Source organism: Nonomuraea coxensis DSM 45129 (genome assembly GCF_019397265.1).
GTDB classification, from domain to species: Bacteria; Actinomycetota; Actinomycetes; order Streptosporangiales; family Streptosporangiaceae; genus Nonomuraea; species Nonomuraea coxensis.
Genome location: NZ_CP068985.1, coordinates 1,902,501 through 1,960,171, shown reverse-complemented (window position 1 = coordinate 1,960,171; position 57,671 = coordinate 1,902,501). Strand labels below are relative to the sequence as shown.

Here is a 57,671-nt window from a genome sequence, read left to right as displayed (position 1 = left end):
ACGGGGTCGGCGGCGAGACCGGCGTGCAGCAGTTTGACCGCGACCTGCGCGCCCTGCGGCGAGTGGCCGAGGTAGACGACGCCCTGCCCGCCCTGCCCGAGCCGCCGCGACAACCGGTAGGACCCCAGGTGGCGTGGGTCGTCGGGACGTAGCTCGGACATGCTCCGGCATTATGCCGTCTTCGCGATCAGTTCGGCGTAATGGTCGAGGATCGGGAGCACCCGGTCGGCCGGGCCGCTCGGCAGCCCGGCGACGACCTCCTCGACGCCGAGCCCCGCGTAGTGGTCGAGCTTCTCGGCGGTGGGCAGCGTCCCGAACGGGATGACGCGGGCCGGCGGCCTCCCGGCCCGCTCGCACGCCTCGCGGAGCGCGGGCAGCGCGGCCTTGATCCCCTTGCCGCCGATGGGCATCCAGCCGTCGGCGTACTCGGCGACGTGGGAGAAGAGCTTCGGCCCCGCCGCGCCGCCGAGGTAGACCGGCGGGCGGCGGCGCGGCTTGGGCCAGGACCAGGCCGGCTCGGCCCCGTCCAGCAGGCCGTCGAAGGAGGCGATCTCGTCGCGCCAGAGCGCCTGCATGGCGAGGACGTGCCGGCGGGCGACGTCGCGGCGGCCGGCGTACGGGACGCCGTGGTTCTCGATCTCCTCGACGTTCCAGCCGAACCCGACGCCGACCGTCACCCGCCCGCCGGACAGGTGGTCGAGCGAGGCGATGGCCTTGGCGGTGACGATGGGGTCGCGCTGGGCGGCGAGCAGGATGCCGGTGCCGACCTCCAGCGTCCGGGTGGCGGCGGCGGCGAAGGAGAGGGCCACGAGCGGGTCGAGGGTGCGCCGGTACTCCTCGGGCAGCTCGCCGCCGGCCGCTCCGGGGTAGGGGGTACGGCGGGAGACGGGGATGTGGGTGTGCTCGGGCACGTAGAGGGAGGAGAACCCGCGCTCCTCGGCCGCTCCGGCCAGCTCGTGGATCGGCATGGCGAGATCCGTCGGGAACATGGTGACGCCCAGCCTCATGGGCCCTCCTTGTGATTAACCAAGCGATTGCTCGGTTAAGATTTCCAGAGTACCTTGCGTAGGAACACTCCGCGGAAAGAGGTCCCCGGTGAAGTTTTCCATCTTCCTTAACCCGCAGGTTCCAGGCTCCGGATACGCGGCCGAGGAGAACGCCAAGGCCAGGCGCCCGATCGGACGGGACACGGAGTCGTACCAGAATCTGCTGCACGAGGTGCGGGAGATAGCGGTGCTGGCCGACCAGCTCGGGTTCGACGCGCTGATGATGACCGAGCACCACTTCCACTCGGAGGGCATGGAGTTCTCGGTCAACCCGCTGATGTTCCTCACCGACCTCGCCGCCCGCACAGAACGTATTCTGCTCGCCCCGCTCGGCCTGGTGCTGCCCGCCTGGGACCCGATCAGGGCGGCCGAGGACGTGGCGCTGCTCGACCAGTTCTGCAAGGGCCGGCTGCGGCTGGGCGTGGCCCGCGGCTACCAGAACCGCTGGATGAACGTGCTCGGCCAGCGCTGGCACGCGGCCGCCGCCCGCTCCGACGGCTCGGCCTCCGACACGCGCAACTTCGACGTCTTCGGCGAGGTGCTGAAGATCATGAAGATGGCGTGGACGCAGGAGACGATCCGCTACAAGTCGGACGTGCTGGACTACCAGGTGCCCTACCCGTACGAGGGCATCGAGGGCTGGCCCGCCCAGGAGTGGACGAAGACCTTCGGCGCGCCCGGCGAGCTGGACGAGGACGGCAAGGTCGTCTCCGTCTCCGTCTGCCCCCGGCCCTACCAGAACCCCCACCCGGAGCTGTGGCAGCCGTTCACCATCTCGGACCGGTCGGTGATCAGGGCGGCCCAGGAGAACATCCTGCCGTGGATGTTCACCCCCAACCCCGACGACCACGCCGCCAAGGCCAAGCTCTACCAGGAGGAGTCCGCCCGCCAGGGCCGCGACTACAAGCTCGGCGAGCACACCGGCATCCTCAAGATCGTCGGCATCGCGGACACCGCCGAGCAGGCCGTCAACACCTTCGGCCGCAGCATCCCCAAGGACTTCGCCGCCTTCTTCGGCCCCTTCGGCTACCTGGAGGTGCTGCGCAAGAAGGAGGACGAGAAGCACAAGCCCATCTCGCCGGAGAAGGGCGACGCCAAGCGCATGAAGGAGGTCGAGATGGCGCTGTTCGGCACCCCCGACGACGTCAAGCGCGGCATCCAGCGCATGCTCGACCGCATGCCCGACCTGGAGTGGTTCGGCCTCTACATGCAGGGCCAGCAGGGCGTCCTGCCGCTGGACACCGTCAAGCGCAACCTCGAACTGTTCGCCACCAAGGTCGCCCCCGAGTTCCGTTGACTTCCTCCCCCTCGTGAACGAGGAGGATTCCGACCGTCGCCGGTCGGTCTTCCTGCTTCATCGCCGGTCGCCCGCCGCGAGAGGAGGACTCCCGCTTGAGGTCTTACACCAGCTCCACAGGCGTTTCAGCTCTCCGCCGGCCCGGCGGCGAGCAGTATGTTCCGGGCCGCGTTCACCTCCCGGTCATGCACCGCGCCGCAAGCACAGGTCCACTCGCGAACGTTCAACGGCAGCTCTTCCTGCAGGGCCCCGCAGAGCGAGCACAGTTTGGAGGAGGGGAACCAGCGGTCCATCACCACCAGGGTGCGGCCGTACCAGGCTGTCTTGTACTCCAGCATGCCGCGCAGTTCCCGCCAGCCGGCGTCGGAGATGGCTCGGGCCAGCCTGCGGTTTTTGACCATGTTGCGGACGGCCAGGTCCTCCACGGCGATCACTTGATTCTCGGAAACCAGCCGTGTGGTGACCTTGTGCAGATAGTCCCGCCTGCGGTCGGCGATCCGGGCGTGCACCCGTGCCACCTTCAGCCGGGCCTTGGCCCGGTTCTTCGACCCCTTCTCCTTACGGGCCAGCGCCCGCTGCGCCTTGGCCGGCCTGCGCCGCTCACGACGCTCATGACGCGGGTTGGCGATCTGCTCGCCGCACGACAGCGTCGCCAGGGCGGTGAGGCCGGCGTCCAGGCCCGTCGACCGCTCGACCGGCGGCAAAGGCGCAATTTTCTCCTCCACCAGGAGGGACACGAACCACCGCCCGGCCGGGTCCCTGGACACGGTGACCGTGGACGGCTCGGCCCCCTCGGGCAGCGGACGCGACCACACGATGTCCAGCGGCGCGTCCATCTTGGCCAGGGTGAGCCGGCCGTCGCGCCAGCGGAACGCCGAGCGGGTGTATTCGGCCGACGCCCGCGACCGCTTTCTGCTCTTGAACGTCGGGTACTTGGCCCGCTTGGCGAAGAAGTTCGCGAACGCCGCCTGCAGATGCCGCAGCGTCTGCTGCAACGGCACCGACGACACCTCGCACAAGAACGCCAGCTTCGGCGTCTTCTTCCACGCGGTCAGCGCGGCCGACGACTCCGCGTAGGAGACGCCACGGCCTTCCAACCTGTAGGCGCGGGTCCGCTCTTCCAATGCCTTGTTGTAGACCAGGCGCACGCAGCCGAACGTCCGGACAAGCTCCTCGGACTGCTCAGGGGTCGGATAGAAGCGGTACTTGTAGGCCCGCTTCACCAGCTGCGCCACCTTTCGATTCTATGTGCGAGATCACTCGCGCACCGGCAGATTCCGAAAAATGACGGCGGTCCGCCTGACGGCGTAACGCCTGCTCCTGCCCTGCCCCGCAGGAGTCCGATTCCTCCCCGCCTGAAGACGAGGGTTTCCTCGGAGGTATCTGATGAACGACGCAGCCGCGATGAAGATCTGGCTGGCCGCCTCCTTCGTCGACACCGGCCAGTTCACCGAGCTGGCGCGGGCCGCGGAACGCTGCGGGTTCGACACGCTGACGCTCTCCGACCACCTGTTCTACGCCGACTTCGACACGCCCTACCCGTACTCGCGGTCGGGCCGGCCCCGCTGGAACGCCGCCACGCACTGGCCGGACGTGTGGGTGACGATCGGGGCGATGGCCGCGGTCACCGGCACGCTGCGCTTCTCCCCCAACGTCTACATCGCGCCCGCCCGCGACCTGTTCACCGTGGCCAAGCAGGTGTCCACGGCGGCGGTGCTGTCGGGCGGCCGGGTGACGTTCGGGGTCGGGGTGGGCTGGTGCAAGGAGGAGTTCACCGGCACCGGGCAGGACTTCCACACGCGCGGCCGGCGCCTGGACGCCATGCTGCCGGTGCTGCGGGCGCTGTGGGCGGGCGAGCGCGTCACGCTCGACGGCCTGCCGGAGCTGTCGATCTCGCCGGTCCCGGCCGCTCCCGTCCCCGTGTACGTCGGCGGCGACAGCGAGGCCGCCCTGCGCCGCGCCGCCCGGCTCGGCGACGGCTGGATCGGCAACCGCATCTACACCGAGGACGAGCTCGACCCGGTGCTCGCCACCCTGCGCCGGCTGCTGGCCGAGAACGGCAGGGACGGCGAGCCGTTCGACGTCATCGCGCCCCTGGCCGAGCTGCCCGACGCCGGGACCTACCGCCGCTACGCCGCCAAGGGCGTGACCGGCACGCTGGCCGCCCCCTGGTGGCTCGCCACGCCGGAGGAGAAGGCCAGGCACGGCGAGGGCACGCTGGAGCTCAAGCTCGCGGCCATGGAGCGCTTCGCCGAGGAGGTCATCGCCAAGCTCTGACCCGGCCAGCCCCACCCGGCCGGGCGGGAAGCTGTGACGCCGAGGGACGAAAGTACGTCCGATGGGCGATAGCCTCGTGTCGTGCTGGATAGGATCGCAGCCACGCGTTACGTCACCCCGCTGCGGGAGGGCGGCTCGCTGCCCGGCGTCGTCGAGGCCGACGACCTGGGCACCTACGTCGTCAAGTTCCGCGAGGCGGGGCAGGGCCGGCGGGTGCTGGTCGCCGAGATCATCGCCGGCGAGCTGGCCCGCAGGCTGGGGCTGCGCACCCCTGACCTCAAGCTCGTCGACATCGACCCGCAGCTCGGCGCCCGCGAGCCCGACGAGGAGGTCCAGGACCTCCTCAAGGCCAGCGCCGGGCTCAACCTGGCGGTCGACTTCCTGCCGGGCGCGCTCGGGTTCGAGCCGCTGGCGTGGGTGGCCGATCCGGTGTTCGCGGCCCGGGTGGTGTGGTTCGACGGCCTCATCCACAACATCGACCGGAGCTGGCGCAACCCCAACCTGCTGATCTGGCACCGCGACACCTGGCTGATCGACCACGGCGCGTCCCTGTGGTTCCACCACAACTGGCCGACCGCCGATCCGCAACGGCCGTTCGACGCCGCCGAGCACGTGCTGGCCCCCTACGCCGGCGACGTCGCCGCCGCGGGCGCCCACCTGGCCGCCAGGATCACCCGCGAGCTGCTGGAGACCGTGACGGCGCTGGTGCCCGACGAGTGGCTGGCCGGCGAGCCGGGCTTCGACGGGCCCGGGGCGGTGCGGGACGCGTACGTCGAGCATCTGCTGGCCCGCGCCCACGGGCCGGGCGGGTGGCTGGTGCGCGGCGAGCGGCGGGAGCAGCGTTCCGGGCCGGGTTCGGTCGGCGAGTTCTGGCGGGGAGGCGGCCGGTGAGCAGGGACGTCTACGAGTACGCGGTGATCCGCGTCATTCCGAGGATCGAACGGGGCGAGCAGATCAACGTGGGCGTGCTGCTCTACTGCCAGCCGCGCGGCTACCTGTGCGCCCGGGTCGAGCTGGACGCGGCCCGGCTGCGGGCGCTCGACCCGTCGGCCGACGTCTCCGCGGTGCGCCGGGCGCTCACCGCGTACGAGCTGGCCTGCGGCGAGCAGCCGGGCCCGCTCGCGGCCGAGCCGCTGGGCGGCAGGTTCCGCTGGCTCACCGCGCCCCGCAGCACGATCGTGCAGTCCGGCCCCGTGCACGCGGGCCTCACCGCCGACCCGGACACCGAGCTGGCCCGCCTGTTCGACAAGCTGGTGCGCGTCTAGGGAGCGCGCTCAGAAAAGCACCGACATGAAGGTGTCGACCTCGGTGAAGCCCACCTTCTTGTAGACCGCGCGGGCCGAGCGGTTGTAGTCGTTGACGTAGAGGCTGACGACGGGGGCGAAGCACTCCCTGGCCGCCTCCACGACCGCCGCCATGCCGGCCACCGCGTGCCCGCGCCCGCGCAGCTCCGGGTCCACCCACACGCCCTGGATCTGGCACGCCTGCGGCGTGACCGCGCCCACCTCGGCCTTGAAGACGACCCGGCCGTTCTCGATGCGCGCGTAGGAGCGGCCGATCCTGATCAGCTCGGCGACCCGCGTGCGGTAGAGCGCGCCGCCGTCGCCGAGGTTGGGCGAGACGCCGACCTCCTCGGTGAACATGGCCACGCACGCCGGCAGCAGGATGTCGAACTCCTCCGGCCGCACCCGGCGCACCCACGGGTCGGCGGGCACCGGCGGCTTGCGCGAGATCGCCATGACCGGCTGCGCCCAGCGGATGGCCCGCGCCCGCCCCCAGTGCGGCTCCAGCCGCTCCCACAGCAGCGACACGGCGTCGGCCGGGCCGACGATGGACGAGCAGCGCCGCCCCTGCCTGCGGGCACGGTCGGCGAAGGCGTGGATCGCCTCCGGCCCGGCGTTGACCGGCACCATGTTGGCTCCGGCGTAACAGAGCGAGACGAGGGCTCCGCGCGGCCCGAACCCCCACATCTGCCCGCCGAGCCGCGCCGGATTGAGTCCGACGGCCCGCACCCGGGAGGAGACGAAGACGTTGGCGACCGGATCGGTGTCCAGCAGGGCGAGGACTTCGTCCCGGTCGCTGTCGTCCAGCACGCGCGACGCCGAGGTACGCAGCATCACATGGTCAGACTACGCGAAGGGTCACCGATTAGCTCATCCGGCGCAGCCCACAGTGACCCATTCTTGACGTCAATTCAGGTGTGGCAGCCTCAGCAGGCCGAGAACGCCCAGAAGCTCGCCCACGCCGGGCCCCGCCGCCGCCGGGACGCGCCGGGCCGCCATCCGCTCGGCCGGGCTCGGCTGGGGCAGCGCCTCGCACACCGCGTCGCGCCGCGGCAGCGTGCCGTCGAGCAGGTAGGCGGCCAGATGCCGGTCCACGCACTGGTTGCCGGCCAGCGACACGCCGTGGTTGCCGCCCTTGTCCATCACCAGCCTCGCCGTCGGGAAGAGCCGCCGCATCCGCAGCGCCCCCGCGTACGGCGTCGCCGCGTCGTCGCGCGCCTGCAGCATGAGGACCGGCGGCAGCTTCGCGGACCCGCGCACCTCGACGGGAGGGCCGCCGGGCACCGGCCAGAAGGCGCACGGGGCGTTGAACCAGGTGTTCGGCCAGGTCAGGAAGGGCGCGGTGCGGTGCGCCGCGTACATGTCCCCCCGCCACGTGGACCACTCGCGCGGCCAGCGGGCGTCGCGGCACTGGACGCCGAGGTAGACGGCGTAGCCGTTCTCGTCGGAGGCGTCGTTCTTGCCGTGCTTCTCGTAGAGGTCGAGCAGCCCCTTCGTCTCGCCCTGCCGGACGTAGTCGGACCACGCCTGCGCGAACTGCGGCCAGACCCGGTCGCTGTAGCCCGTGATGATGAAGGCGTCGTCCAGCTCGCTCGGCCCCATGACGCCGCCCGCGGGCCTGGTGCGCAGCCGGTCGCGCATCGCGTAGTAGGCGAACTGCGTCTGCCTGAAGGTGCGGCCCAGCTTGTAGACGTCGTGGTGCCCGGCGATCCAGGTGAGGAACTGGTGGTGGCGGCGCTCGAAGGAGTGGTCCTGGGTGAGGTTCGAGCGGTACCACACCGCGGTCGGGTCCACGATGCTGTCCAGGACCAGCCGCTTGACCCGCTTGGGGAACAGCGTGGCGTAGACGGCGCCGAGGTAGGTGCCGTACGAGAAGCCCAGGTAGCTGATCCTCTCCTCGCCGAGGGCGGCGCGGATCCGGTCCATGTCCCTGGCCGCGTTCTCGGTGCTGAGGTGCGGCAGCAGCCAGGACCAGCGCTCGCCGCAGCGGCCGGCGTACGTGGCGGCCCGCGCCAGCAGCCGCTGCTCGTCGGCGACGCTGTGCGGCACGGCGTCCTGGCGCGGCGCCCGGTAGAAGACCTCCGGGTCCACGCAGCTCAGCGCCGGCTCGCTCGCGCCGACGCCGCGCGGGTCGAAGCCGACGACGTCGTAGCGCTCGCTCACGCCGGCCGGCAGCCCGGAGGCGACGTACTCGGTCAACGCCCGCCCGGACGCCCCCGGTCCGCCCGGGTTGATCAGCAGCGTGCCCAGCCGGTCGGCGTTCCGCGGCGTCTTGGCCCTGATCCGGTTGATCGCCACCTTGATCGACTGGCCCGAGGGCCGGCTGTAGTCGAGCGGCACCTCGACGGTGGCGCATTCGAGCGCGGCGTTGACCGCCTTGCCCGTCACCCGGGGGCACGTGCCCCAGACCACCGGCGCGGCGGGCGCCGCCGCGTGCGCCGCCCCCACGGCGGAGCTCCCGGCGGCGTTGCCCGCCATCGCCGGCTGCTCCCCGTTCGCGACCAGCGCGACCAGCGCCGCCATCCCGGCGACCACCCCAACTACCCGCTTCACCCGGCCCCCTTCCTGTTCGTCGGCCCCCTTCGCGGGGCCCTGTGATGCTCCCGTGGGTCACGGGGCGATGACGGCCGGTATGGCGAAAAGCTTGCCATTCTGTAATGGCCCGATGACGGACGGCGACCGGCGCGAGCGCTCAGGAGCGCTGGGCGGTGTCGTAGAGGGCCTTGGCGGCGGCCCCGAAGTACGGGCCGTACATCGTGCGCGCGTCGTCGGTGTACTTGAAGCTGCTCAGCGAGGTGATCCGGCCGCGGCCGGTGGCCGGGTCGAAGCCGGTCAGCCAGGGGCCGCCGCTGGAGCCGGCCGTCATGGCGCAGCCGAGCCCCTGGTCACGGGTCTGCTTGTACGGGTCGTCGCGCAGCCGCCCCGCGCAGTAGACCAGGTGGTCGCCCCGGTAGGGAGGGTCCGCCGGATAGCCGAAGCCGTACGCCTGGCCGCCGCGCGGCACGTTGAAGGCGATCTCCTGGGCGCCCACCGCCTCGGCCGCGTGCCTCCCGCCCGAGGGGGCGAGGGCGACCATGCCGATGTCGTAGTCGTCGTCGGCCTTGCGCGCCCACGGGCCGGTGACGAACATGCGGCGGGCGGCGTAGCGGCCGTACGGCTGCTCGCCGCGGCTGCCGTAGCCCGGGACGAACGTCCAGTTCTGGGCCCATTCGCCGGCGCCGTCCTTGACGCAGTGGCCGGCGGTGACCACGACGTCCTGGTTGGCGCTCTTCACGGTGCTGGCCGAGCAGACGAAGTCGGCGCCGTTCAGGGTCATGAACACCCGCCCGGTGGTCCTGGAGACCGCGCCGCCCGCGCCCCAGCGGGCGCCGATCGTGCTGGCCGCGGGCGCCGCCGGCGCCGCCGCCGCCTGCCGGCGCGGCATGGGCAGCTTGGAGGCGGCGGGCGCGGGCAGGGTCAGCGCCGCCGCTTGCCTGGGCCTCCCCGGAGCCTGGCCGGTCAGCCCACCCAGCAGGCCGTCGCCGCCGGTCACCAGGTCGAGCAGGTCGATGGGCAGGGCCCCCGCCATGCGCCGCGGCGTCCAGTAGTCGAGCACGCGCCGCTGCTCGGCCGCGGTGTGCGCGGCCACGTGCTCGACCACGGGTTCGGTGGCGGACGTGGCGGGCGTTGCGGCCGGCCGCCCGGCTGCCGGACCGGCGGCCGGTTGCCGGGCCGGATGGGACGCCGGGACGGGGTCTGCCTGCCGCGGGCCAGGGGCCGCGCCGATGAGTGCGGGGCCCATCAGCCCCGCCACCAGCGGAGCCGCCGCAAGCAGGGGGGTGCTCAGAGTCATGACCCCCGAGTGTGCAGCACTCCCCGTGTCGTTGTGACTACTTTCGGTGAATTACTCAGAGTACGCCGGTGGTTTGCGCCCATTGGTAGACGGCTTGGGCCTCGTTCCCGAAATAGGGGCCGAACATCCAGTTGGGGGCGAAGCCGTATTTGAAGCTGTTCACCGAGTTGAGAGTGCCGAGCCCCGTCGACTCGTCGAAGTTCAGCATCCAGGGGCCGCCGCTCGCGCCGCCGGTCTGGTCGCAGGTCAGGCCGAGGTCGTCGGAGAGCAGATGGTCATCGAAGGCGCGGCCGCTGCAGTGGACCAGCTTCGAACCGTCGTACGGGGCCACTGCCGGATAGCCGAAGGCGTACATCTGCCGGCGGCGCGGCTGGTTGAAGGCCACGCCCTGGCCGCCCACGACGTCCACCAGGCTCCTGCCGTCCAGCGGGGCGACCACGGCGGCGGCCATGTCGTGATCGACGTCCTCGCTCGCGTTCCACTGCGGGGTGGTCAGCAGCTTGGTGGCGGCCCAGGTGCCGAACGGGCGCGCGCCCTTGTCGTAGCCGGGGACGAAGACCCAGTTGGTGTGGAAGGCGCCGTTCAGCTTGACGCAGTGGCCCGCGGTGATCACCACGCTCTTGTTCGCGCTGGTCACCGCCGAGCCGGAGCAGGAGGCGTTGCGGCCCTGCGTGGTGAAGAAGATCCGGCCGGTGGTCCTCACCACCGCGCCCCCGCCCGTCCAGGGAGCGCCCCCGCTCCGCGCGGCCTGGAGCGACGAGGCCGCCCGGGAAGGCGCCACAGTGGACGGGCCCCCTGCGGACGGGCCCGCCGTGGGCTGGGCCCCTGCGGACGCGGCGGTCACGTCGGCGGCCGACAGTTTGGCGCCCTTGGCCGGGGTGGGCGGGGTCAGCGGCTCGGCGGCCTCCATCCTCGTCGCCGTCCAGTAGCGCACGACCTGCCGGCGCTCGGCGGCCGAGTCCGCTGCCGCGTGCTGGGCGGGCCTCGGCCGGACCTGAGCCTGGACCTGGGCCTGGGCCGTGGTCGCGGGCAGCAGCGCGGCGACGCTTCCCGAGGCGAGGGCGAGGGTGGAGAGCAGAGCGAGCCTGCGACGCATTACGTACCTCCAGAAACCGGACGTGAGGTTGGAAGGTAGCCGCCGCAATAAGCGAATTTCTCAAGATATGCGCATACCGATATAGCCATATTCCGACACAAATACGGCCCGTTCTCTGCCGTCACATGCGTAAACGAATTTCGGGACGTACCGCACCCCGTGCCCGTGCGCGTCCCGAACCGGGGACAATGGACAGGTGCACGCAGAGACCCACCGTCCCCCCGCAAGGTCCGTCGTCCTGCTCGGCTCCACCGGCTCCATAGGCACGCAGACCCTCGACGTCATAGCCGCCGCCCAAGGCCGCTTCGAGGTCGTGGCGCTGGCCGCCGGCGGCGCCAAGGTCGGCCTGCTCGCCCGGCAGGCGGCCGAGTTCGGCGTCGAGGCGGTGGCGGTGGCCGACCCCGCGGCGGTGCCCGCGCTCAAGGAGGCGCTGGACGCGCACGGCGTCCGGCCCAAGGTGCTGGCCGGCCCCGAGGGGGTCGCCGAGGCGGCCGCCTGGCGCTGCGACACCGTGCTCAACGGCATCACCGGCGCGCTCGGGCTCACCTCCACGCTGGTCGCGCTGGAGGCGGGCCGCACCCTCGCCCTCGCCAACAAGGAGTCCCTGATCATCGGCGGCCCGCTGGTCAAGCGGCTGGCCGCGCCCGGCCAGATCCTGCCCGTCGACTCCGAGCACTCGGCGCTCCAGCAGTGCCTGTGGGCGGCGGGGCCCGGCGCGTACGACCCGGCGAGCGTCCGGCGTCTCGTCGTCACCGCGAGCGGCGGGCCGTTCCGCGGGCGGCGGCGCGAGGAGCTGACCGAGGTCACGCCCGAGATGGCGCTGGCCCACCCCACCTGGTCGATGGGCCCGGTCATCACCGTCAACTCCGCCACCCTGGTCAACAAGGGGCTGGAGGTCATCGAGGCGCACCTGCTGTTCGACCTGGGCTTCGACCGCATCGAGGTGGTGGTCCACCCCCAGTCGATCATCCACTCCATGGTCGAGTACGTCGACGGCTCCACCATGGCCCAGGCCAGCCCGCCCGACATGCGCCTGCCGATCGCGCTCGCGCTCGGCCATCCGCACCGCGTCCCCGGCGCCGCCCGCGGCGTCGACTGGACCGAGGCCCACACCTGGACCTTCGAGCCCCTCGACGACGTGGCGTTCCCGTCGGTCGCCCTGGCCAGGCACGTCGGCTCCGAGGGCGGCACCGCGCCCGCCGTCTACAACGCCGCCAACGAGGTGTGCGTGGAGGCGTTCCTGGGGGGCAGGCTGCCGTTCCTGGCGATCGTCGACACGGTCGCCAGGGTGGTCGAGGAGCACCAGGTCACCGCGGCCGAGTCCGTCGAGGAGGTGCTCGCGGCCGACGCCTGGGCCCGCGCCCGTGCGGCCGAGCTCACGGCGGGGCAGTCCCGCTAGCTACATAAACTTGAATCCGTCGCCACAGTAAGGGTTGAAATGTCTTCCGTAGCTCTCGGCATCCCGACGGTCCGTCCCAAGCCGCTCGCCGAACGCCGCCACTCACGCCAGATCATGGTGGGCAACGTGCCCGTGGGCGGCGACGCGCCGGTCTCGGTGCAGTCGATGACGACCACGGTGACCGCCGACGTCAACTCCACGCTGCAGCAGATCGCCGAGCTGACCGCGTCCGGCTGCCAGATCGTGCGCGTGGCGGTGCCGTCCCAGGACGACGCCGAAGCGCTGCCTCTCATCGCGAAGAAGTCGCAGATCCCCGTGATCGCCGACATCCACTTCCAGCCGAAGTACGTCTTCGCCGCCATCGAGGCGGGCTGCGCCGCCGTCCGGGTCAACCCGGGCAACATCAAGAAGTTCGACGACAAGGTGGGCGAGATCGCCAGGGCCGCCGCCGACCACGGCGTGCCCATCCGCATCGGCGTCAACGCCGGCTCCCTCGACCCCCGCCTGCTGGAGAAGTACGGCAAGGCCACTCCCGAGGCGCTGGTCGAGTCCGCCCTGTGGGAGTGCTCGCTGTTCGAGGAGCACGGCTTCCGCGACATCAAGATCTCGGTCAAGCACAACGACCCCGTCGTCATGATCAACGCCTACCGCCTGCTCGCCGCCAGGTGCGACTACCCGCTGCACTTGGGCGTGACCGAGGCGGGCCCGGCCTTCCAGGGCACGATCAAGTCCGCGGTCGCCTTCGGCGCCCTGCTCGCCGAGGGCATCGGCGACACCATCCGCGTCTCGCTGTCCGCCCCTCCCGTCGAGGAGGTCAAGGTCGGCACCCAGATCCTGGAGTCGCTGGGCCTGCGCGAGCGCGGCCTCGAGATTGTCTCCTGCCCGTCCTGCGGACGCGCCCAGGTCGACGTCTACACCCTGGCCGAGCAGGTGCAGGCCGGCCTTGAGGGCCTGAAGGTGCCGCTGCGGGTGGCCGTGATGGGCTGCGTCGTCAACGGCCCCGGCGAGGCCCGCGAGGCCGACCTCGGGGTCGCCTCGGGCAACGGCAAGGGCCAGATCTTCGTCAAGGGCGAGGTCATCAAGACCGTCCCCGAGTCCCAGATCGTGGAGACGCTGATCGAGGAGGCACTGCGCCTGGCCGAGGAGATGGGCGTGGAAGTCGACCTCGACGACGACTCCCCCGCCACCTCGGGCCCGGTCGTCACGGTCGGCTGACACCGGCCTCCGCCGGACGGGCTCACCACCCGTCCGGCCGCCAAAGGGCCGGACGTCTCTGCCTGCTCCTGGTAGATATCCTCGATCGTCTGCACGCTGGACAGCAGCGGCCTGCCCGAGACCGGCGGCGCGGACGGCGGTCAGGGACGACAGAGGCCGAGACGGGATGCAGGGTAGGGCAGATCCAAGGAGCAAACCTCCATCGGTCGGAATCGATCAGGAGGGACGGCCACCCCGCGGGTCATTGAGGCTGATGGGACACAGTACGGATCTCAGCCGATCAATCGCAGCCAGAGCGCTCACTCATGACTGTCAGTTGAGCACACGTGGACGAAAAGTCATCCCGTTCCCCCGAAAATTCCCACGACCCCAGATATAGACCGTCCATACCGCCTCTAAACTTCTCTTGGAAGTTGGAATAACTCGGCGATCCACAGATCTGAAGCATTTCGCATCGCTGTCGCCGGGTTTGGTGGCACCAGGATCGGTTGGCGAGATCAAATGAACGGTTTGCTTACTCTCACCTGGCCTCGTGAACCACATGATCTTGTGGGTCGTATGCGGTCAGCCCGTGCTTGGCAGCAAGCTCGAGCAAGATCGACGAAATCTCACCCGCGCGGGACCAAGAGATGGCGACGATAACGCACTCCTGGGTCACGTATATGGAGGAAGACCATGGAGAATCGTGCGTATTGTCCTCAGCCAAATCCGGGAACATGGAGATCACTGCTTGATAGAAGGCTTCGATCGCGGGACTCTCCTCAACGACACCCTCGAGCCCGTCGGTCAGCTTGTCGTAGACCTGGGCCGCTTCCTCTCGGTTAGGCGGTGAATCCTGCCACCAGAAGGCCAAATCGAAACTCACCCCTGCTCCTCCTAAATCCTCAGCCAACTTGATGTGCTACCGAGGCTTTTCCAACCTGATCGCGCTGGTCAACAGGAAGCCGGCACCGGGACGGGTTGGCATGAGAAGAGGCTCCCGGTAAGACAGCAGTCGACCAAGATCCGATGCCTCTACCGGAGAGCCTCGTTGCTGTCTTACCGTGCCGCGATCCCGCAGTCCAATCACACCCTGACCCGCCTGGCGGCACTGATCCGCGCTCAACGGGCTGAGCGCCGCTGCCGGTGGCGACGGCTGAATCCATCTCGGCAAGCCGTGCTCGTACTCGCCCACCTGCGCAACGCCGACACCTACCCCCGCCTGGCCGCCAGCTTCGGCGTCGGCACCAGCACCGCCTGGCGCTACACCCGCGAGACAGCCGACCTGCTCGCCACGCTCGCCGACGACGTCAACGCGGCCGTCTTACGCGCCGGTCTGCTGGCCTACGTCATCCTGGACGGCACCTTGATCCCGATCGACCGGCTGGCCGACGAACGCCCGTACTACTCCGGTAACACCGCTGTCACGGCGTCAACGTGCAGGTCCTGGCCGATCCCGCCGACCAGCTCGTCTGGGCCTCGCCCGCGCTGCCCGGTGCCACGCACGACCTGACCGCGGCCCGTGCCACCGGCCTCATCGACACGCTGACCACGGCAGGGGTGAAGACCTTCGCCGACAAGGGATATCAAGGCGCGGGCGGCAGCATCTGCACCCTGTTCAGAGGCCATGGGCTGCGGCCGCCGCTGTCGCGCCATCAGCGCTCGGTCAACCGCGCCCACGCCCGTATCCGCGCCTGCGGGGAACGCGCCGTTGCCACCTTAAGACCCGGAAAGTCCTGTCCCGGCTGTGCTGCTGCCCACACCGCGCCACCACGATCGTGCAGGCCATCCTCGTCCTGCAGTTCATCGAAGAAGGCCGCTATCCAGGATGAAAAGGGCTCAGTTCCTCCAGTCGGCTGAGCACCTCCAAAGCCCCTTCACAAGCAGGCATTCAGACAGATCCACTATCCGACGGCGCCGTTACATGTTCGGCTCCGACTCCAACGCCAAGCCATCGACGCCCTTGGGAACGCACTCGATGCGACCGGCGACGACCCTGGTGACCCACCCGCCGTAGCCGTCGTCCGCTGACACTGCCGTCAGCGTTGCCGTCAGTCCACGTGAAGAGCCCCGCCAGGATCTTCCAGCGGGGCTCTTCATGCGTCTGTCATCAATTCCCTGAAGCTCAACAGTTCCTCAGTGGGGGACGACTGAGGAAACCCAGATCGTCACATCGCTTGCGATCCTTGATGCCGTTCCACCGGGAACAACGCGGTGTTCATTTTTTTCTGGGTTCCGGTACTCCACTTCAAGTCGATCATCTGAATCCAGAGTCACGACGACGTACCACTGATCGCCGGATCCCCGCGACTCGACTGTAAGGAATGAGTTATCGGGGTAACTCAGCTCGCCGATCAACTCGAAGAGCAAGTCTTCCGAAATTCCTTCGTACGACTCGCCGCTCTCCGTTTCCACAGTGTACGGACTTGATGACATGCCACCTCCAGCGTTCATGTAGATAGAGCGTCTACCAGCCGTCGCGGTCCCTGAAGAACCCACCGCCAGTGACATGCTGTAGATCCTTCTCCCAAGACTGGGTAGATGCCACAGAGCCTCTATGTGGTCCAAAATTCAGCGGCCCCGGATGCCTCTCCGTCATGTACCGCTCTACGTCAAGAGCATCCTGTCGAGAGTCGTAATTCTTGAGGATTACCATCCCAGCGCCACCCTCGTATTCTGAGTTCTTGTAGCGACCGACGGGATTCTTAGAGATTCCCCACTTGAGCAATTCGCCGCTCGAGGGTTTCACTAGGGCGTACAGAGAGGTCTGTCCAGCGTCGGGAAGCGGGCCGCTGATTCGCTTTCCAGTGGTGAAGGTCGGACAGGATGCGTTGTGAGCCAGGACCGGAGTCTGCCCCGCCAGCACATAGTACGTGTGCAGGTCGGCGACAGTCAGGTTGTGTACCTGCTGGGTGGCGCTCCACTTTCTGACGGCCGTGACCTGGACGTGCGTTCCAGCGGAGGTTCGCAGCCACATGCCTGGCCGGAGGTCGCTGGCATCGACCCATTCCCGCAGGTCGGGAATCCAGAACGGGTGCTGGTAGGTGGCGGTCACCGTGCTGGCGGCCTGGTCGCCCTCGCCTGTCTTCGTGTCGCCTCCGTCGCTTGTCCGGATGGTCAGCTCAACGAGATTTTTACCGCCTTCGTTGGCAAGGAGTGCCGTCACGGCTTTCGCTGACGTCGTTTCAGTCTCGGGATCCGTTGCCATGACGGTGTCACCGATCCTGACGTCCTCGATGGCCTTGAGGGTGCCGTCCTTCATGAGGACCTTCGTTCCTGGCACAAAGCTGTTGCAGTCCGACGCCTTGAACTTTTTAGGCTGAGGTCTCGGGTTGGCGTACCCTCGCCTTGCATTGAACGAGGCCCCGACCGGCGGCGCTTCTCCTTGGTCACCCAGTTCCGCACGGACTGCCGCGATACACCGAAATCCTTAGCGGCCTGCCCGATCGTCGACCGCTCGTTCAAGACGGCCTTGACAACCTCGTCCTTGAACTCCTCTGAATAATTTTCCCCGCCACGAACCCTTCCTTCCCAGACCAGTCAGCACCCTACTTGGCACCGTGTCCGGAAAATCAGGGGCACCTCAGAACGCTACTGACGGGCTCGTGGTGCGCGCCACTGCTCACGGCGAGGGAGGATCTGTGCTGTCGTACTCTGCGAGCCAGTCTTCAGCGTTACGACGGCATTTATCACTAAATGAGGCAGCCGAATTGCGTAGATAGTGAACAAATCGACGTTTGTCGGGATCGACAGCCCCAATGAAATCCATCGCTTGAAAAAGGACGTCCTCATCGTCGTCGTTGGCGAGATCATGCCATGCGACGGGAAGCACCTGCATTAGTCGCTCGCGGCAGGCGGTGCTTAGAGCGACAGGTGTGCGACCGTCATCACCGACAACCGCGTCAGCCCCATCAAACGGCTCAGAGTATGCTATCTCCACTAGAAGGTTGTAGACCTCGGCTTTCGCGCGAGACTCCCGGAGGCGAAGTAGCTCGATCAGAAAAGGGATAACGTGATAGGCCCCTTCATGGAGTCCATGGCTTAGTGCAACGGCATGCTCGAGAGAAGCTCGAGCCATCTCTATCGAGTTGATATCGTCTGCTTCGGCGCGCCACTCGCCCGGATCGAACAGGACGATCAGGCAGAAAACTACATCAGCCGAAATCGATCAGAAGGGACGACCACCTCGTGAGTCATCGAGGTCAGCCTTCGCCGAGAAGGCCGATGGCTTCCGGGAGCCCCAGAATTGCCCTCTGACGCTCCGGGTTTTCTTCCAGTTCGGCGCACTCAAGGATCAGAGAAGTGACTTCCCGACGCCCCTCTTCCGGGAGATCGCGAAACAGAGCGGCAGCCGGCTCGAGAATGTCCGTCGCGATGTCCGGATCAATGTCTTCATCGTCCGTCAAGTCTATCGAGACGACGACGCTCACGAATGCGCGAACCAGAACCTTGTTGACATCCATCAGGGAACAACCCTCACTTGAATGTTGGTGATCAGGAGGTCGCCGAGGACCTTCCGAGCCCGCACCGCCTCGGCTGCAGTGGGGACTTCCCATCGACCCGTGTAACCGTTTTGCTCAAGCGCTAGAGATTGATTCATGGCCTGCCGGTATGTCTTATTGAAAGTCGTAACGCTCACCTTTCGGTCGATCATCACTCCATTGGCCGCATCAAACCCATCGAACTTGATCTGCGACAGGCTCTTTCCGCCAGCCTTATAATACTGCAGCGCCGGAGCCACGCCAGCTCTGGAACCCGCCGCACCCGCATCATAAGCCCGCGCCGTGGAACTCATGTTGGCGTTCTCGTTGACCCAATGAACATCGCCGTCGCAGTTGTGAACCAGGACCGGCGTACCGCCCGCGAGCACATAGTACGTGTGCAGGTCGGCGACAGTCAGGTTGTGCACCCGCTGGGTGGCGCTCCACTTTTTGACGGCCGTGACCTGGACGTGCGTTCCAGCGGAGGTTCGCAGCCACATGCCTGGCCGGAGGTCGCCGGCATCGACCCATTCCCGCAGGTCGGGAATCCAGAACGGGTGCTGGTAGGTGGCGGTCACCGTGCTGGCGGCCTGGTCGCCCTCACCTGTCTTCTTGTCCCCTCCGTCGCTTGTCCGGATGGTCAGCTCAACGAGATTTTTACCGCCTTCGTTGGCAAGGAGTGCCGTCACGGCCTTCGCCGACGTCGTCTCAGTCTCGGGATCCGTTGCCATGACGGTGTCACCGATCCTGACGTCCTCGATGGCCTTGGGGGTGCCGTCCTTCATAAGGACTTTCGTTCCTGGCACAAAGCTGTTGCAGTCCGGCGTCTTGTACTTTCTAGGCTGAGGTCTCGGGTTGGCGTACCCGCGCCTTGCATTGAACGAGGCCATCGGTGCGCCGTCGGTGACACCGCCTGCGTTGGCCAACTGCCAGCGGAAGGCCTCTATATCTTCCTTCTTGATGTGAGCGTCACGGCTGTAGTAGCGAGACCTTTGCGCTTCGCGCTTCTTCCATGCCGTTATTTCTCGTTTCTGTTTGGCGTATTGCTTCTGACGCTGCTTGTGGATCTTTCTCTCGGTCTTGGTTTTCTTCTTGCCGCTGGCGTGGTGGGTTTTGGCGAAGGTCGCGATCCTGCTGGTTAACTCGCGACACGCGGCTGTAGGTTCGTGACCTGAGTCTTTGACGTCCGGGATCATGCGGTGCACGGCCGGGTCTCCCCCTCCTCCCGGCCGTGGATGGAGTGGTCGGTGTCGATGCAGCCCCGATCCTGGCCGGAGCCGGATCCGATGATCGCGGCGGCGATTCGGTCGATGTATAGCGGCAAGCGGCAGCCGCCGCTACCCGTCCGGGTCCGGGATGAGCTGGGTGAGTTGTTCGCCGACGCGGAGTTCGCCGCTGCATTCGCGGTGGAGGGTAAGCCGGGCTGGTCACCGGGCCGGCTGGCGTTGATCACGGTGTTGCAGCGGGTGGAAAATCTGACCGACCGGCAGGCCGCCGAGACCGTGCGAGCGGACTTGAGCTGGAAATACGTGCTCGGGCTGGCGTTGGATGATCCCGGGTTCGACGCCAGTGTGCTGAGTGAGTTCCGGACTCGGGTGGTCGCCCACGGTTTGGAGGAGAAGGCTCTGGACCTGCTGCTCGCCAAGCTCGCCGGTAAGGGCCTGATCGGGGCGGGCGGCAAGATGCGTACCGACTCCACCCATGTGATCAGCGCGGTCCGGGACCTGAACCGGCTGGAGCTGGCCGGGGAATGCGTCCGCGCAGCGTTGGAGGCGATCTCGGCCGCCGACCCCGGCTGGATCAGCAGAGTTCTCGAGCTGCCTGGATGGGCTGAACGCTACCGCGCCCGCATCGACTCCTGGCGGCTGCCGTCATCACAGACCAGACGCGAAGAGCTTGCGCGCGCCTACGGCGCCGACGGTTATGCGCTGGTGGAAGCGGTGTATGCGCCGTTCTCTCCGCTCTGGCTGCGGAATCTGCCCGCCGTGCAGGCGCTGCGGGTCATGTTGATCCAAAACTATGTACGCGTCACCGACAGGAAGGGACGGGAGGTGGTCAAGCGGCGGCGGCCCCTCGAAGACGGTGGAGAGGGACTGCCGCCGGGCAGATCGCGTCTGACCTCTCCTTACGACACCGATGCCAGATGGGCGGCCAAGGGCGACGACTTCTTCTGGAACGGCTACAAGGTCCACATCAGCGAAACCTGCCACACCACGAACGACGTGGACACCGTGGATGAGGCCGCGGAGCGTGAGAACATCAGCCTCGGCCAGGCAATCGCACCGCCGAACTTGATCACGAACGTGGCGACCACGGACGCCACCGTGCCCGACGTGACGATGACCGAGAAGGTCCATCAGCACCTGCGCCGACGTGGGCTGCTACCGCGCGAGCACTACGTCGACTCCGGCTACGCTTCGGCGGAACTGATCGTCGGAGCGGGTGAGGTCTACGGCCTGACCCTCGTGACGCCCGTCTTACTTGATCACTCGCCTCAGGCGCGTGCCCAGAGCGGCTATGACCGAACCTCGTTCACGGTGGACTGGGCAAACCAGCAGGTCACTTGTCCTCGAGGGCAGACCAGCGCCTCGTGGAGCCCGTGCCGACAACGCGGTAGCGACGCGATCGTGGTCACCTTCTCCACCACGTCCTGCCGTCCATGTCCGGTCCGCGCGCTCTGCACGACCTCCAGCCGGGAACGTCGTCAGCTCACCCTTCACCCACGGCCGATCGAGCAGGCCCTGCAAGCTGCCCGCGCTGAGCAGACCAGCCGACAGTGGCAGGACAAGTACAAGATCCGCGCCGGGGTCGAGGGTACGGTCCGCCAGGCCATCGCGGTCACCGGTCTTCGCCGCGCCCGCTACCGGGGCATCGCCAAAGTCCACCTCGAACACGTCTTCTCAGCCGTCGCTCTCAACCTGATCCGCCTCGACGCCTGGTGGAACAACCAGCCCCTCGATCGAGGTCGTACCAGCCATCTCGCGCGCCTTGAACTGGCAGAACTTGCTTTAACCGCCTGAAGTTGAGTTAGCCAGCAAGGTCGGTCGCATCTGACTCCCGGCTGCCGGTGTCGACGCGGCGGCCGTCGGGGTCGGCCAGGTCGATGGGGTTGTTGGCGGCGTAGGAGTAGGGGTTGGCCCATTCGGGGGTGCGCAGGTCGAGTTCGGGGTCGGTGGAGATGAACCGGGCGATGGCCGGGTCGTAGTAGCGGGCACCCAGGTAGGTCAGGCTGGTGGAGGCGTCTTCAGTCTTGCCGAGGAAGCCGCGGTCGGTGAAGGGGAGGTCGTCGGCGCCGCGGCGTTGGCCGAAGGGCAGATAGCGTTCGCGGCTGACGGTGCCGGTGGTGTCGTTGACGGCCAGTTGGGTGCTGCCGTGTTTGCCGGTGAGCATCCAGGTGACGCCGCCGGCGTCGCGCATGGCGACCAGGTCTCCGTCGGCGCTGCTGTAGTAGCGTTTGCCGGCCACCGCCCCGGCGGACAGACGCAGCTCCATGGCGCCGAGGTAGAGCGTGGTGCTGCCGTCGGGATCGCGCCGGATCAGGCGCTCACCGGCGGCGTCATAGAGCATGCCGGTCTGCTGGCCGTCGATGGTGGCCTGGGTGAGCTGGCCGAGTTGGTCCCAGGTGAAGGTGCCTTGTCTGCCGGCCACGGTGCGGGCGGTGAGCTGGCCCTTGTTGTCGTAGGCGTAGGTGTCGGTGCCGTTCGGGCGGGTGATGCTGGTGACGGCGTTGGGGCGCACGGCGCTCGCGCCGGGGGCGGGGTAGGTGTAGGTGGCGGTCTGGCCGTTGTCGGTCAGGGTGGTGAGGTTGCCGACCTTGTCGTAGGTGTAGGCCTGGCTGTAGGGATCGAGGCCCATGGCGTCGCCGGTGCCGGTGCAGGAGCTCGCGGTGGTGGTATAGGCGGTCTTGAGGCGGAGCAGGCCGTCGTAGGTGAAGCATTCGGACTGGCCGTCGGTCTGGCCGGGGATGGCCGAGTCGGCGTCCAGGACGCGGGTGATGTTGCCGGCGATGTTGTAGCTGTAGCGGTCGTCCTGGACGGTGTCAGGGGTGGACGTGTTCGCCTTGGTCTGGGTGGTGACGCGGGAGAGCCAGTCCGTGGTGGCGTCGCGTGCCAGGACACGTTTGATCTGGCCGTTGCCGCCGAGCGAGCGGGTTTCCAGCTTGCCGGTGGCGGTGAAGGCGGTGTCCTTGACGTAGGTGAAGCCGCCCAGGTCGGAGGTCAGGCCCTTGGCGAAGCCGAGGTCGGTGTAGCTGTGGGTGAGCTTCTCGGCCGGCAGGCCACCGGCCGCGGGCATGCCCTGCTCACGCAGGTTGCCGGCCGCATCGTAGGCGGCGGTGAAGGTGTAGTCCCGGCCGAGACCGCCCTCGGCGGCCGGGACGGTAATCGTGCTGGTTATGGGCCGGTAGTCGCTGTCGTAGCCGGTGACTGCCTGGGTGTAGGGCTGACCGCCGGTGTAGCGGGTGGCTGTACTGGGCTGGCCTTTGGCGACGGTGTCGTATGTCCATTCGGCGAGCTTGGTGCCGGTGGTGGGCTCGCCGGCCCACTGGGTGGTGCGACGGCCGAGATCGTCGTAGCCGGTGGAGATTTTCTGGTTCTTGCCGTCGATGCTCCATATCTGCCGGCCGGCCAGGTCGTAGCCGTAGCTGGAGGTGCCGGCGTCCGGGTCGGTGGAGGCGGTACGACGGTCCAGCCAGTCGTGGGTGTAGGTGCGGACGTTGCCGTTGGCGTCCGTCATGCTGGTCAGGTTGTCGTTGAGGTCGTAGCCGTAGACGGTGTCGGCGTGGCTGGTGGCGTCCGCCCATTCCTCGACCTTGACGACGCGGTCGAAGACGTCGGTGACGGTGGCGGTCTTGCCGCCGACCGGCGGGGTGACCTCGGCGCGCTCGACGCCGGGATAGGCGGTGGTGGTGCGGCGCAGTTCAGTGCCCTCGTGGTACGCGATGACCGCGGTGGACCGCTCCAGCCCGTCGTAGAGCGTCTTCGTCCACTGCGGCAGGCTGGTCAGGGCCGGGTTGAGCAGGCCGCTGCCCGGCTGGGCGGTGTTGTGCACCGGCTCGGAGACGGACTCGGTGAGACCGCGGGCGTTGTAGGCGGTGGCGATGACGATACGGCCGCCGTTGGGTGAGGCGGTCTGTGTCTCGCGGGTGCGTCCCAACCCGTCGTCATAGCTGTGGCCGGTGATCCACTTGGCCTGGGCGCCGGTGCCGGTCAGCAGTTGCTTGACCGTGGTCTTGCTGGCGGCCGTGGGCTGTCCTAACCAGCCGTCGAAGGGGATGTCGTACGAGACAGTCGCGCTTGGTGTGTTGCCGCTACGAGGTTGCCCCGGCTTCCACAGCGCGATGGTGCGGCCGAGCCCGTCGTAATCCGTCTCGGTGACCTTGCCGTTCGCATCCGAGGTCCAGGTCGGCTCGCCCAGGGTGTGGGACAGGCGGGCGGTGACGGTGTGGCCGAGAGGGTTCTTGACCGTGACCCCGTCCTTCGGCCAGCCGGTGGCCGGGATGTAGGTGGTCGTGGTGGTCTTGTTCAGCGGGTCGGTCTCGGTGACCGTCCGGCCGTAGTCGTCGAAGGTTGCCTTGACGGTGGAGATGGTGGAGGCGTTCGCGTAGGAGCGCACCTCGGTGGGATTGCCGTCGCTGGGCTTGTTCGTGGCGGGGTCGGTGCCCAGGTCGTAGAGGGTGACGGTCTTGCCGAGCAGCGCGCCGGTGGAGCAGCTGTCGCCGGAGCGTTTCTCCGCGACTGACGGGAAGTCGACCAGCCATTGACCGGAGTCGGTGTTACGCGCGTAGGTGGTCTTGGTGCAGGAGTTGTCGGTCGTGACGCCGTCCTGGCCGTAGTCGTTGACCGTCTCCGGCAGGCCGTCGGCGTTGTAGCTCGTGCGCTCGTCGGTGTAACGCCAGCCACCGCCGGTCACCTTGCCCCGTGAACGTTCGCGTGTTTCTTGGACGAAGGCTGGATCTCTGGTGCCGGGTCCGTCGCCGGTGGACTTGAGCTGGTACTCCCAGCGGGTGGAGTCGATCTCGGTGTAGGCGCGTGGGCTGAGCGCCGTCATCTGCCAGGTCTGTTCCTGCAGCACTTGACCCTGCAGCAGCGGGGCGTCGGTGATGGCGGTGTTCTCGAAGTTGGTGACCTGCTGGCCGCTGCCACGCAGGAACGTCTGCGTAGTGACGGTGTAGCCGGCCGGGTCGCTGCCCGAGCCCGTCACCGTGCGGACCTGGCCGTAACCGCGCCATTCGGAGCCGTCAGGCGACTGGTCGGGCTCGGCGAACTCGGTCGGGTTCAGCCAGAGCGGGCCGCCCAGGAACTCGTAGCTGTGCACCACGTCCGGGGAGGCGGCGACCATGTCCCGTTCAACGACCTTGGTGGCCAACTGCTTGTAGTAGCGGGTCCAGGCCTCGTAGCCGTACTCAGGCTCGCTGCCCATGTCGACCTGGTAGCAGTCGCCGGCCTTGTCGCTGTGGTAGCTGGAGCCGTCGCGGCCCTTGCCACCGCCGCACGAGTCGGCCTGGCCGTAGGTGACCTCGATCCGGCCGCCCATGCCGTTCTTGATCGCGGCGATGCGCGGCACCATTCGCCACGACAGCTGATCGGGCCATTCCGAGTCGCTGATGTAATCCATCCGCCCGGCCAGCATCACCGCGTCGAAGTCCAGCGGCGGCAGCAGCACGTTCGGCTCGACGGCCTGCCCGGTCTGTTGCACGGTGTCCAGCCACATCGCCGCGTCGAACGGCAACCCCTGGTCGGTGCGCTGATACACCCAGGTATGCGCCAGGTCCAGCCGGTCCACCGGGTCCCACGCCCCGGAGGTGGGGTTGCGTGATTCGGTGCGGACCGTGGTGAGCTTGCGGGTGGAGTAGAAGGCGATCGCGTCGTTGACGCAGCCGGCCGCCTGCGCGCAGTGCAGGTCGGTGGGCACGTCGTCGCCGTCGCGGGCAACGGTGGTGAACAGGGTGCGCGCGGTCGGGGTGCTGCCGCTCACCTGGCTGTTGTGACCCCACGACACCGAGGCCAGGAAACCGCCTCGGTCATAGGGCAGGGTCTCGTAGACCTCATCGACGCAGGAGGGCAGGCAGAAGTAGTTGGTCTCGCGGGTATAGGTGTAGTCGATGACGTTCTCGTTGCGGTCGACCTCCTGGTCGAGGTTCCACCGCCACACGCCGGTGCAGGTGGGCGGGATGTCGTTGTTCATGTACCGGTCGACGCAGGGTTCGCCGAGTTCGTCGCCGACGTAGGGCACCTGCCATTGGGCGTCTCTGGTGTAGCCGAAGCGCCAGACCTGCCCCTGCTGGTCGGTGATCTTCCAGTAGGCGTTGCCGTCCGCGCCGCCGGTCACCTGCTCGATTTTCCAGCCCAAGTCCGGCAGGGTCTTCCACGCGCCCGTCGTGGTCTTGACGATCTGGGCCGAGCGGCCGCCGACATTGAGCACCAGTTCGGACTGGGTGCGGTCATTGGTGGTGCTGTCGCCGTCCTGCTCGTCCGGCGACTCCCAGCACAACGCCCGGCCCACCTGGTTCTCGTAGGCGTACCACACCAGATCGCCCTCGTACTGCGTGTACACGCTGCAGCGGCGGTAGCGGCGCTCGATGAAACCCGTGCTCAGATCCCAGCCGGCCCCGACCACGCCGGACTGGTTGTTGGTCCACGAGCCCTGTCCGTCCACGGATGAGGCGTCGTACTGCAATGACAGATCCGGCCCGTTACCCGCCGGCGACGGCGGCTCCGGAAGCGGGACGTCATAGTCGAAACCGCCGCCCGAGGTGCCCGCCTGCCAGGTGCCCGACGGCTTCAGGTCCGTCGCGCCCCAGTTGCCGTCCGGACCGGTCAGCCCGCCCGCCAGCAGGTAGACCGAACCCGCCGCCAGCTGCGCGGCCAGCGCCGCGTCGGCGGCCTTGGCCACCGCGGCCTTGTCGTTCTTGCCCGACGCCGCAGCCCGCTCGGGAACCAGATCGGCGTCGGCCACGGCCGCCTCCACCTCGGCGGTCAGCGTGCCGTTCTTGAAGTCGTTGACCGCGGGCACCACTGTCGGCCGGGTCACGCAGGCGCGAGGACGCGGCTGTTGCAGCACACACGCGGGCAGCCGCACCACCTGCAGCCGGCTGGCGAACTGGCCGCCGTAGGCGTCCCGGAAGCCGGCATAGGAGAACTCGGCTCGCATCTTGCCCGGTGATGTGCCGCTGTCGGCCCGTACGATCCGGGCGGCCACACCAACCCCGCCGAGCTTGCGCGCCGTCTCTGGCGCCAGGGTTTCCACCGTCACTTTGGCCGGCTCGTTGCCGCGCTTCTGGCCCACCTTCACCGGCGAACTGTCAGCACCGACGAACTCACCGCCGCTGGGAACGCTCACCTCGGCCTTGCCCGGCTGAGGCCAGACGGGCTTTTTCCGCTCCACTTTTGGCACGGACTCCTCCGCGCCCTTGACCGCCTTCTTCGCCGGCACCCGTTGAGCATCCACCGATGGTTCGGGGTCGGACGCGGCCGCCGTAGCGGACTGAACCAGCTGGTCAGGCACCCCTAGGCTGGAGACCATCACCATGGCCGCCAGCCCTATCAGGAAGGCCACGAACCGCAGTCGCAGTCGACGATCACGCATCCCGAGCTCCTTCGTGGCACGCTGACGCAGGCCCCGAGTGAAGGGGCCTTCAGGGCACCTAAAGCGGACATAAGGAGGATCACTGGGAATGTGATCTATGGACGAAGATCGGTCAACAGCGGGAGTGTCGCTTACCCGACACGATGAGCCAGGATCTTGTTGTGAACTCGCTCATGATCGCTGGTCAGACAAGGAGTCAAGGGAACGCAATCTGACACGACTGCCAAAGTGTGATCTGCGTCACATGTAGATCGGCTTTTGGCTTTCTCATTCCAGAAGACTCCGGCTGTAGCACTGACTTGACTTGGGGGCGACTCAAGTCGAGGCACTAGCCGATCAGCGTCGCCCATACCCGGTGACCCACCTGGTCGTCCCCCTCATGACCGACCTCGTCGGCGACCGCCGCGACGATGGCCAGCCCTCTGCCCCGCTCAGCGTGGGTCCGGCAGCGCAGCCCGAAGCGGGGGACACCGCCCCAGCCGCAGCCTGAGGAGGGGGGGGCAGGTCTCCAGCCAGGTGTTGCAGTGCCGGCACCAGCCCGCGGGCTTGGAGGTTGTCGGGGTTGTGGTCGACGAACACGCCGCTCGCGCTTCGGCAGACGTGGCAGGCGGGACCCGGCGCCTCGATCAGAGCCCTGATGATCGGGCCCAGAACAGGGCCATGGAAGGGAGGCCATCGTCCGTCGTCCTGGTGACCGGGCACCGCTCCGCCGCCTGATGACAGCGGGGTCGGTCTCGGGGCCGAGGGTGAGTACCGTGCGCGAGATGCGCGACTTCGTGTCGCATCACCGAGGAAGAACTACACCCAAGTCATTTCTGTACTCTGAAGTCTCGGAATTCGGCGAGGACATCGAACCCGGCCAGACCGACCCGGCCCAGACCTTTTGGATCGACTCTGGGCACCTCACGCTGGGACACCTGTCGGCCGTCCACGTAGAAGGTATAGGTCGAGCCCTTCCTGGTCACCTTGAGCGTGTGGAAGTCATCGGGGTCGAAGCCGAACGGCCATGGGATGCGCTCCCAACTGAACACACCCTTCTCCATCACCAGGACGGTGAGCTTGCCGTCTTCGGTGAGCGGTTCGACGTAGTAGCCGATGTCGTTGCCCGGCTCCGTGTTGGAGAACAGCAAGCCGTACTTCGGGGTCTTGTCCCGGCGGCCGTACTCGAGCAAGCGCGCGCGGACCGAGAGCGTGAAGCCGGTGCTCATCGGCCGCTTCGTCCACATCAGGAACCCCCAGCCAGGGCCTGTGGGTTCTTCGGGGTATCGGGTCAACTTGGCGCTGCGTGGGCCGGTGATGTCCCACTCTGACACATCACCCTTCGTATCCCAGCGTCCAGACACTGCAGGGCGTCGTGTGAGGGTTGTCGTCGGAGTGGGGGCTGGAGTGGTGGCCGACGAAGGGGTCGAGCTTGTGCTCGGAGTGGCCTTCCGGACGGAGGCCGGCGGGGTCGTGCCGGTTGGCGTGGCACGCGTTGGCGTGGTGCGCGTTGGCGTGGTGCGCGTTGGCGTGGTGCGCGTTGGCGTGGTGCGCGTTGGCGTGGCAGGAGCTGCCATGGCTGAGGCTGGCAGGCCGAGCGTGGTAGTGGCCGCTGGGTCCACAACTGCGGGCGGGCTGGTTGAGAGCGCGGGCCACAGGATGTAGGCCGCACTCACCGTCACCGCCACCCCCGCCGCCACCGCCACAGGCCGTCCCCACTTGGAGGTACGGCGGGCAGCATGGTCTCGTCCAGGCGCCGCCGGTGCGGTGCCACGGCGAGAAACCCCGAGTTCGCCCCGAGGCTCGCCGGGACCGCTGTCCTTGTGAGGTTCACTGGGCACGCTGTCCCGGCGAGCCTCAGCAGGTCCGCTGTCCCTGTGAGAGTCGTTGCCGGGCACGCTGTCCCGGGGAGGCGTCACGGGTGCGGCGGCTGGGGAGCCATCCATCAGCGCGTTCCAGGCCGTCTCGGCGTCAGGGCGCAGCGCGGGATCCTTCTGAAAGCACGCCGCCAGCACGTCATGCAGCGGCTCACCGATGGCCCGGAGGTCGGGCTCGATGTTGAGTACCCTATGCATGACCGCGGGGATGGAGTCGAGGCCGAACGCGGGCGAACCGGTGGCGGCATAGACCATCGTCCCGGCCCACGAGAACAGATCCGAGGCGGGCCCGATCTGCTCGGCCCGAATCTGCTCGGGCGACATGTAGCCGGGCGAGCCCACCACACTGCTGGCGGTGACGGAGGAGGCGTCCAGCGACCTGGCGATGCCGAAGTCGATCACCCTGGGCCCGTCAGCGGCCAGTAACACGTTGGAAGGCTTGAAATCGCGGTGTATGATGCCCGCCCGGTGGATGGAGATCAGAGCGGTCATGGTCCCCACCGCGAGCCGTACCAGATCGTCGCCGGTCAAGGGGCCACGTGTGCGTACGGCCTGCTGGAGGGAGACGCCCTCGACCAGTTCGGAGACGACGTACGGTACGGCGCCCGCGAATCCGACGTCGAGCACACGTGCCGTACAGAACTGGGCCACCCGGCGGGCCAGCTCGACCTCACGCTGGAAGCGCCGTACGGCGGCGGTGTCACCGGCGAAGCGGGCGTGCAGGACCTTGGCCGCGATGGCGGTGCCGTCGGGCGCCCTCCCGGCGAAGACGGCGCCCTGGCCGCCCTCACCGAGGAAACCGAGAAGCACGTAGGGACCCAGTGCTGTCGGATCCCCGGGGCGCAGTGGCTGCATGAAGGGGATCTTAGAGTGCGGTTCGCGAGTATATGCCCGCGATGTCGCAGTGTGATCGTATGGATTTGTGGCCTTACCGCCGGTTGGTGGGTTCGGATGTGCCGGAATAGCCGCGTGACCGAGCGCAAGCCGTACCCGAGCGACTTGGTGTTGCCGTAGCCGATACCGGTGCCCAGCGACTGGTTCCTGGGCACGGCGACCACGTACCCGGCCTCGCGTTTCTCCAGGAACAGCCGGAACTTGTGGTCCTGGCCGTACGCCTCGTCCGCGCTCACCCACGAGGCAGGCACTCCACCGTCCAGCACCCGGCCAAAGCGACGGACCGGGGTCGATCATCGCCTCGATGAGTTGGGCCCTGACGGCATGCGCATTTCGTTGTGCGGGGTTCGCACGCATTCCGCGTTCAGGTTGTTCAGGGCTGTTCAGTCGTCGCGCATCAGCGGAGGGCAGCAACCGATGGGGAGCAGGTTCGGCCAGGTCATGCGATGCCTTCGTGGCGAGGCGACGGTACGCGCGTTCGCACGGCACGCGAGCATCAGCCCCAGCTACGTGTCAATGCTGGAAAAGGCGATATCAACCCATCCTTGAAGATCGCCATATCTTTGGACAGGGACTTGGCCGCAAATGGCGGATTGCTGGCGGCATTTGCGGCGGACGCGATAGCAAGCCGTAATGTCCCCTCTGATGCGCCAATCCAGCGGAGCGGTTCCGTGCCTACGCTGGTCACGGATGAGGACCACCTGCACGCCCTCCGGCACCGTCGGGGGGTCAAGGTCAAAGCGCTGTCCAAGAAGGGCCGCCACACGGAGGCCGAGGAAGCGCTGAACAGGATGACCGACCTGGCCGATCGGGGCGTGCGCGGTGACGCCCAGGGCTTCTGGACCCCGAGCGAGCCTACTTCTCCCCGAGCTGGGTGTACGCCGCCATGGGCAGGGGGGACGCGACGGCCCGAGCCCGCGAGGAACTGCTCCGCCGGACGCCCGCCTACGTATACGCGACGAACATCCGGCTGCACGAGGCTTGGGCCGCCATCGACAGAGGCGGCGTGGAGCGAGGGGCGAGCCAGGCCGTCACGACCATGGCCGCCGTCCCGGATCGATTCCGCCCGGCTCGATCCTGGCCTGAACGGCGAGCCGGGACTACCTGGGAGGTAATCGACGGCTTGACCTCTCAGGTGGGAGGTTTGCGCCATGAGCGAGAAGAACACCCGTGAAGTCGTGCAGGAGCTGCTGACCAGGATGGGCGAGGGCGATCACGAGCGCGTCGCCGCGTTGTTCGCCGAGCCGGTCGATTGGCGGCTCGACTGGCCGGACGAGGGGCACCCCGCGGTGCCGTGGATCCGGCCCCGCAGCACCCGGGCGGACGTGGCCGACCACTTCAGGACCCTGGAGGCGTACCACGCGCCCGAGCTGAACGGCACGACCGTGTCGACGATCCTGGTGGACGGGGCGGACGCCGTGGTGTTCGGCGACATCGTGCAGACGGTGAAGGGGGCGGGCGGGGTCTCGTACACCTCACCGTTCGCGTTGCGCCTGACGGTCGAGGACGGGCTCATCACCCGCTACCACATCTATGAGGACAGCCTGACGGTGGCCCGTGCCCTCGGCCAGCCGCTCTCTACCGACTAGTAGCTATCAGCGAACAAATCACCCCAGATCGTAACTTTCGATCAGTTTTCGAGACGTCTTACATCTAACTGACTCTTCTGACTATGATCACCAATCGGTGCACGGATCATCGTGCACCGAACTTCGTTCTCTCGGGAGACCACATGGAGAAGGCAAGCCAGGCCGTCGAGGCCACCAAGCCCGTCAAGAAGATGAGCCTCGAGATCAAGCGGCTGGAGAAGGTGGAGACCACCATGCTCCGCCAGTTCGGCTGATCTCTCTAGATATCCGGCCGGTCAGGCACGGCCTGACCGGCCTCCCCCTTTCTTGGTGTCATCTGGAAGGTTTTCGTGCGCTTCCCCCGTATCAAGCGTGTTCATCAGCCGGTGGCCCTGCCGGATGGCCGCATCGTCATCGGCCTCATGCAACAGGGCATCTCCGCGGAGATCCAGGACGACGAGGACGGCGCGATCGCTCAGCTGATCGTCCTCATGGACGGCACCAGGACGGTCGATGAGATCTGTGCCATCTTCGCCGAGACACACCCGGACTTCGATGACCAGAGTGTCCGCGAGGTCATCGAAGGGCTGATCGACAACGGATTCGTCGAAGACGCCGGTGCGCCGCTTCCCGCCAACCTCACTCCGCGCGAGGCGGCACGCTACGAGCCCGCCAGGAACTTCTTCGCGTGGATCGACGCCACTCCGCGGAGCTCGCCGTACGAGGTGCAGTCCAAGATCAAAGACGCCAAGGTGTGCCTGCTCGGCATCGGCGGCACGGGTTCCGCCGTGGCGGCCGGCCTGGTCTCCAGCGGCGTCGGGGCTCTGCACATCGCCGACTTCGACACCGTCGAGGAGTCGAACCTCACCCGTCAGCTCCTTTACACCGAGCAGGACATCGACCGCCCCAAGGTCGACAGCGCCGTCGAGCGGCTGCGCGCCATGAACAGTCTGGTCACCGTCACGGGCAGCACGCTCAAGGCGGGCGCCGCGAATGACATCGCCGCCCTGATGGAAGACTGCGACGCGTTCGTCCTCTGCGCGGACAAGCCGCACCCGGACATCATGTACTGGACCAACGAGGCGGCGCTGCGCACCGGCACGCCATGGTTCGTCAGCTTCTACACGGGGCCGATGGCGGTCGTGGGATCCCTGATACCGCGAGAGACCGGATGCTGGGCGTGCCTGCAGCGTCAGGAGAACCAGCGCGAGCTCAACGCCCACGGCCGCTCGCTGACCGAGGAGCGCCCGAACGCCGTGGTCGCGGCCAGCGCCAACATCAGCGGGCAGCTCTGCGCGCTGGAAGTCCTCTATCACCTCAGCGGCCTGCCCACCCAGGCGCGAGGCAGGGTCTTCCACTGGAACTACGCCATGTGGGATCACTCCTATTACATCGACATTCCGCACGACGACGACTGCCCCGCCTGCGGGCCCGCCACGGCGTGAGTGCCGTGCTGCTCACCGCCGACAGCCGCGTCGACTTCCATCCGCTCAGCATCCGTCCCGATGACGACGACCCGGAGACCGTGGTCGTCGGCCGGTCGGCGATCGGGGAGTTCGTGGAGCTTCCCGCGCTCTACGGCGAGGCGATCCGCCTGCTGGAAGCGGGGTTCTCCGTCACCGCCGCGGAGGAGCGGATAGCCGCCGAGCATGAGGTGGAGCTCGACGTGTCCGAGCTCGTCGAAGCTCTGGCGGACCTGGGGTTCGTCCACTCCGTCAACGGAGAGCCGCTGCCGGACCCCAAGGCGCAGGCTGCGCGCAACCATTTCAGCCGGCTCACCGCGCGGCATGTGGCGTGGCTCTTCAGCCGGCCGATGAAACTCCTCTGGCTGCTGGTCGTAGGCGCGGCACTGGTCACCCTCGCCGTGCAACCCGACATGCTGCCGACCTACGAGGACTTCTTCTGGGGCGAGTACGTCGGCCTGACCGTACTGGTCAATACGGTGATGATGTCGCTCACCATCAGCATGCACGAGCTGATGCACCTGACGGCGGCCCGGTCGCTCGGTGTTCCCGGGCGGATCGGCTTCGGCACCCGTCTGCACAACCTGGTGGTGCAGACCGACGTCACGGCGGTGTGGGGCGTGCCGAGACGATCCCGCTACCGGGTCTATCTGGCCGGGATGACCTGGGACGCGTTCCTCATGGCGTCCCTGATCCTGCTGGTCGCCCACACGGGCATGCCTGAGCCGGTGAAGGCGGTGATGCAGGCGCTCGTCGTCTGTGTCCTCATGACGATCCCGTTCCAGCTCCAGGTCTACATGCGCACCGACCTGTATTACGTCCTTCGCGACCTGCTACGGACCCGCAACCTCTTCGACGACGGGCTCGCCTACGCCAAGTACCTTCTCGCCAAGGTCATGGCAGGTGTGCGGCGTCGCCCCGCTCCCGCCGTGGACCCGACCACCTCGCTGGCCCCCCACGAGCGCCGGGCGACCCGCATCTACTCGGTCGTCCTCGTCGTCGGGGCCTCCATCACCCTCAGCGCCTTCGTGTTGTTCGGCCTTCCGATCACGATCGCGGCGCTGGTGCGCGCCCTCGTGGCCATCGCCGATGGATTCAGCGGCGGGCCGGTGCTCCTGGCGCTGGACTCCGGGCTCCTGGTGCTCATCGAGGGCGGCATCCAGGTGCTCTTCCTGGTGACCTTCGTCCGGACCCACCCGCATTGGTTCCGCCGGCGCCGTACGACCCCCGTGGAGAGCTGATCAACGGCTCTGCCGAGGGGCGGGCGCACCCGCGCCCGCCCCTTTCGGGGATCAGAGGGTCAGGCCGGTGAGGACCATGACCTTCTCGTACGTGTAGTCCTCCATCGCCGAGTGCAGCCCCTCGCGGCCGATCCCGGAGTCCTTGACGCCGCCGTACGGCATCTGGTCGGCCCGGTAGGAGGGCACGTCGCCGATGATGACGCCGCCCACCTCCAGCTCGCGGTTCGCGCGGAAGGCGGCGTCCAGGGAGCGGGTGAAGACGCCGGCCTGCAGCCCGTACTTCGAGTCGTTGACCATCGCGTACGCCTCGTCGATCGAGGCGGCCGGCTGCAGGATCAGCACCGGGCCGAAGACCTCCTCGCAGGCGACCTTGGCGTCGTGCGGGACGTCGGCGAGCACGGTCGGGGCGACCGTGGCGCCGTCGCGGGTGCCGCCGGCCAGCAGGCGGGCCCCGCCGGCCACGGCCTCCTGGACCCACTGCTCGACCCGCTCGGCGGCGGCCTCCGACACGAGCGGCCCCACCTGGGTCTTCTCGTCGGCGGGGTCGCCGGTGACGAGGGCGTCCACGGCGGGCAGCAGGCGCTCGACGAAGGCGTCGTAGACGGGCTGCTCGACGATCACCCGCTGGACGGCGATGCAGCTCTGCCCGGCCTGGTAGTTGGAGAAGAGGGCGACGCGCTGCGCGGCCCAGTCGAGGTCGGCGTCGGCGAGGACGACGGCCGCCGCGTTGCCGCCCAGTTCCAGGGTCACGTGCTTGCGCGGCACCTGGTCGGCGATGGCGTAGCCGACGGGCGCGGAGCCGGTGAACGACACGACCGGCAGGCGCGGGTCGGCGACGAGGGCGGCGGCGCGCTCGTTCTGCAGGGGCAGCACCGAGAACATGCCGGCGGGCAGGTCGGTCTCGGCCAGGATCTCGCCGAGCACCAGCGCCGACAGCGGGGTGGCGGGCGCGGGCTTGACGATGACCGGCGCGCCGACGGCGAGGGCGGGGGCCACCTTGTGCGCGACGAGGTTGAGCGGGAAGTTGAACGGGGTGATCGCCAGCACGGGGCCCTTCGGCACCCGCGACACGTAGGCGAGGCGCCCGGCCGCGGCCGGCTCGGTGTCGAGCCGCTGGACCTCGCCCGACCAGCGGCGGGTCTCCTCGGCGGCGAAGCGGAACGTGGCGACGGCCCGCGAGACCTCGCCGCGCGCCCAGAAGATGGGCTTGCCGTTCTCGGCGGAGATGAGCCGGGCGATCTCGTCGGCCCGCTCGGCCAGCCGGCGCGAGACGTGGGCCAGGGCCTCGGCCCGTACGTGCACGGGCAGGGCGGCGGCCTGCCTGGCGACCGCGTGGGCGCCCGCGACCGCCTCCTCCACCTGGGCGTCGGTGGGCACGGAGTGCCGGCCGACCTCCCGGCCGTCGTGGGGGTTGGTGACAATGAGCTCGGAGTCCCCGGTGGCCGGGCTGCCGTTCAGCCAGAAGCTACGCACGTCCATACGAGAACGTTATGTCACCCGCGGGACCGGGGAATTACACCACGATGCACAAGAGCCCCGCGAGCGCTCACCGTTAAGTACAAGCTCCTCTGTATACCCAGGATGTAACAGAAGTAGACCTAATTCGGGATGTTTACCATGCGGAGGGGTTTGAGGGCTCTCCGCCTTGGCTAAGTCATCGGGTGCGGGTCTCCAGCGCGGCGGGCCCCCGATCAGAAAGGCGTGGGCCCCGTGACCGAACAGCGTGAGGTCACCAGGACGACGAAGTCCTCGGCCACCGGGGAGGTCTCATGACCTCGGCGCCGCTGGGGCTGCAGGGCGCCTATCTCCTGGGTGAGCGCGCCGGCCATGACGAACTGCGTTCCCACCTGCTCGACGTGGCGGTCAACCTGCTGGAGACCGACGGGCCCGAGAGCCTGACGATGCGCCGCATCGCCGCCGAGGCGGGCTGCACGACGACGGTCATCTACACGATGTTCGGCAACCGGGAAGGCTTGGCGGAGGCGCTCTATCTGGAGGGGTTCGAGCGCTTCCGCCGCTTCCTCGAGTCCGTACCGCAGCGGCGCGACCCGCTGGAGCACCTCTTCGCCCTCGGGCCGGCCTACCGGGAGGCGTGCCTGGCCGAGCCGGGCTACTACAGCCTGATGTTCGAGCGGGCCATCCCCGGGTTCGAGCCGAGCGAGCGCGCGCGGACGCTGGCGCGGGCCGCGCTCAACATCCTCGACCGGGTGATCGCCGACTGCATCTCGGCCGGCTACCTCGCGCCGACCCAGCCGCGCAAGGTCGCCGACGCGCTGTGGGCCGCCGCCCAGGGGGCGATCAGCCTGGAGCGGGCGGGGCACCTGCGCGACGACCGCACGTACGAGGCCGTGACCACGGCCGTCATCGGCTGCTACCGGGTGCGGAAGAAGTAGCCGGATAGCGGCGGGCCGCCTCCAGGGCGAGCCACAGCTCGGCGCGCACGCCGGGGTCGTCGAGGTCGCGGTCCAGCAGCTCGCCGACCCTGCGCATGCGGTAGCGCAGGGTGTGGCGGTGGATGCCGAGCCGCTGGGCGGCGGCGTCCCAGTGGCCGTTGCTCTCCAGGTACGCGCGCAGCGACTCGACCAGGTCGGCGCGGGAGCCGTACGCGGTCAGGGGCGCCAGCAGCGCGGTCGCGAACGCCTGAGCCGTGGGCTGGTCGAGCAGCCCCAGCAGGCCCTGCCCGGCCAGCTCCCCGAACCGCACCACCCGCACGGGGACCGGGCCAGGCGACGTCAGGGCGGCGGCGAGGGCGCGCCTGGCCTGGTCGATGGCGGTGGCCAGGGACGCCGGCTCGTACGTGGCGGGCAGGCTGACGCCGACGGGCGCGTCCGCCTCCCGCGCCGCCGCCGCCACCTCCGCCTCCGGCACCAGCGCGAACGCCACCTCACCGGCTCCGGGCTCGGCGTGGGGCTCAGGGGCCGCGAAGGCGCGGCCCTCCAGCGCGTCGAGGGCGTCGGCCCGCGTGGCGAGGACCGCCAGCGGCGGCTCCGGCAGCCGCCCGCCGAGGGCGGCCAGCACGTCACGGGCCTGCTGCCCGGCCCCGGACAGCAGGAGGTCGAGCGCCGCGGAACGGACGCGGCGCTCGGCCGCCGCCTGGGCGCGCCCCTGCTCCATGGAGAGCGTAAGGAGCGAGCCCGCCGCGTTGATCACCGTGTGGGTGACCGGCGAGAACGCCTCCTTGGCCCCCACGGCGAAGAACCCGCGGGGCCGCGCCCTGCCACCGCCCAGCGGCTGCACCACGACGTGCTCGCCGGGCCCCGACAGCGCCAGGCTGGCCGGCCACCGCCACCGGCCGCCCTCCCCCGGCCGCTCCTCCCCCGGCCCGGCCGGAGAGGGCCGCCCGTGCCCGGTGAGGAGCCGGCCGAGCTCGGCCGTGACCCCGTCCGTACGGGCCCCGCGGGTGGCGTGGCGCACCGCGCCGGTCTCGTCGAGCAGCGCCGCCCACCCGCCGACCTCCTTGGCCAGCCGGTCGACGACCGCGTACATGCCCTCGGGCCGCAGCGCCGCCCTGGTGAGCCGCCCCTGCGCGGCGAAGGCCCAGGTGATCTCCTCGTACTGCTCGGCGGCCAGCAGCTCGCTGACGGCCTTGCCGATGGCGATGAACGGCGTCTCGCGCGGCACCTCCAGCAGCGGCAGCCCCGCCCGCGAGGCGGCCTCGACGAGGGCCGCGGGCACTTCGGTGTGCGAGACCCCGACGCCGAAGCCGAGCCCGGCGACGCCCCGCGCCACGAGCCGCCCGACATATCCGGCCAGGTCGCCTTCCAGCCGCAGCCCGGTGGTGAGCAGCAACTCGTCCCCCTCCAGGTACGGTGTGGGGTCGGCCAGCTCGCTCACCGCCACCCAGCGCACCACGGTGTCCGGCGGCAGCCCTCCGGCCAGCGGCCGCAGGCCCATCCGGCGCACGACGGTCTGCAGCGTAGGCGGCATACGGTTTTGTCCATTCCGGCGAAGACGAGCACCCCCAGTGTGCCATGTCGACGTATCGGCGCAGGGAGAACCCCGCCGTAGCGTCTGAGCCATGAGCATTCCGCAGGAGCGGCGCGTCGTCACCGCGATCCCCGGCCCCAAGTCCCAGGAGCTGCTGGCCCGCAAGCAGGCGGCCGTCCCGTCCGGCATCGGCACCACGCTGCCGGTCTTCGTCACCCGCGCCGGCGGCGGCGTGGTGCAGGACGCCGACGGCAACTCGCTGATCGACTTCGGCTCCGGCATCGCCGTCACGAACGTCGGCAACGCCGCCCCCAAGGTCGTCGAGCGGGTCCAGAAGCAGGTGGCGGACTTCACCCACACCTGTTTCATGGTGACCCCGTACGAGTCGTACGTCCGCGTCTGCGAGAAGCTGAACGAGCTCACCCCGGGTGACCACGAGAAGCGCACCTTCCTGGTCAACTCCGGCGCCGAGGCCGTCGAGAACGCCGTGAAGGTCGCCCGGCACGCCACCGGCCGCCAGGCGGTCGTCGTCTTCGACCACGGCTACCACGGCCGCACGCTGCTGACGATGACGCTCACCGCCAAGAACATGCCGTACAAGCACCGGTTCGGGCCGTTCGCGCCCGAGGTGTACCGGGTGCCGCTGGCGTACCCGTACCGCTGGCCGACGGGTGAGGACAACTGCGCGGAGGAGGCCGCCGCGCAGGCCATCGACGCCATCACCAAGCAGATCGGCGCCGAGAACGTGGCCGCCGTGGTGATCGAGCCGATCGCCGGCGAGGGCGGCTTCATCGTGCCGGCGCGGGGCTTCCTGCCGCGCATCGCGGAGTTCTGCAGGGACAACGGCATCGTGTTCGTGGCCGACGAGGTGCAGACCGGCTTCGCCCGCACCGGCACCCTGTTCGCCTGCGAGGACGAGGGCGTCGTGCCCGACATCATCACCACCGCCAAGGGCATCGCGGGCGGTCTGCCGCTGGCCGCCGTGACCGGCCGCGCGGAGCTCATGGACGCGGTGCACGTGGGCGGGCTCGGCGGCACCTACGGCGGCAACCCCCTGGCCTGCGAGGCCGCCCTGGGCGTGCTGGAGACCATCGAGGAGGACGACCTCGTCGCGCGGGCCCGCCGCATCGGCGAGATCATGCTCCCGCGCCTGGAGGCGATGAAGGAGCGCTTCGACGTCATCGGCGACGTGCGCGGCCGGGGCGCGATGATCGCGATCGAGCTGGTCGAGCCCGGCACCAAGGAGCCCAACCCCGCCGCCGTCCAGGCGGTCGTGAAGCGCTGCCACGCCGAGGGGCTGCTGGTGCTGACCGCCGGCACGTACGGCAACGTGCTGCGCTTCCTTCCCCCGCTGGTGATCCCCGAGCACCTGCTCGAAGAGGGCCTGGGGATCCTTGAGAAAGCCATCGCCGAACTGTAGATATCCCTCGATATCGGGCATCCAGCTTTGTGGCTGGATGCCCGATTTTGTTGGTGTAAAGACGGTCAGGTGGGTAGAGAATTCACTCTGGCTTGACGCTCAGCTGGACGCTCATGGCCACGGTCAGGGGTTATAACGGATCCGACATACGGATGGGCGATGGCTGCTGGGAATGCTATGAACTGGGGTCCGACAAGACCGGCGCGGAGTATGTTGACGTTCGACCCTGAGGGCCTGAGCTGGGCTCAGCGCGAAGGTGACGCGTGCGTCGTCTGCCACAAGCGGTGGCCACGCCCCCGCGCGCGCGTCGGCCGCCTGCCCGAAGGCTCGGCCGTGCTGGCCTGCGCCGACTGCGCCGAGGCCCTGATGCCCGCGCCGCTCGCCACCGTGGTGGCCTTCCCGTCCCGCTGACCAGCCCCTGATCGGCCTCTGTCCGGCCTCTGACCGGGCCCTGATCGGCGCCTATTTGGCGAGCTCGCGCCACCGGTCGGTCCAGGCGTCGTAGCCAGGGCACCCGCCGTGCTCCGCCCGGCAGTCCGCGGGCGGCCGCTCCGCGAAGCGCACCCGCGACAGCCTCTTGGCGTCGCCCACCCCGTACAGCCGGCAGATCTGCCTGGCCCGCCCCTTGCACGCCTTGTCGTTGGCGGGCGCGAGGCCCACCCACGCCGCCGCGTCGCGCTGCGCCTCCGGCGCGGCCATCCAGTTGAGCCAGCGGTAGGCGCAGGACGTGTCCGGGACGTTCGCCCCCAGCATCCAGGAGTCGACCCAGCCGGTCGTCTCGCCCGCCGGGACCGTCTTGACCTGCTTGCCGGCCTTCTGCAGCAGCGACCGGTAGTAAGGGGTGGCCTGCGCGTAGTCCAGCTTCCCCGTGGCGAAGCCCTTGACCAGGTCGAGCGGGTTGGACCAGTAGGTGCGCTCCTTCGCCCTCTCCAGCAGCGCCACGGCGGCGTCGAGCCGCTCCTCGGTCAGCGCGTAGGGGTCGTCGTCCTCGCCCGCGGCGAGCGCGGCGTCGGCGATCGTCATCGGGCTGTCGCGCAGCGCGGCGCGGTCGGAGGCGAACACCTCCTTCAGCTCGCCCTTGACCCGGGCCGGGTCGTAGACGAACTCGTGGTAGCCCCACAGGTAGGGGACGCCGTAGACCTTGCCGGACACGGTCGTCATGTCGCGGAAGCGCTTGTCGAGGTCGTCGTAGCCGGCGACCTTGGCCACGTCGACGGGCTGCACCTGCTTGGCCGCGATCAGGGAGCCGGCGAGCGCCGGACCGGCCGAGATCAGGTCGTAGGGCCGGGAGCGGACCTGCGCCGCCATGTCCTCGGCGGTCTGCACCGTGTCGAGCTTGGCGATGCGGCAGCCGGTCTCCTTCTCGAAGTCGCCCACCCAGTTGAACCGGGGGCTGACTCCGCCGTACTCGGCGAAGCCCCGGTAGGTGAGGATCTGCAGCGTTCCGTCGCTCTGCGTCACCGACGCGGTGGGCGTGGGGGACGGGCTCGGGCTCGCCGCGCCCGTGCCGGCCACCAGCGCCGCCGTGGCGAGCGCCAGCGCGTACGTACGACGGCGATGCACGATGTCCCCCCTTGCCCGGGCTCCCTGGCCGGTGCCAAGGAGCTTACCGGGACCCGGCCGGGACTTACTTGTTGGTGGGGAAGCCCAGGTTCACGCCCCCGTGGGAGGGGTCGAGCCAGCGGGAGGTGACCACCTTGCCGCGGGTGTAGAAGTGCACGCCCTCGGTGCCGTGCACGTGCGTGTCCCCGAACAGGGACGCCTTCCAGCCGCCGAAGCTGTAGAACGCCATCGGCACCGGGATCGGCACGTTGATGCCGACCATGCCGACCTCCACCTCGTTCTGGAAGCGCCGGGCGGCGCCGCCGTCGTTGGTGAAGATGGCCGTGCCGTTGCCGTACTCGCCGCCGTTGATGAGCTCCAGGCCCTGCTCGTACGAGCTGACCCGCACGATCGACAGCACCGGGCCGAAGATCTCCTCGGTGTGCGTGCGCGAGCCGGGCGGCACCCGGTCGAGGACGGTCGGCCCGAGCCAGAAGCCCGGCGCGTCGGCCGCCGTGCCGCCGCCGAGGACCGCCGTGTGCCGGCCGTCCACTACCAGCTCCGCGCCCTCCTCGACGCCGAGGTCCAGGTAGGAGGCGACCTTGTCGCGGTGCTGGCGGGTGACCAGCGGGCCCATCTCGGACTTCGGGTCGTCGCCGGGGCCGAGGACGAGCCTGTCCACCCGCTCGGTGATCTTCTTGACCAGCTCGTCGCCGACCGGGTCCACGGCCAGCACGACGGAGATCGCCATGCACCGCTCACCCGCCGAGCCGAACCCGGCCGAGACCGCCGCGTCCGCCACCAGGTCGAGGTCGGCGTCGGGAAGCACCAGCATGTGGTTCTTGGCGCCGCCGAGCGCCTGCACCCGCTTGCCGTGGGCAGTGCCGGTCTCGTAGACGTAGCGGGCGATCGGGGTGGAGCCGACGAACGACACGGCGCGCACGTCGGGGTGCTCCAGCAGCCGGTCCACCGCCGTCTTGTCGCCCTGGACGACGCTGAACACGCCGTCGGGCAGCCCGGCCTCCTGCCACAGCCGCGCCATCAGCAGCGACGCCGAGGGGTCCTTCTCCGACGGCTTCAGCACGAAGGCGTTGCCGCAGGCGATGGCCAGCGGGAACATCCACATCGGCACCATCGCCGGGAAGTTGAACGGGGTGATCCCGGCCACCACGCCGAGCGGCTGGCGGATCGAGTAGGAGTCGACCCGGGTCGAGACGCCCTCGCTGAAGCCGCCCTTGAGCAGGTGGGGGATGCCGCAGGCGAACTCGACGACCTCCAGGCCGCGGGCCACCTCGCCGAGCGCGTCGGAGTGCACCTTGCCGTGCTCGGCGGAGATCAGCGCGGCCAGCTCGTCGCGGTGGGCGGCCATCAGCTCGCGGAAGCGGAACAGCACCTGCGCGCGCTTGACCAGGGAGGCGTCCCGCCAGGCGGGGAAGGCCGCGACCGCCGCGGCGACCGCCGCGTCCACGTCGGCGACGTCCGCCAGCGCGACGTGGCCGGACACCTCGCCGGTGGCCGGGTTGAACAGCTCGGCCGTACGGCCGGAGCCGCCCTCGGCGGGGGCGCCGTTGATCCAGTGGGTGACCGACTTCACTGCTGCGCCGCCTCCGCGTCGATGATCTCCAGGGCGCCGACGATGATGCCGAGGCCCTCGACCGCCTCGTCCACCGTGAGGGTGAGCGGCGGGGCCATGCGGATGGCGGTGCCGTGGAGGCCGCCCTTGCCCGCCAGCAGGCCCGCCTTCTTGCTCTCCTCCATGAAGCGGGCCGCCTGGGCGGGGCTCTCCAGCTCGACGGCGAACATCAGGCCCTTGCCGCGGACGTCCTTGACGACGGACAGCCGCTTGGCGGCCTCCTTGAGGCCGTCGATGATGATGGCGCCGGTGCGCGCGGCGTTGGCCTGCAGGTCGTGGTCGAGCACGTAGTCGAGGGTGGCGTTGGCGGCGGCCATGGAGATCGGGTTGCCGCCGAAGGTGGACAGGCCCACGGCGTGCGGGCCGTCCATGAGGTCGCCGCGGGCCACGACGCCGCCCACGGCGAAGCCGTTGCCGAGGCCCTTGGCGAAGGTGATCATGTCGGGGGTGACGCCGTGGTCCTGGATGCCGAAGAACGCGCTGCCGGTGCGGCCCCAGCCGGTCTGCACCTCGTCGGAGATGAACAGGATGCCCTGCTCGTCCAGCACCTCCTTGTACGCCGCGAACAGCCCGTCGGGCGCCATGGTGAACCCGCCGACGCCCTGGATCGGCTCGGCGATGAGGGCCGCCACGTCGTTCGAGACGGCGGTGGCGAGGACGTGGCGCAGGTCGTCGGCGCACGCCGCGATGTAGTCGGCGTCCGACATGCCCTTGAACTGGGCCAGGTGCCGGTCGGCGCCGTGCAGGAAGTGCACGTTGAGCGGGGAGAGCGAGTTGTTCTTCCAGGCGCGGTTGGAGGTGACGCTGACGGCGCCGAAGCTGCGGCCGTGGTAGCTCTGCCGCATGGCGAGCACCTGGTCGCTCTTGCGCGCGTACGTGGCCAGCAGCAGCGCCGTCTCGTTGGCCTCGGTCCCGGAGTTGGTGAAGAAGACCTTGGCGTCGGGGATGCCGGACAGCCGGGCGATCTTCTCGGCCAGTTCGACCTGGCCGCGGAGCAGGTAGACCGTGCTGGTGTGGACGACGCCGGTGGCGAGCTGACGCTCGACGGCCTCACGCACCTCGGGCACGTCGTAGCCGATCATGTTGGTCAGGATGCCGGCGAAGAAGTCGAGGTAGCTCTTGCCGTCGGCGTCGACGACCCGGTTGCCTTTGCCGCTGACGATCTCGATGGGCTCGTTGTAGTTGAGCGCCACCCAGTTCGGCATCACTGCCCGGTGGCGCGCTAGTAGCTCCGACATGTTATCGAGTATCCCGCCCCGTTCCCCGTCCTCATACGTGCAATATGTCGGCTTAGCGGAAAATCGGGTTACGAGCTGTAAACCGGTTCCGGGTCGGCGGCGGGCTTCGGCGAGCGCAGCACCGACACGGCGAGCAGCGCCGCCGCCACGCAGAAGGCCGCCCCCACCCACGAGCCCAGGTGCATGGCGGAGGTGAAGGCCGCGTTCGCGGGCTCGGCCAGGCCGGCGAGGTGCGCCCCGCCGATCGACTCCCTGGCCGCCTCCGGCAGCCCCGCGGGCATCTCGGCGGTGTAGCGCCCGGCCAGCACGCTGCCGAGGACCGCGATGCTGAGCGCCACGCCGACCTGCTGGACGGTGTCGTTGAGCGCCGACCCTACGCCGGCGTGCTCGACGGGGATGGCGTTCATCAGCGAGGCGTACGCGGACGGGCCGGCCAGCCCGCCGCCGACGCCCATGACGACCAGCCCGGCGAGCAGCCCTCCGTAGCCGGTGGTCATGGCCATGACCACGAAGCCGCCGGCCATGAGCGCCAGCCCGGAGCCGACGAGCGCCCGGTTGCCGACCCGCTGCCCGAGCGCCGCGCCCACGCCGTTGAAGACGGCGGCGGCCACGGCGTACGGCAGCATGGCGAGCCCGGCCTGGATCTCGGAGTAGCCCAGCACGAACTGCAGGTACTGGGTGAGCATCAGCATGACCGCGCCCGCGCCGAACGACATGAGCAGGATCGAGAACGACGCGCCGCCGAAGTTGCGGTCGGCGAACAGGTGCAGCGGCAGCATGGGCCGCTCCTGCCTGCGCTCCCACACCACGAAGGCGGCCAGCGCGAGCACCGCCACCGCGATGAGGGGGATGTTCCACTCGCGTTCGATGATGACGTAGACGGCGGCGGTGAGGCCGGCGGTGGACAGCACGACGCCGACGGGGTCGATCCGCCGGCCTTCGCTGCGGCTCTCGGGCATGAGCACGAGGGCGGCGACGACGGCGACGGCCGCGATCGGCACGTTCAGCAGGAAGATCGAGCCCCACCAGTAGTGCGCGAGGAGGAAGCCGCCGAGGGTCGGGCCCGACACCAGGCCGACCAGCGCCACGGCGCTCCAGGCGGCCATCGCCTTGCGCCGCTCGTCCTCGTCGAAGACGGTCAGCAGGATCGACAAGGTGGACGGCATCACCAGCGAGCCGCCGACGCCCATGAGCGCCCGCGCGGCGATGAGCTGCCAGGGCTCCGTGACCAGCGCGGCCAGCAGCGAGGCGCCGCCGAAGAACACCAGGCCGATGATCAGCAGGCGGCGGCGGCCGTACTTGTCGGACAGGGCCCCGGAGGTGAGCAGGAGGCCGGCGTAGGCCAGCACGTAGGCGTCGATGATCCACTGGATGTCCGACGGGGTGGCGCCCATGTCCTTGTTGAGCGCGGGGATCGCCAGGTTCAGCACGGTGTTGTCGACGACCAGGACCAGCAGGGCCAGGCACAGGACGACGAGGATCCACCAGCGACGGGGGTCTCGTACGGTGTTCGAGGTCACTCGCACACTGTACGACAGTCCTCGTACAGCGTGCGAGTGGATTTATCCTGGACACATGAGCAGGCAGTTCACCTCCGTCTGGACCCGTGAGCCGCGCAGCAGACCCGCCGGCCCCGGGCGCAGCCGCGAGGAGATCGTCAAGGCGGCCGTCGAACTGCTGGACGCCGAGGGGCTCGGCGGGCTGAGCATGCGCAAGCTCGGCGCGAAGCTGATGTCCGGCGCCACCAGCATCTACTGGTACGTCGCCACCAAGGACGACCTGCTGGAGCTGGCCTACGACGAGGTGTGGGCCGAGATCAGCGTCCCCGACCCCGACGAGGCGCACTGGCGTGAGGTCGCCTCCGTCCTGGCCCACAGCATGCGGCAGGCGATGCTCAAGCACCCCTGGTCGGCCGACCTCATCGGCCGCCTGCCCGCCCTCGGCCCGCACGCCATCGGCGTCAGCGAGCGCATGCGCCGCACGTTCCGGCTGGCCGGGTTCACCGGCACGGACATCGACTTCGCCGGCGCGACGCTCACCGCCTTCATCTTCGGCATGACCACCCCCGAGATCGCCTGGGAGACCACGGTGGAGGGCGTCTGGGACACCGCGGCGGCGCAGGCCGCGCTCACCAAGGCCGCCGCCGGTCACCCCGAGCTCCTCGACGCGATCGGCACCATGCCCGACGAGGACCCGCGGGTCATGCGCGCGATGGCCTTCGACTTCGGCCTGGTGTCGGTGCTCGACGGCCTTGAGCGACGGCTGGCGACGTAGCAGGATCCCGGACATGAGCGATTTCCGCGCCGCCCGCGACCTCCTGCTGAACGCCGACCCCGCCACCGCCCGCCGCGACTTCCGCTGGCCGGAGCTGACGGAGTTCAACTGGGCGCTCGACTGGTTCGACGGGGTGCTCGCCGCCGAGACGCCCGACGCCGTGGCGCTCAAGATCGTCGGCGACCACCCGGCCGTCTACACCTTCGCCGAGCTGTCGGCCCGCTCCGGCCAGGTCGCGACCTGGCTGCACCGGCAGGGCGTGCGCCGCGGCGAGCGGATCCTGCTCATGCTGGGCAACCAGCCCGAGCTGTGGGAGGCGCTGCTGGCCGCGATGAAGCTGGGCGCGGTCGTCATCCCCGCCACCACGCTGCTGACGGCCAAGGACGTCGCCGAGCGCGTCGAACGCGGCGGCGTCGCGCACGTGATCGCCAACGCCGAGGACGCCGGGAAGTTCGGGCCGGGCGAGTTCACCAGGATCGCCGTCGGCGACGCCTACAACTGGCTGCCCTACCACGAGGCGTACGACGCCCCTGCCGCGTTCGAGCCCGACGGGCCCACGCGGGCCGGCGACCCGCTGCTGCTCTACTTCACCTCCGGCACGACCTCCCAGCCGAAGCTCGTCGAGCACACGCACGCCTCCTACCCGGCCGGCCATCTGTCCACGATGCACTGGATCGGCGTCCGCCCCGGCGAGGTGCACCTCAACGTCTCCTCGCCCGGCTGGGCCAAGCACGCCTGGAGCAACGTCTTCGCGCCGTGGAACGCCGGCGCCACCGTGCTGGTCCACGACTACCGCCGCTTCTCCGCCCCTGCGCTGCTGGAGGTCCTGCGGGACGAGCGCGTGAGCACGTTCTGCGCCCCGCCGACCGTCTGGCGGATGCTCATCCAGGAGGACCTCGCCGCCTGGAAGCTGCCGCTGCGCGCCGCCGTGGCCGCCGGCGAGCCGCTCAACCCGGAGATCATCGACCAGGTGCGCAAGGCGTGGGGCATCACCGTCCGCGACGGCTACGGCCAGACCGAGACCACCGCGCAGATCGGCAATCCGCCCGGCGAGCCCGTGAAGCCGGGCTCGATGGGCCGGCCGCTGCCCGGCTACGAGATCGCGCTGCTCGACCCGCACACCGGCGAGGAGGGCGACGACGGCGAGATCTGCCTCCCGCTCGACGGCCGCCGCCCGCTGGGCCTCATGGCCGGCTACGTCGGCGGCTCCGGCGAGGCGATGCGCGACGGCTACTACCACACGGGCGACGTCGCGAGCCGCGACGCCGACGGCTACATCACCTACGTGGGCCGCACCGACGACGTCTTCAAGGCCTCCGACTACCGCATCTCGCCGTTCGAGCTGGAGAGCGTGCTGCTGGAGCACGAGGCGGTGGCCGAGGCCGCCGTGGTGCCCGCCCCCGACCCGGTGCGGCTGGCGGTGCCCAAGGCGTACGTCACGCCGGCCCCGGGGTTCGAGCCCGGCGAGGAGCTGGCGCGGTCGATCTTCGAGCACTGCCGGCGGGGGCTGGCGCCGTACAAACGGGTGCGGCGGCTGGAGTTCGGCGAGCTGCCCAAGACCATCTCCGGCAAGATCCGCCGGGTGGAGCTCCGGGTGCGCGAGCCCCGCAGGGAATACCGGGAGGACGACCTCGGCTCCTGACCCTCAACTCCTGACCCTCAACTCCTGACAGAGCGTAAATCGCCGCATTGCCGATCTTACAGATCGATCGGCTAGGCTCTGCCCCGTGCTCCCCACCATCGCCGACGTCCTCGAACTCGAAACCGTGCGCCGGGGCGGCCCGCGCGTGGTCGCGGGCGCCGACCGGCTGGACACGCGGGTGCGGTGGGTCCACGTCGGCGAGATCGCCGACATCGCCGGCCTGCTGCGCGGCGGCGAGCTGGTGCTGACCACCGGCGTCGCGCTGCCCGACGACCCCGACAAGCTGGCCGACTACATCGGCGCGCTCGCCGACGTCGGCGCGTCCGGGCTGGTCGTGGAGCTCGGCCGCCGGTTCGTCCGTGAGCTGCCGCGCGCGGTGGTCAAGTCCGCCGAGGAGCACGGGCTGCCGGTCATCGTGCTGACCAGGGAGACCCCGTTCGTGCAGATCACCGAGTCGGTGCACGCGCGGATCATCGACATCCAGCTTGAGGAGCTGCGCGCCTCCGAGCAGCTCCACGAGGTCTTCACCGAGCTGTCGGTCGAGGGCGCCTCGCCGACGGAGGTGCTCGCCCAGGTGGCCCGGCTGGCCGGCCGCCCGGTGCTGCTGGAGAATCTGGCCCACCAGGTGCTGGCCTGCGAGTCCGCCGGGCGCGACGCGGGCACCCTGCTGGCCGGCTGGGAGACCCGGTCGCGGGCGGTCGCGCCGGCCGGGCGGACGGCCTACGACCCGGCCTCCGGCTGGCTCGTCACCACCGTCGGGGCGCGGGGCCAGGACTGGGGCCGGCTCATCCTGGTCTGCGGCGCCGCGCCGTCGCCGCGCGACCTGGTGCTGGCCGAACGCGCCGCCACCACGCTCGCCCTCGGCCGCCTGCTCGAACGCCACCAGGAGTCGCTGGAGCGCCAGGCCCACGGCACGATCATCACCGGCATCCTCACCCACGCCTACGCCGACCCCGACGAGGCGGCCGCCCGCGCCCGCGCCGTCGGCGTGCCGCTGACCGGCCGCAAACTGGTCAGCGTCGTCATCAGGCCGACCGAGCCTGCCGACCAGGCGCTCGACGGCCAGGCCCAGCTCGGCGAGCTGGCCGAGGCCACCGCCGGGGCCTGCAGGGACGCCCGGCTGCCCGCCCTCGTCGGCGCGCTGGACCAGGAGCGGGTCGGCGTCCTGCTGCCGCTGCCGCCGCGCACCCAGGCCGAGGCCGCGCTGACCACCCTCGCCGACCGGCTCCGCACGCTGTGGCCGCCCGGGGCGGCGTTCGTGCTCGCCGCCGGGTCCGTGGTGGAGTCCATCCGCGACGTACGCCGCAGCTTCCTGGAGGCCGAGCAGGTGGCCGACGTGGCCGTCCGCCAGCCGGACGGCCGCGCCTTCTACCGCCTGCCCGACCTGCGCCTGCGCGGGCTGCTCCACCTGCTGCGCGACGACGCGCGGCTGCAGACGTTCGCCGAGCGGGAGCTCGGGCCGCTGCTGGCGCACGACGCCCAGCGCGGCGGCGACCTCACCCGCATCCTGCGCGTCTACCTCGACTCGGGGCGCAACAAGGCGGTCGCCGCCCAGAAGGCGCACCTGTCCAGGCCCGCCTTCTACGACCGGCTGCGCCGGCTCGAACGCATCCTCGACACCGACCTCGACGACGTCGAGTCGTGCCTGTCGCTGCACGTCGCGATCCTCGCCCTGGAGTCCTTCCGCCGCGACAACCGCACCTGAGCGCCGCGGGGCCCTTCGCCGGCCAGAAGCGGCTAGAAGCCCATCGCGTCGCGTACCTCACGCAGGGTCTCCACGGCCCGCTCACGGGCGCGCGCGTTGCCCTCCTCCAGCACCCGCCGCACGTCGGGCGCCGACAGCTCGCGCCGCCGCGCCCGGATCGGCCGCAGGAAGTCGTTGACCGCGTCGGTGGTCAGCCGCTTGAGCGCGAGGCCGCCGCCGTCGCCGATCTCGTCGGCCAGCTCCCACGGCTTGCGGCCCAGGCAGAGACCGGCCAGCGTGAGCAGGTTCGCCACCTCCGGGCGGCGCTCCTCGTCGAACGTGATCAGCCGCTCGGCGTCGGTGCGGGCCTTCCTGATGAGCGCGGCCGTCTCGTCCTCGGTGGCCTTCAGCGTGATCGCGTTGCCGCGGCTCTTGCTCATCTTGCCGCCGTCCAGGCCCTTCAGCAGGGGACGCTCCCCCATGACGGCCTCGGGCAGCGGGAACACCTCGCCGTACCGCTCGTTGAACCGGCGCGCCACCAGCCGCGTCACCTCCACGTGCGGCAACTGGTCCCGGCCGACCGGCACCAGCGTGCCCTTGCAGAACAGGATGTCGGCCGCCTGGTGCACCGGATAGGTGAACATCAGCCCGCTCACCGCGGCCTGCGAGCTGTGCGCGATCTCGTCCTTCACGGTGGGGTTGCGGCTCAGCTCCGACACCGACACCAGGCTCAGGAACGGCAGCATCAACTGGTTGAGCTCGGGCAGCGCGCTGTGCTGGAAGATCGTCACCTTGGCCGGGTCGATCCCCACGGCCAGGTAGTCGAGCAGCAGGTCGGTGATGTTGGCCTGGATCTCGCCGGGACGGTCGCGGTCGGTGATGACCTGGTAGTCGGCGATCAGGACGTACATGCGGTGCTCGTCCTGCATCCGCACCCGGTTGGCCAGCGAGCCGAAGTAGTGGCCGAGATGCAGCGGCCCGGTCGGGCGGTCGCCGGTGAGCACGACGTGGTCCATCGAGGTTCCCTCCTTGGTCGATGCCGTCCCAGGAGGACCCCGGCGCATGGTCGGCGGGCCGTCCGGAGACGGCCCTGCGCATGCGATGTCAGCGGCCGTCTGTCGGCCGCCACCACATGCTGATGCGCTTCATACCGAAAGTGTAACCAAAGCGCAGGGCTATTTCGTAATCCCTGGCACCAATTCGCGTGTTCGCCTGTCCCGCGAACCTTGATCTCGCCAGTATGGTGCGGTCCCTTTTCGTGCCCTCTGGAGAGTTCATGTCTCGACGCACCCTCGCCGGCGGCCTGGCCATAGCCGCGGCGATCACCGTCACCACGCTGCCCGCCGCCTCGGTCGCGGCGGAGCAGGCGGCGGTGGCCTTCCCGTCGGCCAGGTTCCCGCTGGGAACCAAGACCGCGCCGACCAGGACGATGACCGCCGTCGCGCCGGGCATCGACCTCTACGACGTCAAAGCCGGCAGCGCGACCGACGGCTACACGCTCACCCTCCTGATGCCGAGCGGCCGCGACTACGGCACCCGCCCGACCGCGGAGGCCGTCGCCGCCGAGGTCGAGGCCGCCGGCGAGACGCCGAGCGTGCAGGAGGTCGTACGGCCGAGCGTCGCCGACGCCCCCTCACAGACCGTCTACATGGTCCGGGTCGGCCTGTGGTCGCTCAAGGACAAGAAGAAGGCCGAGAAGGCGGCCAAGGCGCTCAAGGACGCGGGCCTCAAGGTCAAGGTCGACTACCTCGGCGACGACGGGCTCCAGACCACCGGCCCCTGGGACGTCAAGGTCGTCATGATCGACGCGAGGACGTTCCGCGGCTCGTACGCCGCCTCGCTCGGCGCGAGCGTCGCCAAGCGGGAGACGGTCTCCGCGATGGCCAAGTCCGCGGGCGCGATCGTCGGCGTCAACGGCGGCTTCTTCAACATCCACACCGCCAGGAACCTGCGCGGCGAGCCCGTCGGCGCGTCCGTCGTCGGCGGCAAACTGCTCAGCGAGGCCGTGCCCGGCCGTACGGCGGTCGTCCTCCAGGGCCGCTCCGCCAAGATCACCGAACTCGGCACCACCGTCACCGTGATCTCCCAGGACGGCGAGAAGGCCCAGGCGGGCGGCGTGAACCGGGCCGCCGCCGTGGACGAGCTCATCCTCTACACCGAGGAGTACGGCGCCAAGACCCCCACCGGCGGCACCGACGCCGTCCTCGACGCCAACGGCAAGGTGCTGGGCCTGCGCGCCTCCGGCGCCGCCGTGGCCAAGGGCACCCGCGTGCTGCACGGCAACGGCGTCTCCGCCGACTGGCTCAACCAGCACGCCTGGCAGGACTGGACGGTGCGCGTCGACACCAAGGTCGTGGACCTGCGTACCAGGAGGGCGCTCAAGCTGACCCCCGACCTGCACGTCATCGCGGGCAACGTCAACCTGGTCCGCAACGGCAAGGTCCAGATCACCGCCAAACGGGACGGCCACGACTCGATCAACATGATCCTGCGCCGCCACCCACGCACCCTGCTCGGCGTCACCAGGAACGGCAGCCTCATCCTCGCCACCGTCGACGGCCGCCAGCCGGGCGTCACCGTCGGCGCGAACTTCCACGAGGCCGCCCAGCTCATGCGCTGGCTCGGCGCCCGCCAGGCGGTCAACCTCGACGGCGGCGGCTCGACGGCCATGGTCGTGAAGAACAAGCTGGTCAACCGGCCGTCCGACGGCGCGGAACGCGGCGTCGGCGACGCCCTCCTCGTCCTCCCCAAGTAACCCAGTCCTCAGGTCCCCCAGACCCCTCGGCAACCGAGGACCTGAGGGCCTGAAGGGCTGAGGACCTGAAGGGCCGAGGGGCTGAGGGGCTGAGGGCCTGAGGGGCTGAGGGACTGAGGGACTGAGGGCCTGAGGGCCTGAAGGGCTGAGGGCCTCGCGCCGGGTCGCCGCTCACCAGGGCGGTGGCCCCGGCGCGGCCCTCCCCTTGCCCGCCGCCCTCGCTCCTTCCACCCGAGCCGCCACCCGGCGCGGCCTTCTCTCCGGCCCCATGAGCTCATAGCCTCGGCCGCATGAGCGATCATGCCTTCGTCCCCGACGACTTCGCCGTCCCCTCGCACCTGGCCACCCCGCGGTTCCGGCTGGAGCCCTTGGACCCCCGGCACAACGCCGCCGACCACGCGGCCTGGACCGGCAGCATCGAGCACATCCGTGCGACCCCGGGCTTCCGCGACCGAGGGTGGCCTCCCGCGGACGGCATGACCCTGGAGGCGAACCTCGCCGACCTGGAACGGCATGCCGACGACTTCGCCCGGCGCCGCGGATTCACCTACACCGTCCTCGACCCGGCCACCGGCGACGTGATCGGCTGCGTCTACATCTACCCCTCCCGCGCCGACGACCACGACGCCGCGGTGTCCTCCTGGGTCCGAGCCGACCGCGCCGACCTGGACAAGCCCCTGTACGAGACCGTGTCAGCCTGGCTCGCCGACCACTGGCCCTTCGGGTCGATCAGCTATCACCCGCGCTGAGCCCGCCCGCCTCGCGCGCCCACCGGGCGAGCTGCCGCCGGGCCGCGACCGTGTCGGGATGCGCGGCCCCGAGCACCCGCTCCCGGTCGGGCACCAGGGCCGCGAACAGGTCACGGGCCGCCGCCGGATCCCCCAGCTCCCCCGTCCACCGCGCCAGCTCGTGCCGGACGGCCAGCGTGTCGGGATGCTCCGGCCCCTGCACCCGCTCCCGCACCGGCAGCAGGGCCGCGTACTGGCCGCGCGCCGCCTCCGCGTCGCCCAGCTCGCCCGTCCAGCGGGCCAGCTCGTGCCGCGCGGTCAGCGTCGAGGGGTGCTCCTGGCCGAAGGTCGCCGTCAACGCCTCGCAGATCTCCATGAACAACGCCCTCGCCGTACGGTGGTTGCCGCTGGCGCCCAGGTAGCGGGCGGCCTTGTCCATGCCGGGCGAGAACGCCCTGAGCGCCGTACGGATGTGCGGCAGCAGCAGCGCGTACCGCGGCCAGCTCTCCGGCCTCGCCGGATCGTCGGGCAGCAGGCCCTCCAGCAGCACCGCGGCGACCTCCCGCCACCGGCGCTGCTGCCGCACCGGGAGCTGGTCCATCGTCACGGCCTGCACCAGCCGGTGCACCGGCACGGCCCCGTCCACCGGCTGCCCGATCAGGCTGTGGCGCCGCAGCGCCCCGATCGCCGCGTTGACCGCCACGGCGTCGCGCGGCAGTTCCTGCATCGTGAGCACGGCCGCCAGCCGCCGCCGCGCCTGCCGCAGCAGCCGCACCCGCGAGAGCGGCGCCCGCCCGTACACCTGCCGCCGCCGCTGATCGGCGCGGAACAGCTCCAGTGCCGACCGCCGCTCCAGCTGCGACAACAGCAGGTGGTACGGGACCGCCTCATGCGCATAACAGGCCAGCAGCCGCAGCAGCGCGATCGCCGGCCGATGGGAACGCTCCACATTCTCGAACGCGAGCTGCCACGTCGTGGTGACCTGCTCCCGGTACCCCCATGCCTGCCCCTGGGCCAGCAGCTCGGCCCGCTGCCGATGCAGCAGGTCCAGGTAGTCGGCGATGGCCAGCCCGGTCTCCGCCATGAACGCCCCCGCCTGCTCCAGCGCCAGCGGCAACGCCCCGAGCTCCCCCGCCACCTCGACAGCCGCCCGCGCGTCCTCCTGCTCCGCCCGCGCCAGCACCAGCGCGGCCGCCGCCCCCGGCTCCAGCACCGGCAGCTCCATCCCCTGCTCCCGTGGCCAGTTCCCGGACCGGCTGGTCACCAGCACATGCCCCGGCCCCGCCGGCGGCAGGAACGGCCGCAGAACGTCCGCGTCAGGCGCGTTGTCGAAAATCACCAGCCACGGCTCGGTACGCGCCGCCAGCGCCGCATGCACCTGATCCACCGGATCCGCCCCCTGCGCCGCCTCCCCGAGCCCGAGCAACGCCGCCAGCCGCCCGAACGCCGCCGACAACACCGCCGGCTCCTCCGCCGGGAACTGCCAGACGAGCTGGTAGTCGGGCAGGTACCGATGCGCGTACTCCAAAGCCACGCTCGTCTTCCCCACCCCGCCGAGCCCGTGCACCACGACAACCCTCGGCACCCCGATCTGACCCGCCCCGCCCGCCGGTGACATCTCCCCAACCTGCGGACCCTCGACGACCAGCGACTCCCCCGCGACTGTCCGCCACCCTGTCGTCAGCCGCCCGCGCAACTCCCGGACAACCGCCTCCCGGCCGAAGAGCAGCGGCGGCCGGGACTGAATCTGCACCGGTCGCGTGGGAACCTGCGGCCGAGCCTGCAGATGCACATCCCCTACCACCTCGACGTCGACCTCGACATGCTCCCCGGTGACCGCCGTCGCCTGATCCCCCGTCATCGCGACGCCGACATTCCTGCCGCCGACAGCGATGCCCCTCTCCGCCCGAGACGCGACCCCACCCTCCGCCGGCTCAGCCGCCCGCTCGCCACCCGCCTCCTGGCCGCCTCCGGAACCAAGCCCTTCCTCGTGACCAGCCGCCGAACCCGACACCGAACCACCTTCCTTGACCTTCCCCTGGATCAGCCGCCCGCCGAATCACCACCCCAGTGACCGACGCGACCCGTCGCCACGCCTCCGCCGTGCTCGCGACTGCGCCTGAGCCCCGCTCCCGGCGCATCCTCGGAGCGGGCCGCCCTCAGGGGAAGAAAGACCGTCACCTACCCAGCGTGACGGGACGATCCAAGGGACGCCACCAGAAAGTGGATGTGCCCCGCTTCATCCCACGCGATATCGGGACAAAACAAAAAGGGCCCTGACGCGCGAGGCGTCAGGGCCCTTCTATAAAGATTGTCCGGCGGTGACCTACTCTCCCACACCCTCCCGAGTGCAGTACCATCGGCGCAGAGAAGCTTAACTTCCGGGTTCGGAATGTAACCGGGTGTTTCCTTCCCGCCATAACCGCCGTAACCCTCCGAAACACACAAACACAAACGTGCCTGCTGCCTCAGAATTGCCTAGTGGACGCGAGCAAAAACTTCAAGAAAGTATGCTTTGTGGTCAAGTCCTCGGCCTATTAGTACCGGTCAGCTCCACACGTTACCGCGCTTCCACCTCCGGCCTATCAACCCGGTCGTCTACCGGGAGCCTTACCCACTCTCGTGGTGGGAGACCTCATCTCAAGGCGAGCTTCCCGCTTAGATGCTTTCAGCGGTTATCCCTTCCGAACGTAGCCAACCAGCCGTGCACCTGGCGATACAACTGGCACACCAGAGGTTCGTCCGTCCCGGTCCTCTCGTACTAGGGACAGCCCCTTTCAAGTCTCCTGCGCGCGCAGCGGATAGGGACCGAACTGTCTCGCGACGTTCTAAACCCAGCTCGCGTACCGCTTTAATGGGCGAACAGCCCAACCCTTGGGACCTACTCCAGCCCCAGGATGCGACGAGCCGACATCGAGGTGCCAAACCATCCCGTCGATATGGACTCTTGGGGAAGATCAGCCTGTTATCCCCGGGGTACCTTTTAGCCGTTGAGCGACACCGCTTCCACACGCCGATGCCGGATCACTAGTCCCAGCTTTCGCTCCTGCTCGACCCGTCAGTCTCACAGTCAAGCTCCCTTGTGCACTTACACTCAACACCTGATTGCCAACCAGGCTGAGGGAACCTTTGGGCGCCTCCGTTACCCTTTAGGAGGCAACCGCCCCAGTTAAACTACCCACCAGACACTGTCCCCGATCCGGATCACGGACCAGAGTTAGACGTTCAAAACGACCAGAGTGGTATTTCACCAATGACTCCACCCGAACTAGCGTCCGAGCTTCCCAGTCTCCCACCTATCCTACACAAGACGCTCCAAACGCCAATGTCAAGCTGTAGTGAAGGTCCCGGGGTCTTTCCGTCCTGCTGCGCGAAACGAGCATCTTTACTCGTAGTGCAATTTCGCCGGGTCTGTGGTTGAGACAGCGGGGAAGTCGTTACGCCATTCGTGCAGGTCGGAACTTACCCGACAAGGAATTTCGCTACCTTAGGATGGTTATAGTTACCACCGCCGTTTACCGGCGCTTAAGTTCTCACCTTCGCCAGCTTGCGCTGACTAAGCGGTCCCCTTAACGTTCCGGCACCGGGCAGGCGTCAGTCCGTATACATCGTCTTACGACTTCGCACGGACCTGTGTTTTTAGTAAACAGTCGCTTCCCCCTGGCCACTGCGACCCCCACCAGCTCCAGGCGCAAAGCCCATCACCAGCAGAGGTCCCCCTTCTCCCGAAGTTACGGGGGCAATTTGCCGAGTTCCTTAACCACAGTTCACCCGATCGCCTTAGTATTCTCTACCTGACCACCTGAGTCGGTTTAGGGTACGGGCCGCCACAACACTCACTAGAGGCTTTTCTCGGCAGCATAGGATCATCCACTTCACCACAATCGGCTCGGCATCACATCTCACCCACGCGTGTTGCGGATTTGCCTACAACACGGGCTACATGCTTACCCCAGGACAACCATCGCCTGGGCTGGACTACCTTCCTGCGTCACCCCATCGCTTACCTACTACCCGATCGGACCGAGCGTTCAGCCTGACACCCGCCCCGAAGGGCCGGCCGACTTAAGGACTCTTAGCATCACGAGGTTCAGTATGGGCGCATTGAAGCGGGTACGGGAATATCAACCCGTTGTCCATCGACTACGCCTGTCGGCCTCGCCTTAGGTCCCGACTTACCCTGGGCGGATTAGCCTGCCCCAGGAACCCTTGGTCATCCGGCGCGAGGGTTTCTCACCCTCGATTCGCTACTCATGCCTGCATTCTCACTCGCACAGCCTCCACGACTAGATCACTCTGCCGCTTCACCGGCTGCACGACGCTCCCCTACCCATCAACCCCCACAATGGAGGATCAATGCCACGACTTCGGCGGTGTGCTTGAGCCCCGCTACATTGTCGGCGCAGAATCACTTGACCAGTGAGCTATTACGCACTCTTTCAAGGGTGGCTGCTTCTAAGCCAACCTCCTGGTTGTCTCTGCGACTCCACATCCTTTCCCACTTAGCACACGCTTAGGGGCCTTAGTCGGTGATCTGGGCTGTTTCCCTCTCGACTACGAACCTTATCGCCCGCAGTCTCACTGCCACGCTCTCACTTACCGGCATTCGGAGTTTGGCTGACGTCAGTAACCTTGTCGGGCCCATCGGCCATCCAGTGCTCTACCTCCGGCAAGAAACACGCGACGCTGCACCTAAATGCATTTCGGGGAGAACCAGCTATCACGGAGTTTGATTGGCCTTTCACCCCTACACACAGATCATCCCCCAGGTTTTCAACCCTGGTGGGTTCGGTCCTCCACCCAGTCTTACCTGAGCTTCAACCTGCCCATGCGTAGATCACTCCGCTTCGGGTCTACAGCATGCGACTCAAACGCCCTCTTCAGACTCGCTTTCGCTACGGCTCCCCCACACGGGTTAACCTCGCCACACACCATAACTCGCAGGCTCATTCTTCAAAAGGCACGCAGTCACATCACACACCAGCAAGCTGATGTAAGCTCCTACGGCTTGTAGGCACACGGTTTCAGGTACTATTTCACGACCCCTCACCGGGGCACTTTTCACCTTTCCCTCACGGTACTCGTGCACTATCGGTCACCAGGGAGTATTTAGGCTTACCAGGTGGTCCTGGCAGATTCACACAGGATTTCTCGGGCCCCGTGCTACTTGGGATCCCCTCCAGGAGTCCATCCGATTTCGTCTACCCGGCTCTCACGGTCTACGGCGCCCCTTCCCAGAGGCTTCAACTATCAGACGGATTTATCACTCCTCGAAGCAGCGGCAGCCACCTCAAGAGGGTCCCACGACCCCGGAC

At 68.9% G+C, this 57,671-nt stretch carries 41 protein-coding genes, 2 rRNA genes and 3 pseudogenes (2 of these 46 cut by a window edge); 20 read left to right on the top strand and 26 right to left on the bottom strand.

What is annotated here, in order from left to right; translation table 11 throughout:
- Both Nocox_RS09460 and Nocox_RS09455 read right to left on the bottom strand, forming a co-directional pair.
- On the bottom strand, positions 1-161 hold the start of the coding sequence (locus tag Nocox_RS09460; protein WP_084685727.1) for a serine/threonine-protein kinase. It extends 1,207 nt beyond the left edge of the window; only the first 161 of its 1,368 coding nucleotides appear in the window; it begins with the start codon at positions 159-161; the stop codon falls past the left edge of the window.
- A gap of 9 nt (positions 162-170) precedes the next feature.
- Positions 171-1,007 (bottom strand): LLM class F420-dependent oxidoreductase, encoded by an 837-nt coding sequence (locus tag Nocox_RS09455; RefSeq protein ID WP_020544275.1) that lies wholly within the window; start codon positions 1,005-1,007, stop codon positions 171-173.
- Between the two features lie 88 nt (positions 1,008-1,095).
- Here Nocox_RS09455 and Nocox_RS09450 point away from each other — a divergent pair, with 88 nt between their 5' ends.
- A complete protein-coding gene (locus Nocox_RS09450) occupies positions 1,096-2,343 on the top strand; it encodes an LLM class flavin-dependent oxidoreductase (RefSeq protein WP_020544274.1) in 1,248 nt (415 codons plus the stop codon).
- Here the strand turns inward: Nocox_RS09450 and Nocox_RS09445 are convergent.
- Positions 2,291-3,578: pseudogene (locus tag Nocox_RS09445) on the bottom strand (RNA-guided endonuclease InsQ/TnpB family protein). The gene Nocox_RS09450 and the pseudogene Nocox_RS09445 overlap by 53 nt on opposite strands.
- A 151-nt stretch (positions 3,579-3,729) precedes the next feature.
- Between Nocox_RS09445 and Nocox_RS09440 the strand changes: the two are divergent.
- From Nocox_RS09440 to Nocox_RS09430, 3 genes are all read left to right on the top strand, one after another.
- A complete protein-coding gene (locus Nocox_RS09440; protein WP_246649755.1) occupies positions 3,730-4,620 on the top strand; it encodes a TIGR03619 family F420-dependent LLM class oxidoreductase in 891 nt (296 codons plus the stop codon).
- An 81-nt stretch (positions 4,621-4,701) separates the two neighbouring features.
- Positions 4,702-5,511, top strand: coding sequence for a HipA family kinase (locus tag Nocox_RS09435; protein ID WP_020546252.1), 810 nt, complete (start codon positions 4,702-4,704; stop codon positions 5,509-5,511).
- The gene (locus tag Nocox_RS09430; RefSeq protein ID WP_020546251.1) at positions 5,508-5,885 is read left to right on the top strand and encodes a DUF3037 domain-containing protein; all 378 of its coding nucleotides are present in this window, start codon (positions 5,508-5,510) and stop codon (positions 5,883-5,885) included. Before Nocox_RS09435 ends, Nocox_RS09430 begins: the two co-directional genes overlap by 4 nt.
- A gap of 9 nt (positions 5,886-5,894) precedes the next feature.
- Here the strand turns inward: Nocox_RS09430 and Nocox_RS09425 are convergent, their stop codons facing one another.
- From Nocox_RS09425 to Nocox_RS09410, 4 genes are all read right to left on the bottom strand, one after another.
- Positions 5,895-6,737 carry a GNAT family N-acetyltransferase gene (locus tag Nocox_RS09425; protein WP_026214962.1) on the bottom strand — a complete coding sequence of 281 codons (843 nt, stop codon included), beginning with the start codon at positions 6,735-6,737 and terminating at the stop codon, positions 5,895-5,897.
- 72 nt (positions 6,738-6,809) lie between these two features.
- Positions 6,810-8,456 carry an alpha/beta hydrolase gene (locus tag Nocox_RS09420; protein WP_026214961.1) on the bottom strand — a complete coding sequence of 549 codons (1,647 nt, stop codon included), beginning with the start codon at positions 8,454-8,456 and terminating at the stop codon, positions 6,810-6,812.
- A 139-nt stretch (positions 8,457-8,595) separates the two neighbouring features.
- Positions 8,596-9,735: a trypsin-like serine peptidase gene (locus Nocox_RS09415; protein WP_063711700.1), complete on the bottom strand. Its 1,140-nt coding sequence runs from the start codon at positions 9,733-9,735 to the stop codon at positions 8,596-8,598.
- A 55-nt stretch (positions 9,736-9,790) separates the two neighbouring features.
- Positions 9,791-10,831: a trypsin-like serine peptidase gene (locus tag Nocox_RS09410; protein ID WP_020546247.1), complete on the bottom strand. Its 1,041-nt coding sequence runs from the start codon at positions 10,829-10,831 to the stop codon at positions 9,791-9,793.
- Positions 10,832-11,027: 196 nt separating this feature from the next.
- Here Nocox_RS09410 and dxr point away from each other — a divergent pair, with 196 nt between their 5' ends.
- A complete protein-coding gene (gene dxr / locus Nocox_RS09405; RefSeq protein ID WP_020546246.1) occupies positions 11,028-12,230 on the top strand; it encodes a 1-deoxy-D-xylulose-5-phosphate reductoisomerase in 1,203 nt (400 codons plus the stop codon).
- Between the two features lie 39 nt (positions 12,231-12,269).
- Complete coding sequence (gene ispG / locus Nocox_RS09400) at positions 12,270-13,445, top strand: flavodoxin-dependent (E)-4-hydroxy-3-methylbut-2-enyl-diphosphate synthase (RefSeq protein ID WP_020546245.1); 1,176 nt, start codon at positions 12,270-12,272, stop codon at positions 13,443-13,445.
- 520 nt (positions 13,446-13,965) lie between these two features.
- Here the strand turns inward: ispG and Nocox_RS09395 are convergent.
- Complete coding sequence (locus tag Nocox_RS09395; protein WP_020546244.1) at positions 13,966-14,310, bottom strand: hypothetical protein; 345 nt, start codon at positions 14,308-14,310, stop codon at positions 13,966-13,968.
- A gap of 165 nt (positions 14,311-14,475) precedes the next feature.
- Here Nocox_RS09395 and Nocox_RS09390 point away from each other — a divergent pair.
- Positions 14,476-15,256: pseudogene (locus Nocox_RS09390) on the top strand (transposase family protein).
- A 304-nt stretch (positions 15,257-15,560) separates the two neighbouring features.
- On the opposite strand, the gene Nocox_RS09385 reads toward Nocox_RS09390, so the two are convergent.
- The 5 genes from Nocox_RS09385 to Nocox_RS09365 form a co-directional block, all read right to left on the bottom strand.
- Complete coding sequence (locus Nocox_RS09385) at positions 15,561-15,935, bottom strand: hypothetical protein (protein WP_157383375.1); 375 nt, start codon at positions 15,933-15,935, stop codon at positions 15,561-15,563.
- A complete protein-coding gene (locus tag Nocox_RS09380; protein ID WP_020546242.1) occupies positions 15,892-16,686 on the bottom strand; it encodes a polymorphic toxin-type HINT domain-containing protein in 795 nt (264 codons plus the stop codon). The genes Nocox_RS09385 and Nocox_RS09380 overlap by 44 nt, the downstream gene beginning before the upstream one ends.
- Positions 16,683-16,889, bottom strand: a complete 207-nt coding sequence (locus Nocox_RS44115; protein ID WP_425517759.1) for a hypothetical protein — start codon at positions 16,887-16,889, stop codon at positions 16,683-16,685. Before Nocox_RS44115 ends, Nocox_RS09380 begins: the two co-directional genes overlap by 4 nt.
- Before the next feature lie 737 nt (positions 16,890-17,626).
- On the bottom strand, positions 17,627-17,887 hold the full coding sequence (locus Nocox_RS09370; protein WP_020546240.1) for a hypothetical protein: 261 nt from the start codon (positions 17,885-17,887) through the stop codon (positions 17,627-17,629).
- Positions 17,887-19,101 carry a polymorphic toxin-type HINT domain-containing protein gene (locus Nocox_RS09365; RefSeq protein ID WP_085996061.1) on the bottom strand — a complete coding sequence of 405 codons (1,215 nt, stop codon included), beginning with the start codon at positions 19,099-19,101 and terminating at the stop codon, positions 17,887-17,889. Before Nocox_RS09365 ends, Nocox_RS09370 begins: the two co-directional genes overlap by 1 nt.
- 57 nt (positions 19,102-19,158) lie before the next feature.
- Here Nocox_RS09365 and Nocox_RS09360 point away from each other — a divergent pair, with 57 nt between their 5' ends.
- On the top strand, positions 19,159-20,925 hold the full coding sequence (locus tag Nocox_RS09360) for an IS1182 family transposase (RefSeq protein WP_157383376.1): 1,767 nt from the start codon (positions 19,159-19,161) through the stop codon (positions 20,923-20,925).
- A gap of 7 nt (positions 20,926-20,932) precedes the next feature.
- Here the strand turns inward: Nocox_RS09360 and Nocox_RS09355 are convergent, their stop codons facing one another.
- The 3 genes and pseudogenes from Nocox_RS09355 to Nocox_RS44110 all read right to left on the bottom strand — a co-directional run.
- Complete coding sequence (locus tag Nocox_RS09355; protein ID WP_157383374.1) at positions 20,933-26,491, bottom strand: RHS repeat-associated core domain-containing protein; 5,559 nt, start codon at positions 26,489-26,491, stop codon at positions 20,933-20,935.
- An 809-nt stretch (positions 26,492-27,300) separates the two neighbouring features.
- Entirely contained in the window at positions 27,301-29,202 is a 1,902-nt protein-coding gene (locus tag Nocox_RS09350; protein WP_157383373.1) for a protein kinase domain-containing protein, read from the bottom strand.
- Positions 29,203-29,360: 158 nt separating this feature from the next.
- Positions 29,361-29,513 (bottom strand): annotated as a pseudogene (locus Nocox_RS44110) (IS701 family transposase); the annotation flags it as partial.
- Positions 29,514-30,392: 879 nt separating this feature from the next.
- Here Nocox_RS44110 and Nocox_RS09345 point away from each other — a divergent pair.
- From Nocox_RS09345 to Nocox_RS09335, 3 genes are all read left to right on the top strand, one after another.
- Positions 30,393-30,830 carry a nuclear transport factor 2 family protein gene (locus Nocox_RS09345; RefSeq protein WP_020546234.1) on the top strand — a complete coding sequence of 146 codons (438 nt, stop codon included), beginning with the start codon at positions 30,393-30,395 and terminating at the stop codon, positions 30,828-30,830.
- Positions 30,831-31,195: 365 nt separating this feature from the next.
- Entirely contained in the window at positions 31,196-32,254 is a 1,059-nt protein-coding gene (locus Nocox_RS09340; RefSeq protein ID WP_020546232.1) for a HesA/MoeB/ThiF family protein, read from the top strand.
- Complete coding sequence (locus tag Nocox_RS09335; RefSeq protein WP_157383372.1) at positions 32,251-33,513, top strand: hypothetical protein; 1,263 nt, start codon at positions 32,251-32,253, stop codon at positions 33,511-33,513. The genes Nocox_RS09340 and Nocox_RS09335 overlap by 4 nt, the downstream gene beginning before the upstream one ends.
- Positions 33,514-33,564: 51 nt before the next feature.
- On the opposite strand, the gene Nocox_RS09330 is transcribed toward Nocox_RS09335, so the two are convergent.
- Entirely contained in the window at positions 33,565-34,992 is a 1,428-nt protein-coding gene (locus Nocox_RS09330) for an aldehyde dehydrogenase family protein (protein WP_020546230.1), read from the bottom strand.
- 290 nt (positions 34,993-35,282) lie between these two features.
- Between Nocox_RS09330 and Nocox_RS09325 the strand changes: the two genes are divergently transcribed.
- Positions 35,283-35,906: a TetR/AcrR family transcriptional regulator gene (locus Nocox_RS09325; RefSeq protein ID WP_020546229.1), complete on the top strand. Its 624-nt coding sequence runs from the start codon at positions 35,283-35,285 to the stop codon at positions 35,904-35,906.
- Here Nocox_RS09325 and Nocox_RS09320 read toward each other — a convergent pair.
- On the bottom strand, positions 35,875-37,440 hold the full coding sequence (locus Nocox_RS09320; RefSeq protein WP_020546228.1) for a PucR family transcriptional regulator: 1,566 nt from the start codon (positions 37,438-37,440) through the stop codon (positions 35,875-35,877). The two genes, Nocox_RS09325 and Nocox_RS09320, sit on opposite strands and share 32 nt — an antisense overlap.
- A gap of 91 nt (positions 37,441-37,531) precedes the next feature.
- On the opposite strand from Nocox_RS09320, the gene gabT reads away from it, so the two are divergent.
- Together gabT and Nocox_RS09310 are read left to right on the top strand one after the other, a co-directional pair.
- Positions 37,532-38,860 (top strand): 4-aminobutyrate--2-oxoglutarate transaminase, encoded by a 1,329-nt coding sequence (gene gabT, locus Nocox_RS09315; protein ID WP_020546227.1) that lies wholly within the window; start codon positions 37,532-37,534, stop codon positions 38,858-38,860.
- A 210-nt stretch (positions 38,861-39,070) separates the two neighbouring features.
- Positions 39,071-39,271: a hypothetical protein gene (locus tag Nocox_RS09310; protein ID WP_020546226.1), complete on the top strand. Its 201-nt coding sequence runs from the start codon at positions 39,071-39,073 to the stop codon at positions 39,269-39,271.
- 51 nt (positions 39,272-39,322) lie between these two features.
- On the opposite strand, the gene Nocox_RS09305 is transcribed toward Nocox_RS09310, so the two are convergent.
- The 4 genes from Nocox_RS09305 to Nocox_RS09290 form a co-directional block, all read right to left on the bottom strand.
- Complete coding sequence (locus Nocox_RS09305; RefSeq protein WP_020546225.1) at positions 39,323-40,423, bottom strand: extracellular solute-binding protein; 1,101 nt, start codon at positions 40,421-40,423, stop codon at positions 39,323-39,325.
- A 64-nt stretch (positions 40,424-40,487) separates the two neighbouring features.
- Entirely contained in the window at positions 40,488-41,996 is a 1,509-nt protein-coding gene (locus tag Nocox_RS09300; protein WP_020546224.1) for a CoA-acylating methylmalonate-semialdehyde dehydrogenase, read from the bottom strand.
- Positions 41,993-43,273 carry an aspartate aminotransferase family protein gene (locus tag Nocox_RS09295; protein WP_026214958.1) on the bottom strand — a complete coding sequence of 427 codons (1,281 nt, stop codon included), beginning with the start codon at positions 43,271-43,273 and terminating at the stop codon, positions 41,993-41,995. Before Nocox_RS09295 ends, Nocox_RS09300 begins: the two co-directional genes overlap by 4 nt.
- Positions 43,274-43,341: 68 nt before the next feature.
- Positions 43,342-44,793, bottom strand: coding sequence for an MFS transporter (locus Nocox_RS09290; RefSeq protein WP_020546222.1), 1,452 nt, complete (start codon positions 44,791-44,793; stop codon positions 43,342-43,344).
- A gap of 55 nt (positions 44,794-44,848) precedes the next feature.
- On the opposite strand from Nocox_RS09290, the gene Nocox_RS09285 reads away from it, so the two are divergent.
- The 3 genes from Nocox_RS09285 (at position 44,849) to Nocox_RS09275 (ending at position 48,894) form a co-directional block, all read left to right on the top strand.
- The gene (locus Nocox_RS09285) at positions 44,849-45,547 is read left to right on the top strand and encodes a TetR/AcrR family transcriptional regulator (protein WP_020546221.1); all 699 of its coding nucleotides are present in this window, start codon (positions 44,849-44,851) and stop codon (positions 45,545-45,547) included.
- A 13-nt stretch (positions 45,548-45,560) separates the two neighbouring features.
- The gene (locus Nocox_RS09280; RefSeq protein ID WP_020546220.1) at positions 45,561-47,189 is read left to right on the top strand and encodes an AMP-binding protein; all 1,629 of its coding nucleotides are present in this window, start codon (positions 45,561-45,563) and stop codon (positions 47,187-47,189) included.
- A gap of 85 nt (positions 47,190-47,274) precedes the next feature.
- Positions 47,275-48,894, top strand: a complete 1,620-nt coding sequence (locus tag Nocox_RS09275; protein ID WP_020546219.1) for a PucR family transcriptional regulator — start codon at positions 47,275-47,277, stop codon at positions 48,892-48,894.
- A gap of 32 nt (positions 48,895-48,926) precedes the next feature.
- Here Nocox_RS09275 and trpS read toward each other — a convergent pair whose 3' ends face one another.
- Positions 48,927-49,889, bottom strand: a complete 963-nt coding sequence (gene trpS, locus Nocox_RS09270) for a tryptophan--tRNA ligase (RefSeq protein WP_020546218.1) — start codon at positions 49,887-49,889, stop codon at positions 48,927-48,929.
- Between the two features lie 260 nt (positions 49,890-50,149).
- Between trpS and Nocox_RS09265 the strand changes: the two genes are divergently transcribed.
- Positions 50,150-51,628, top strand: coding sequence for a phosphodiester glycosidase family protein (locus Nocox_RS09265; protein WP_020546217.1), 1,479 nt, complete (start codon positions 50,150-50,152; stop codon positions 51,626-51,628).
- 290 nt (positions 51,629-51,918) lie between these two features.
- The gene (locus tag Nocox_RS09260; protein WP_020546216.1) at positions 51,919-52,377 is read left to right on the top strand and encodes a GNAT family N-acetyltransferase; all 459 of its coding nucleotides are present in this window, start codon (positions 51,919-51,921) and stop codon (positions 52,375-52,377) included.
- Here the strand turns inward: Nocox_RS09260 and Nocox_RS43655 are convergent.
- Positions 52,358-54,109: a tetratricopeptide repeat protein gene (locus Nocox_RS43655; protein ID WP_157383371.1), complete on the bottom strand. Its 1,752-nt coding sequence runs from the start codon at positions 54,107-54,109 to the stop codon at positions 52,358-52,360. The genes Nocox_RS09260 and Nocox_RS43655 overlap by 20 nt on opposite strands.
- 33 nt (positions 54,110-54,142) lie before the next feature.
- Here Nocox_RS43655 and Nocox_RS09250 point away from each other — a divergent pair, with 33 nt between their 5' ends.
- The gene (locus tag Nocox_RS09250; RefSeq protein WP_033410728.1) at positions 54,143-54,430 is read left to right on the top strand and encodes a hypothetical protein; all 288 of its coding nucleotides are present in this window, start codon (positions 54,143-54,145) and stop codon (positions 54,428-54,430) included.
- 239 nt (positions 54,431-54,669) lie between these two features.
- Here the strand turns inward: Nocox_RS09250 and rrf are convergent.
- Both rrf and Nocox_RS09240 read right to left on the bottom strand, forming a co-directional pair.
- Positions 54,670-54,786, bottom strand: a 5S ribosomal RNA gene (gene rrf, locus Nocox_RS09245).
- 87 nt (positions 54,787-54,873) lie between these two features.
- Positions 54,874-57,671 (bottom strand): 23S ribosomal RNA (locus tag Nocox_RS09240); it runs 308 nt beyond the window's last position.

What these genes read in the sequence shown, in the direction of transcription:
- Nocox_RS09310 (WP_020546226.1), top strand. Translation starts at nt 39,071, where the DNA reads ATGTTGACGTTCGACCCTGAGGGCCTGAGCTGGGCTCAGCGCGAAGGT.
- Nocox_RS09455 (WP_020544275.1), bottom strand. Translation starts at nt 1,007, where the DNA reads ATGAGGCTGGGCGTCACCATGTTCCCGACGGATCTCGCCATGCCGATC.
- Nocox_RS09440 (WP_246649755.1), top strand. Translation starts at nt 3,730, where the DNA reads ATGAACGACGCAGCCGCGATGAAGATCTGGCTGGCCGCCTCCTTCGTC.
- Nocox_RS09415 (WP_063711700.1), bottom strand. Translation starts at nt 9,735, where the DNA reads ATGACTCTGAGCACCCCCCTGCTTGCGGCGGCTCCGCTGGTGGCGGGG.
- gabT (WP_020546227.1), top strand. Translation starts at nt 37,532, where the DNA reads ATGAGCATTCCGCAGGAGCGGCGCGTCGTCACCGCGATCCCCGGCCCC.
- Nocox_RS09320 (WP_020546228.1), bottom strand. Translation starts at nt 37,440, where the DNA reads ATGCCGCCTACGCTGCAGACCGTCGTGCGCCGGATGGGCCTGCGGCCG.
- ispG (WP_020546245.1), top strand. Translation starts at nt 12,270, where the DNA reads ATGTCTTCCGTAGCTCTCGGCATCCCGACGGTCCGTCCCAAGCCGCTC.
- Nocox_RS09285 (WP_020546221.1), top strand. Translation starts at nt 44,849, where the DNA reads ATGAGCAGGCAGTTCACCTCCGTCTGGACCCGTGAGCCGCGCAGCAGA.
- Nocox_RS09385 (WP_157383375.1), bottom strand. Translation starts at nt 15,935, where the DNA reads ATGTCACTGGCGGTGGGTTCTTCAGGGACCGCGACGGCTGGTAGACGC.
- Nocox_RS09250 (WP_033410728.1), top strand. Translation starts at nt 54,143, where the DNA reads ATGCACATCCCCTACCACCTCGACGTCGACCTCGACATGCTCCCCGGT.
- Nocox_RS09280 (WP_020546220.1), top strand. Translation starts at nt 45,561, where the DNA reads ATGAGCGATTTCCGCGCCGCCCGCGACCTCCTGCTGAACGCCGACCCC.
- Nocox_RS09360 (WP_157383376.1), top strand. Translation starts at nt 19,159, where the DNA reads ATGCAGCCCCGATCCTGGCCGGAGCCGGATCCGATGATCGCGGCGGCG.
- Nocox_RS09370 (WP_020546240.1), bottom strand. Translation starts at nt 17,887, where the DNA reads ATGGATGTCAACAAGGTTCTGGTTCGCGCATTCGTGAGCGTCGTCGTC.
- Nocox_RS09260 (WP_020546216.1), top strand. Translation starts at nt 51,919, where the DNA reads ATGAGCGATCATGCCTTCGTCCCCGACGACTTCGCCGTCCCCTCGCAC.
- Nocox_RS09345 (WP_020546234.1), top strand. Translation starts at nt 30,393, where the DNA reads ATGAGCGAGAAGAACACCCGTGAAGTCGTGCAGGAGCTGCTGACCAGG.
- Nocox_RS09365 (WP_085996061.1), bottom strand. Translation starts at nt 19,101, where the DNA reads ATGATCCCGGACGTCAAAGACTCAGGTCACGAACCTACAGCCGCGTGT.
- Nocox_RS09425 (WP_026214962.1), bottom strand. Translation starts at nt 6,737, where the DNA reads ATGCTGCGTACCTCGGCGTCGCGCGTGCTGGACGACAGCGACCGGGAC.
- Nocox_RS09295 (WP_026214958.1), bottom strand. Translation starts at nt 43,273, where the DNA reads ATGTCGGAGCTACTAGCGCGCCACCGGGCAGTGATGCCGAACTGGGTG.
- Nocox_RS09330 (WP_020546230.1), bottom strand. Translation starts at nt 34,992, where the DNA reads ATGGACGTGCGTAGCTTCTGGCTGAACGGCAGCCCGGCCACCGGGGAC.
- Nocox_RS09265 (WP_020546217.1), top strand. Translation starts at nt 50,150, where the DNA reads ATGTCTCGACGCACCCTCGCCGGCGGCCTGGCCATAGCCGCGGCGATC.
- trpS (WP_020546218.1), bottom strand. Translation starts at nt 49,889, where the DNA reads ATGGACCACGTCGTGCTCACCGGCGACCGCCCGACCGGGCCGCTGCAT.
- Nocox_RS09350 (WP_157383373.1), bottom strand. Translation starts at nt 29,202, where the DNA reads ATGCAGCCACTGCGCCCCGGGGATCCGACAGCACTGGGTCCCTACGTG.
- Nocox_RS09325 (WP_020546229.1), top strand. Translation starts at nt 35,283, where the DNA reads ATGACCTCGGCGCCGCTGGGGCTGCAGGGCGCCTATCTCCTGGGTGAG.
- Nocox_RS09410 (WP_020546247.1), bottom strand. Translation starts at nt 10,831, where the DNA reads ATGCGTCGCAGGCTCGCTCTGCTCTCCACCCTCGCCCTCGCCTCGGGA.
- Nocox_RS09380 (WP_020546242.1), bottom strand. Translation starts at nt 16,686, where the DNA reads ATGAAGGACGGCACCCTCAAGGCCATCGAGGACGTCAGGATCGGTGAC.
- Nocox_RS09355 (WP_157383374.1), bottom strand. Translation starts at nt 26,491, where the DNA reads ATGCGTGATCGTCGACTGCGACTGCGGTTCGTGGCCTTCCTGATAGGG.